The organism is Sphaerisporangium sp. NPDC051017, assembly GCF_040683095.1.
Lineage (GTDB): Bacteria > Actinomycetota > Actinomycetes > Streptosporangiales > Streptosporangiaceae > Sphaerisporangium.
The window spans coordinates 1-54,585 of the sequence record NZ_JBFBCI010000058.1; the positions used below are offsets into that span (position 1 = coordinate 1).

Here is a 54,585-nt window from a genome sequence, read left to right on the forward strand (position 1 = left end):
GCGCGTCGCCCGCGGCCTTGTAGTTGAAGTTCCAGCTCAGCTGGATCGGGCCGCGGCCGTAGTACGCGGCCTGGCCGGCCGGGCAGCCGTAGGGCCGTTTCGCGTCGCAGTAGTGCGAGTAGTTCGCCGTGTTCTGCTCGACGACGTACACCAGCCCGCCGGTTTCGTGGTTCACGTTGGCCAGGAACGCCGCCGCCTCTCGCTTGCGGACGGTGTCACTGCCGGTCTTGGCGAACGATGGGTAGGAACTGAGCGCCGCGACGAGGCCGCTGTAGGTGTAGAACGAGTTCCGGCTCGGGAACATCTGCTTGAACTGGGCCTCGCTCACCACGAACCCTCCGCCGCCGGAGGGCGGGGTCGAGCCGCCGGTGCAGGTGTACGGCGACCAGAACCACGTGCTGATCGTCGGGTCGTAGCCCGGGTTGTCATGGGTGGCCTGGTAGTACAGCCCGTTGGTGTACTTGACGATGTCGCCGGTGACGTAGTTGCGGCCGGCGACCCAGTTCGGATAGTTGCATGATGCGGCCGCCAAGGTCCCGGTCGGATCGCCGTCGTCTCCCGTGCAGGTGCCCTGGTCGGCCCAGACGTCGGCGTTGCCGGGCGTCTCGTTCTGCGTCCACCACTTGGCCTGCCAGTTGTGGCCGCTGTAGGACGCGGTCATCCCGCCGGTGTAGGCCTCGGAGGACGACCAGGGGGTGGCGCACACCGCCGCGGACGCCGGCGACATCGGCAGGATGACGGCCAACGCCCCCGCCACCACCAGCGCGACGAAGGTCGCCACAAAGCGCAGTCTTGACACTTGATCACTCCTTGGCGCGGTCTCCGTGGTTCCGCGCTTATTGAGAACAGGACTGATCCCGGTCACGACCCCCCATACCTCTCTTCGAGGTATCAGTCGCAGGACTGAGGCAAATCAACCGGATCCCCTGACGATCGTCAAGATCTGGCAAGCCCGTTTGAGCGAACCTTCTCCGCAATTCGCTCTATCGCAAAGCTTCCGGGCATGCCGAATCGGGGGCGTCGGGCGGGACCTCCATCCCCCCGGACCGGAAGGAACCAGCTCCATGACCACACCTGCACCGGTCGCCGATCTCGACGGCCATCTGGTCGCGCAACGCCCCGCTCATCCGGGCACCCCGCGCGATCGGCACCTGCTTGGTGAACGAGGCCCGCTCGCACCACCGCACCTCACAGCGTCGGCGCCGCTTAAGCACCACCAGCGTGACCGGCCCCAGCCCATGCACCCGAATGGCTGTGATCCCCGACCCCCTTCGCTTCCCCCCGGTGACCTACCGTCACCACACGAGATCGCCCAACGCGATCAACCGGCAACCCGAGCCCGGCGAATTACGAAGAGCCATCTAATAATGCAGGGTGCTCATTGATGGGAATTCATCAAGTCATAGGGTGTATGCAGCCCTTAGCGGAGTGCGCAACGGAATTCTGAAAGTCCCCGTCAGGCAGGATAGGCAGTGTAGGATCTAATGGCCCTGACCCGGCAGAGGAGCATAATGCCGGTTCGTGATTTTGTGCGCGGAGCATCTCGCGTCTCCCTTGCTTTAGTCGCTCTTGTATTCGGGGTCAGTTGCTCCTCTCAAGCTGCACGAGATCATTCCACTCCCACTGTGAAGCCGTCGAGCGAGAACGGGTCACGGTCGTCCGAGCCGGTAAACGAGAGCGTACGACGAGCTCTGCTCGGCGCCATAGAAAAATACTTAGAAGAGGATCCTTCGCATCTGGAATCAAAATATTTGGCGAATGAGCACCCGGAGCTCATGCCGCGAACTTTCTGTTCGGTGCAGATGATCGAGCTCAGAACTGACGGATCCACGTACCTCGTGGGCGTGGACTCTCAATGTCACGAGCTGGCTCGAAAAGGCAATGCCATGGTAGAGGGTACGGGTTTTTCGGTCCCTCAGATAGCTCGCATGGAAATACGCAACGGCACTCCTCGGCTCGTCTCACTTGAGGATCCCGAGGAGGGCGCGCGCTATTTACCCACGCTGCGAAAAATGTTCACAGAAGAGGGGGTGCTTAAGATCACTGAAGGAGGGATGGAAGTGCCCATAGAGACAATCCGTGCTGAGGCCCGCAAAGCCTTTGGCCTTCCGGCCGACGCAAAGATCATCGACGACTTCTAAGCGCAACTCCAGAACCTGCCCCGGCTACCACGGTCGGCCGCATAGATTGCTCATCCCCGATAGGCCCATACCCCCGGGCCCTTCTCGCCGAAGTAGAACCGTGACGGAACCCGCCGGACCTGCTTCTTCGCTGGACGCCTGACCGCACACGTCCGGCGCGCACAGGCGATGATCATAACGGCCGGGCAGGTACCGCTCGCGCGGCGCGGAATGGTTCGGCAAAGGGTCGGGACAGGCTCGGTGCGGTGTAGAGGGGCGGTCGGCCATTGTCAATAGCGTGGCGGTGTGGACAGAACCCTCGGGGGGCTGGGCTCGAGGCTCATGTCGTCTCTGTTCGGCTCCGGCGGCCGGTGGCGAAGGGCGGGCTGGCCGGTTTTGATCTTGGCCGCGGTCGCCGCCGGTGAACTCGCCGAACCGGTGCTCCCCGCCGCTCACCTTCTGGCCCCGCTGCTGATCGGGCTGGTCCTCGCGGTGGCGGGCCTGATCGTGCACCGCGTTCCCGCCGGGCTCAACTCCGCTTGCCAGGCGGGGCTCGGCGTCCTCATGGGCAGTTATCTCAACCCGGCGAGCCTGCACCAGGCGGCCGGGTCCGTGCTCCCCCTGGCCCTCGTCACCGGCGCCACCATCCTGCTGAGCCTGGGCGCCGCCGCCGTCCTCACGCGCATGGGCCACATTGACCGGGCCAGCGCCACGCTCGGCATGGTCGCCGGCGGTTCGGCGGCCGTCGTCTCCACCGCCCGCGATCTCGACGCCGACAGCCGCGTGGTCGCCTTCCTGCAGTACCTGCGCGTCGTGATGGTCGCCGCGACCGCCCCCATCCTGGTGAACTGGCTGCTCAACCCGCACGCGGTCATGGGCGCCCTGCCGGACACCGACGGCGAGCTCGGACCGGTCGTCGCCAACGCCCACCAAGGCGCCGGGCTGGCGCTGCTGGCCGCCGTCGCGGTCGTCGGCGTCCTGGCCGGTCGCGCCGTACGCCTGCCGAGCCCCGCGCTCCTCGGCCCGATGCTGCTGACCGCCGCCCTCACCGCCAGCGGCGTCCTGGGGGACTTCGCGCCGACCGGCTCCCTGCGCACCGTCCTGTTCACGATCGTGGGCCTGGACATCGGCCTGCGCTTCACCCGGTCATCCCTGGCCCGCGTGGGCCGCCTGCTGCCGCTCGCCGCCTGCTGCACGGTCGCGATCAGCGTCGCCTGCGGCGCCCTGGCGTGGCTGCTCGCCACGATGGAGCGCATCCCCTTCGCCGACGCCTACCTCGCCACCACCCCCGGCGGCATCAACGCCGTCCTCGCCACGGCCGTCGCCACCCACGCCGACGTTCCGCTCATCTCCAGCGTGCAGAGCCTCCGTCTGTTCGCCATGGTCCTCATGGCCCCCTTGGTCATCCGCCTCAGCGGCCTGGCCCTGCTCCGGTACCACCGATCCCGCTGTTAGATCGCGACTTACCCACCCGATCGTGGCGAGGGACGGCAAGACGAGAACGGTGACGGGGGACCAGGACCCCTTCAACGTCCTGTATCGCTATCACCCAAGGCCGGGCCGAGGGCGACCGACCGCCCATCTCACCGCGACGCCTCAGGAAGCCTCAGCCCGGGTCGCCACCTTGTGGCGAGTATTACGACCGGACCCGCTAGGCAACAAGAGCTGCCGCCACCCCAGAGAAGTGGTACCGGCGTCAAGGGCCAGAGCAAGGGCGACACAAAGCATTGGAATGGCAGGCAACCAGTATCTACTGTCGTAGGACGTCACAGCAATCGGACCTACGATCAGGGCGAGCGCAACACCCAGCGGTAATACGGCCTTCCTCACCGCCTGCCGTCCCGCACCGGACATGCGCACCCGTACATAAAGACAACACGCGCCGATGGCAAGAACACCAAGAAACGTCCCAGGCGCGAAAAAATAGCCCTGATAGCCGCGCATGATCGACGCCGCCGGCTCATGGAAGGTCGTACTGACACCACCTTGCTCATAAGCCGTCAGATCCTGATGAATCGTGGCGCCGGGGATTCTCACTTCATCGGGAAGCGGATCGGCAACGTTGGGAAAAGCGTAACGATTGAACCCGATCAACGACCGGACCGGATTGGGTCCCCGCTTCCAATTTAGCGTTTGATTTAAGTCTTTTAGTACCGTTCCCAGGTAGTCGACGGGCTGGCTCAAAATGGCATGGACGGCGAAATCGCCGGATAACTTGTTCAGTCCGGGCTGGAACAGGTCGGCCCGCGCAGAGATGGTGTATCCGGGCACACGCCTAAGAGGCGACCAGTCCGACCAGATGAAATAGGGAGACGCCGGGCGGCGACCCAAGGGCTGTGTAGGACAGAGTAGTGCCTCGTCCCCGGACGGACGAATCCTGTCGCAGTCCGCGAACGGCATGGTCCGAGCCCACAACCACACTCCGCTTCCACCGTTCAAACCAAAGGTCCCGTGCCATGATGCGTACCAAAAAGAATAACCGCCAAGAGGGAGTAGAACAGTTATCAAGGCCACACATAACAGACGCCAACCGGAGCGAAACAGGTAGTAAGCAAGTATCGGCAGCAGGGCCAATCCGATGGATCGAGTAATAGACGCTGCGGCCAACAATCCGCCGGCCACTGCGACGCCGCCCAGCGAGGGGCTCGCCCTCCACAAGAGGACCGTCACCGCCGTCGTCACCAGGAACGAGAATAAAACATCGCTCAGAATAGTGTGCTCAAAGAACATCTGATAAACATCGAGCAGAACGGGGGCGGCCGCCAAAGCGGCCCACTCCCTGCGTAGACCGCTCGCCCGGCGACGGGCCAGCGCATAAACCATCACACCCATCGCGAGACCCATTAAATGCTGAACGAGGGTCACGAAGATGAAACTGTGTAAGGGCTTCAGCAGCCACAAGAATAGAGAGTATCCGCTGGGGCGGACCGCGTACGGTTGCATACGCTGAGCCACCCCAACATATTCGAAGGAGTCTTTGAACCAGATGACAGAGTACCCAAGCAAGATCAGAGCACGAAGCGCGATGGCCAGAGCCAGAAATATCGTAAATAGCCAGTGCTGGCGTAATAATCGCATGTACGGGCAGATCCTTCCCAGACTGACGAGGCCTCCGGTGACTGACGAGATGCATGGTGCCGCCGAGACATGCCCGTGGCTGGTCTTGCCCCCACAGCATCAACTGACGTGGGCCTCGCGTGTTGTACCGACGGGCCCCCTTCGGAAGCCCATACCTTTATCGAGTCAATGTCACCGCCAAGGAGCCCAAGGCAAGACTGACCGCCGCGAGAGCCCATGGAGAAAAATTGGCAGCAGGCTGTTCGCCCCACTCCCACCAACTCGGCCGCCCCCAAGGCCGTAGCAGGTAAGCGGGAATACCGACGCCACAGGAAATATCCAAGGGAGCGTCCAGTCGAACGACCTGCCCGATAGCAGGGACACCCAATCAGACGAGTAGGGCACGGATGGACCTCATCGCGACCTCGTCCGAATATATTACAGTATCGGTAAATGCCATCAGAGCGATCACTGAGAGCGCGAGTGCGCCGACGTGAATACGACGGGCCTGTCTCGAACACCGAGAAGCCGCCGCCTCTGTGGACTTCGTCGCACTGTTCAGACTGCCGGCCATAATGCTCACGATGCGGCCACACCCATACCCGGTAAGCTGCCGTCCGAAAATGCCTGCAAGATCGATGACGGCCAGCACCGGCCATAACCATCGCAGCGGAGAATTGCGTAACTCAATGTAAAACAGTCGCCGCCCGCCCGTAGCCGACCCTGGCCGCCGTTCCACCCGGGGTTAGTCGGGTGCCGTACGGATAGGTCACCAACGGCCATATACGGCCAGTCTTTTGATCGCATGGAACATTCGCCGTACAAATCACGATCTTGACGGTAGGAAGGTATCGTGACTAACAATCAGCGGCATGGCGGTCAGGACCGCTCGCGTGTGACCCGTCCCGTGGAGATCCTGGTGAGCGCCCTGACGGTCGGAGCGGGATTCGGCGCGGCGACCTCCCTCGTGAACGCCCTCTCCGAAAGCTACGCCGACCTTGAAAGCCGTTCTTATACCACCAGCGGGTGGTCAGTCGCGGAAATCGTGAGCGTGCTGCTCGACTCCGGCTGGGCTTGGGCGGGTTTGGCGGTCGCAGTGGGGTGGCTGGTCACACGCGCCAGGGAGAGCCGTCCCGCAGTACTGGCGCTGGAGGGCGCTGCCGCTGGTGCACTGGCCCTGCTTGCGGCCACAGCCGCCTACAGCATCGTGGACACCATCCGTGGCGGCGGGCAGTTCCCCTGGTACGAGTCCGAACCGCCCCTGTGGTGGGTCGCCAGTGTCGTCCTCGGAGCGCCCCTGGGTGCCGTTGGTACATGCGTCAAGCGACCGGGAGCGATCGGTTTGCTCGCGAGATTGACCGTGCCGGTCGGCGCGGCCGTACAGATGGTCGTGCTCCTGCCCGGCAGGAACGAGGTGGTCCAGACCATCGGGAAGACGATCGTATGGACGGCGGCTGCCGCGAGTATCGGCTTCATCGTCGTCCGCTTTCTCCTCGTGGAGCGACGACGGCGCTCTCCGGCACCTGTGGAGTCGCCGTAGGAGGGCCCCGAAAATGATCGCCACGCTCGAACGCGAACGCGACCGGATGACCGAACGCGTCACCTGCCTGACCCGCAACCGGGACGCGATAGCCGAGTGTCTCGACGCGGTACGCCGTGGCGACCAAACCCGCCCCGGAAACCCCTCAGACGACCTGACGGTCCGCGAAGTTAGGCGACGATCACCATGAGCACACCTGCACAGTTCGTCGTGGTCACCGGTGGCCCCGGCGCTGGGAAGACGACGCTGATCCAGGCGTTGGGCGACGCCGGTTTCGCCTGTGTCGCCGAGGCGGGCCGGGCGATCATCCAGGACCAGACGGCCATCGGCGGGCGTGCCCTGCACCAGGCCGATTCGGCCCTCTTCGCCGAGATCATGCTCGCCTGGGAGATGCGCTCTCACCACCACGCCCGCGCTCATACCGGCACGGTCTTCTTCGACCGGGGCGTCCCCGACATCGTGGGCTACCACCTGCTTCTCGGCCGTCCTGTCCCTGCCCACGTCACGGCCGCGGCGGACATGTTCCGCTACCACCGCCGCGTCTTCGTCGCCCCGCCCTGGCCGGAGATCTACGTCCACGACCTCGAACGCGAGCAGGACTTCGACGAGGCCGTCCGCACCCACGCCGCTGTCGTGGACGCCTACACACGCCACGGCTACGAGCTGCTCACCCTGCCCAGGGCCGATGTCGCGACGCGCGTGGCCTTCGTCCACCGGCACCTGCCCACGCCGTGACCCTGGCCCGGCAGGACGAGAACCGTGCTCCCGCTGACGGAGGGGAATCATGATTGCGCCAGCGGGATGAAAGAGGCCGGATTCACTGACGCTAGATGTCAGGGAACCCGTCCTAGCCTTCCCGCCATGTCAGAGAACACGAGCGCCGCCGACGGCCGTCACGACTTCGACTTCTTCCACGGCCGGTGGAACACGCGCAATCGCAAGCTGGAGAACGTCCTCGACCGGGCGTGCACGACGTGGGTCGAATTCGACTCGTCCCTGAACTGCGAGCCCGTGCTCGGCGGCCTGGGCAACGTCGAGCCGTTCATCGCCCCCGCCATGCCGCCGTCCGGGGAGCGCGTCGAGGCCATGACGCTGCGGCTGTTCGACGCGCGGACGGGCAACTGGCGCATCTGGTGGATCTCTCCCCGGACGCCGGGCCTGCTCGACGAGAACCCCATGGAAGGACGTTTCACCGGAAAGCACGGCGAGTTCTTCGGCGTCGAGACCATCGACGGCGAGAAGGTTCACGTGAAATGGGACTGGGACGACCTCGGCCAGGAAGGCGCGCGCTGGCGGCAGAGCTTCTCCTACGACGACGGCCTGACCTGGACCGTGAACTGGACCGCCCACCACACCCGCGCGAACTGACGCGGCCGCCCATGGGCCGAACGGCCGGGTACCGGTGGGGAGGCCACCGGTACCCGGGCCGGGCCGATCGGTCAGCCGGTGACGGGGGAGACTTCGGTGCGGGGGCTGGTTCTCCCCGCCAGTCCGAGGAACCGTGTTCGCGGACACAGCAGCGAACTCACATTCAGTTCGGCTCGTCCGCAGGGAGAATCGTGAAGGTGTCGCCCCACAAAGGTTTCATCGACCGGAAGTGTCGCTGATCAAGGGTCAGTAGTCGTGTGGTCCGATACTTCGCGGCGAGGAGTGCCACTGAGGCGTCGGTTACCCCCACCGCGAGGTCACGGTACTGCTCCACAACGAACAGGGTGCGTCCGACGTCCTCGTTGGTGATCGGCACCAGTTCGTAGGCTCCCGCAGCGACATCGCGGAGAAAGTCACATTCTCGATCGATGCCCTGCCGGGTTAGGAGCAGATAGTCAAGTTCCGCGAGTACGAACGGCGAGAGCAGAAAAGGGCCTGAATCTCGAAGTAGTACCCGTTTGGTTGCCACATGTTGCGGTTGATCCGCATCTATTGCCGCCCAAAGGCCACTGGTGTCAAGGACGATCATGGTCGGGCCCGGGGCCGTCCTGTCCGAATCCTTCCGCGAGCAGGTCGTCGACCCGCTCGGCGATTGTCGGATCACCGCTACGGAACAGCGGGAGTCGGGGGCGCGGGCGCATGGGCGGAGGTGTCGAATCATCACGAAGCGACCGTTCGATCGCGCTCCGCATGTACTCCTCATCGGACATGTGGCGCCGTCGAGCGGCCTCGGTGATCCGATATTTGAGATCTTCAGTCAGACGCAAACTCACCTCGATCACCCCTCCACGGTAATCAACGGCACCCGATACGGCACGGTCGCCCTGAGTATCGTATCGGGTGCAAAGCGTTAAGCTCGCCATCAAGGAGTGTGGCCATTGTCGGCTTCGTCGCCATTGTTCGGGCTGGTTTGATGCAGGACAAGATCCGCCTGACGCCGAGAGATGTGGCCAGGCCCTTGGCGCTGTCCCAGCCTTATGTCAGCCGGTTGCTGGACGAAGGGGAGATTCCTTCGTGGAAACTCCCCGGGAGCGGGCATCGTGTGGTGCGCCTGCCAGATGTTCTGGAGTTCCAGGCTCGGCGGGAGCGTCGTGCCGAAGGGCGTCGCAGGATCATGGAGATCGCCGAGCAGGCAGACCTTCCTTACTAGTCCCCGAGCAGCTTCGCCGGTGGCCCGGGACGTCGTTCTTGTACTGGGCCGTGCTGGGGTCCGTGGGTTCGCTCCGGCGGCTTAGGTCAGGTAGTGGAAGGCGGGTTTGGGGTGCATGAGGAAGTCGTGGTGGGAGATGGTCCAGGCGTAGGCGCCGGCCATGGCGAAGGCCACGATGTCGCCGACGTTGATCGTGGTGACGACGCGGCGGGCGAAGACGTCCTTCGGGGTGCAGAGCTGGCCGGCCAGGGTGACCGGCTCGTCGGTCACGCCGGGGCCCGTGCGGCCCACCGGCAGGACGGCGAAGGGGTGGTCGTGGCCCTTGGCGGCAGGGGTGCGCAGGTGGTGGGTGCCGCCGCTGACCACGGCGAACACCTCGCCGTGCACGCGCTTCACGTCGATCACCCGGGTGAGGTACCAGCCGCAGTAGGCGGTCAGGGCCCGTCCGGGTTCGATGCGCAGCGTCTCGCCCGGCGCCCGCAGCTCGCAGAGGCCCGCGCCGTACGCTTTCCAGTCGAACAGGTCCTCGGGGGCGTGGTACGACACGGCCATGCCGCCGCCGAGGTTGATCTCGGCCGCCTCCAGTTCCCGGCCGAAGCCGAGGACGGCCTCAGCCAGTCCGAGCAACGCGGGGGCGTCCAGGCCGCTGGCGAGGTGGGCGTGGATTCCGCGCAGCCGCACCCGGTTCTGCCCCCGTACCAGCTCCAGGCATTCGAGGACGTCGTCCGGGTCCATGCCGAAGGGGGTGGCGCCGCCGCCCATCGTCAGCGACGCGCCCTGGACGGGGATGTCGAGGTTGACCCGGAGCAGGGCGTCCACCGGCCCGCCGACGTCGATCAGCCGGCGCAGCTCGTTCGGGCTCTCGACGTGCATGCGGTGGACGTCGAGGGCCAGCTCGTCGTCGGTCTTGCCGGGGCCGCCGAGGGCCAGCCGGGCGTCCGGCAGGATCGACCGCACGTGGGCGACCTCGCCGATGGACGAGACCTCGAAGCCGTCCGCGTACGGGGCCAGCACGTGCAGCAGCGCCGGGTCCGGGTTGGCCTTGACCGCGTAGTACAGCTCGATGCCGGGCAGCGCCCGCCGTATGGAGGCCGCGTGCCGGTCCAGGGCCGCGAGGTCGTAGACGTAGGCGGGCAGGGCGTCGGCGAGCCGGACGGCGCGCTCGCGCACGGTCTCGGGGACGATCACGCGTCCACCTCCTCGTGGTCGACGGCGGCCGGGGCGGGCCGGTGCGCGGTCACCCGGAGACCTCCGCGAAGGGATTGGATATCGGGACGTATCCGGCGTCCCGGTCGGCGGAGCGGGCCCACCGGGCGGTGAGGTTGGCCTTGGCCGGCAAGGGCGCTCCGGCGAGAAGGTCGGACAAGGGGAGCGGGTCGCCGATCTCGGCGGCGTACCGGGCGATGCGTACGCCCGCCTCGGCCCAGAGCCCGCGAAGGAGCTCGTCCGCGTCGTGTGTCTTCGTGGGGGCGTCGGTGTGCGCCGCCGTCCGCGCGACCGTGGCCGCGATCTCGGGGAGATGGTTGACCATGATGCAGTAGACCACGCGATTCCAGCCTCGCGTGGCGTCATAACTGGCCGCGCCGGCGACCAGGTCCGGCAGGTCGGAGACGTCGTGGCGTCCGATGACCAGTTTTGTCCCTTCCAGATCCCGAAATATGGCCTCAATCGGCAGGCCGTCGGCGGCGATGCCCACGAGCACGTTCTGAAGATGGGGCTCCAGCACGACGCCGTGGCGGAAATAGGCATCGAAGACCGGTATCGCTACATGCCCGATATAAGCCCCGAACCAGCCGACCGGATCGTGCGCCATCGCCCCCGCCACCCGCCCGGCCTGGTCGCCGGCGCCGTGGCCGGGGACGGCGAGTGCTCCCGCCAGCATGGGTGTGATGCCCGGCCCGACGACCTCCCACGGGCTGTCGCGGACGATCACGCCGAGGCCCTCCAGCAGGCGCGTGCCGAGCACCGCGGAGCGGTAACCGGGCTCGGCCAGCCACCGCGTCCCTGGGAACCGCCCGGCGAGATCCGCGAAGACCGGTTCGAGGCGGCCGCTCAGCTCCGAGGCGGCCGCCAGCTCGTACCAGGCGTTCTTTCGCACACAGTTGGTGATTCGGACGTTCAAGCTGAATTTCAGACATTTCCCGATACGCGGCTCGTACACCGTCCGTACGGACGAGGTGGGGATCGCGAGCCCTGCGGCGTCCCCGAGATCCAGCAGCCGCCCGTCCGCGAGCGGGCCTGCCGGCTCCGCGCCGAGCAGGTCGAGCTGCCACGGATGCGCAGGAAGCAGGACGTACCCCGCCGGAGCCTCGCCCAGCGCGTCCATCACCCCGGGCTCGCCCCCGGAGGCCAGCACGTCCTCCCGCACGCCCAGCAGTCGCAGCGGGAAGGACGCGTGCGCCTCGGGCGCGTACCGCTCCCAGCCCTCCCCGCCGCGCGCCTTCGGCGACGGATGGAACGGGTGCCCGAACACCAGCGCCTGCTCCGACGCCAGCCACGGATCCTCCGGCGCGACGGCCCCGGCCCGCGCCCGCACCAGCACCGCCATGGCCGCCCGGCTCCCGGCGACCTGCCCGGCGAACTCCTCGTTCACCGCGGTTCCCGTGCCGGTGTACGCGTCCGGCTCGGCGCTCAGCTCTGTTTCGACGAGTCGTACGAGGTGCTCCAGGGAGAGCGCGCGCCACGCGCCATGCTCCAGGCGTTGGGCGGGTCCCTCGAAGCGCAGCGCCGGGCCGCCCGAGGCGCGGACGCGGAGCAGGCTTCCGCCGAGGCGGAACGTGAGGTACGGGCCCGCCGCCCACACCTGGCCGCGCGGGCCCGCGATTTCGCGCAGGCAGCAGCGCAGCAGCGCGGCGAGCGACTCCCGCTCCGCCATGGTCTCCGCCGCGTCGTCCGCGTCGTCCGCGTCGTCCGCATCGTGCACGTCGGCCGTCATGACGTCCGCCGCGTACGTGACGTGCCGCGTGCCGTCGTCCTCCGTGAAGCCGGCGGGGGAGTCCAGCGCGGCGCGGTTCATTGGGATGCCTTTCTGCGGTGGTGGTGACGCAGGTAGTTGGGGCCGCTGGTGCCGTAGTGCTTGTTGACGTCGGCGGCGACGCGTCCGCGGTCGGCGAGTGTCCCGGCGGTCACCATCGACTTGCCGACGAGCCGGGCCGCGTCGAGGGTGCGCGCGCGCAGCAGCCGTGCCATCGGGTGCCCTCTGTGCTCGGCGAGGGCCTGCTCCAGGGCGTCGGCGACGAGTTCGCCGTACCCGGCGCCGAAGGCCACCGCCGCGGCGGCCAGGTGCAGGGTTATGGTCACGAACACGTCGGCGAGCGCGTGCGGATCGTCGGTCAGCACGCGCGGGTCGGTGAACCGGGGGACGGCGAGGCCCGCCGCGCGCAGGCGGTCGGGCGAGGCGAGAATCCCGTCGTTGTCCTTCACCAGCAGCCGTGGCGGCGTGCCCGGCTCCGTGAAGACCAGCGCGAGGTTCTGCTGGTGCGCCTCCAGCGCGATGCCGTAGGTCACCAACAGCCGGACGTTCCAGGCGAACAGCAGCCGCAGGTAGCCGGCCAGCAGCCCGGCGACGTCCCCTCCGGCGTGCCGTGCGGCCACGTGGTCGAGCACGCGCGGCACGGGCGGGCGGGCGTGGGCGTGGTCGACGACGGGCGACAGGACGGCCAGTTCCGGGGACGGCACACCCGTGAGCGGCGAAGGCGCGAGCAGGGCGGCGACCGGGACGATCTCGCCCGCGGGCAGGCGGCGGGCCATCCAGCCGAGGTACTCGTGCCCGGCGTGGGCGTAGGTCTGCTCGTCGGCGAGGACGACGTCCAGGTCCGGCTCCCGGCGCAGCACCTCGCGCAGCAGCAGCTCGGCCCGCGCGCCGTCGCCGAGCGTCCCCGGTTTGATCGACCGGCGGTTGCGCGCGCCGAGCGTGCTGATGGGCAGCGGAAGCTTGAGGTGGGTGCGCGGGCCGACCTGGACGGTGCGCATCGACAGGGTGGGGCGCGCCGTCAGGTACGGCCGGTCGAAGACGGTCACGCCGGGAATGCCGCTCACCACCGGAACGGTGAGCGGGTGGACGGGGAACAGCGCGTACGCGGGGTCGGACGGCCACCCGTCGGAAGGGCCGGACGGCCACGCGTCGAGCGGCTCGGATGGCCACGCGCCGGACGGGTCGGACCTGGGCGGATGGCGCGGCCACGCGCCGGGCGGATCGCCGGCGCCGGTCACCCGTTCCCGGGGCACCCGCGCCCAGTGGAGCCGGAAGGCCGGCGCGAACTCGGGGGCGAAGGCCACCGCGTCCGCCTCCGCGAGGCCGAGCCGCGCACGCGAGGTGGGGTAGACGGGGTGCTCGGCGAAGGCGGCCAGCGACTCGTACACGATGCTCCGCTCGCCGTCCCCGGAGCCCGCGTCATCCCGTGAGCCGGCGCCGCCCCCGGCATCCGCGCCGCCACGGGTGCCCGGGTCCGCCGTGCTCGCCATGTCGCCGCCCGAGGCGCCGGGGCGGCCGGCGCCGTTCCAGAGGCGTGCCAGGCGGGTCAGCACCTCGTCGCGGCGGGCGTCGAGCCACTCGTGGCCGCGCAGCGCCGCCCGGCACTCCTCGCCGAAGGCGGCCACCCCGCCGGAGTCCTGCGGCCCGGCGACCTCGGCGAGCGTCCCGAGCACCTCCCCGAGCGTCAGCCCATCCTCGGGAGCGCACACGAAGTCCTGGTACAGCAGCCCCGGCGCGAGCCGCACCGCCCTCCCGGAGGCGAGGGCGAGCCGGACGCCGTCCTTGTCGCGGGTCATGCGGGAGGCGAGCCCGCCGTAGTCCTCGCGCAGCAGCGCGGACAGGACGCGGGCGGCGAGATGGCGCTCGGCGCCGGTCACTCGATCACCCACGGGTGGCGGGCGCGGAAGCCGTCGATCGCGCGCTCGACGGCATGCCGGTCGGGCCCGGCCGCCCGGACGATGCCGAGGTAGTCGCGGTTGGTGTTGGTCAGCTCGACGACCTCGCCGGGCGCGCGCAGGGCCCGGTGGCGCAGCCGCACACCCCTGGTGTCCTCGGCGACGTCTCCCGGCCCCTCCTTGATCGTCCCGGAGCGGTCCGCGACCAGGCTGACCGCGGCCCCGTGCCCGTGGACGCGCGGCGGCGCGGGGACGGGCTCGCCGAAGTGGGCGCGCAGGATCTGCTCGTGCAGCGGGATCCCGAGGATCTCGGCCATCAGGAAGTCGCAGGTGTCGCCGATGAGCCGGTAGTTCACCTCGATGACGCGCGGCCCGGCGGCGGTCAGGACGTACTCGGTGTGGCACGCGCCGAACCCGGCACCGATCGCGCCGAGCGCCCGCAGGACGTGCGCGTCCGCCACCGGGTCCCAGTCGAGCCGTTCCTCCACGAAGTGCGGCAGCGGGCCGAGCGTGGTGCGGAACCCGCCGAGCACGCGCACCTCGCGCCCGTCGCCGAGCGTCTCCATCGTCCGCAGCTCGCCTTCCAGGTACTCCTCGGCGACCAGCGTCGCGTCCGGCCTGCGCGCGCGGATCGCGGCTTCGGCCCGGGACAGTTCCTCGTCGTCGCGGGCCAGGACGACGTCCTCGCTCGCGACGCCCTCGCGCGGCTTCACGACGACCGGGTACGCGAGGTCGCGGGGTGGCGGGTCGCCGGGGACGAGCCGTGCGGATCGGACGACCTCCACGCCCGCGTCGGCGAGGGCGCGCCGGGTGAGGGCCTTGTTCTTGGCCGTGAGGCAGGCCCGCCAGTCCTTGCCGGGCAGCCCGAAATAGGCCGCGGCGAGCGCGGTCTCGGGCTGGATGTGGTCGGAGTTGGAGAAGATCGCGTCGGGCCGGTGATGGCGGGCGATCGTGTCGATCACGTCGCGGGCGTCGCGGACATCGGTGCGCAGGGTCTCGGCGCCGGGGTAGCGTTCCGGCTGGTCGGTGAGGATCGTCACCTCGCATCCCAGGGCGCGGGCGGCGGGCAGGAATCCACGGGTGACCGAGTCGGTCGGATTGAGCGTGGTCAGATACAGCCGCACGCAGGCACCCCCGGAGATGGAATCAGGTAAGGCTAACCTAACTCTGCCGATCTTAGCCGTCCGGGGAACCACCTCGTTGCCTCACATGCTAATCACCGAAAATGTCTGAATTGTCCGCCATGTGGATAACCCATATTTCGGTGGGCCTAATACGGCGGCATAAGATGGGCAGTCGCTGGGAGGAGGCGACGTGAGAGAGATCCCGCAGAGCGAGGGCCTGCTCGGGCCGCTACTACTCGCGCGGGGAGGCGTCGACAGATCGGCGAATCATCGTAATGACGAAGCCTGGCTGAAGTCCGCCTGGGACGATCCCGCCACCCGGGTCCTCCTCGTCCACGACGGCAACACGCTGATCCGCCGGCACGACGGCACGGCCGAGCTCGTCTTCCTCTCTCCCCGGGAGGCCCCCGCAGGCGAGCGCTACCTGCTCGGCGTCGACCCCGAGGGCATCGCCTACTTCGCCGTCGCCGCCGACGGCCCGCTTCCCCTGCCCGTCGCGCACGCCCTTCCCCCGGGCACCGAGGTCGCCGAGGCCGTCCAGGACACGCCCGACTGGGCCGATGTCGCGTCCGAGGGCCTGCACAGGGCGGGCGCCGCGCTCGGCGACCGCGACGCCGGGCTGCTGGTCAACGCCGTGGCCCTGGAGGCCTGGCACACCACCCACGAGCGCTGCCCGCGGTGCGGCAGCGTCACCAACGTCAGCTCCGGCGGCCACATGCGGGTCTGCCCGAAGGACGGAAGCCAGCACTTCCCCCGCGTCGACCCCGCCGTGATCATGCTCGTCCACGACGGCGACGACCGCTGCCTGCTCGCCCGGGGGCCGCAGTGGCCCGAGGGGCGGTTCTCGGTGCTGGCGGGTTTCGTCGAACCTGGCGAGTCGCTGGAGCAGGCCGTCGCGCGCGAGGTCCTGGAGGAGGTCGGCGTCACGGTCGCCACTCCCCGCTACCTCGGCAGCCAGCCGTGGCCGTTCCCGCGCAGCCTGATGCTGGGCTTCTTCGCCGAGGCGACGTCCACCGAGCTCGTCCTCGACCCCGAGGAGATCGCCGAGGCGATGTGGCTGACCCGGGCCGAGCTCGGGGTCGCCGTCGAGAACGGCGAGGTCCGCCTGCCGCCCGGGGTCTCGATCGCCCGCCGCCTCATCGAGACGTGGTACGGCTCGCCGCTGCCCGGCGACTGGTGACCCGGCCCGGCGACCGGTGACGCCGGCGCGGCGACGAAGACGAAGACGACGCGAATGCGCCGGGACGACGAAACCGGCGACCGGAAGGTCCCGGTCGCCGGTTCACCGACGTTCTGTCAGCGCCCGCCGGGCGGCGGACGAGGCCCGCGTCAGGCGCCGGAGCCGGAGAGCAGCCCCTTGAGCTGGATCACGGAGGGGTTCGCCAGCGCGGTGCCGTCCTCCAGCACCACGGTGGGGACGAGCTGGTTGCCGCCGTTGACGCTCTCCACGAACCTCGCGGCCGAGGGATCGGTCTCGATGTTGATCTCCTGGAAGGCGATGCCTTCCCGCGTAAGCTGGCTCTTCAGCCGCTTACACGGACCACACCAACTGGTGGTGTACACCTTCAGCGCCATAGCGTGATTTCCCTTCACGTCCCCAGATCGGCGTTCGGCCATTAGGTCGCAACACCGTGAGCATCGCTCGTGTTCCCGGCCCGCGCCACCTCCCGCACCCGGCTCCGCCGCACGGCGTTACCTCGGCGGACGCGCGAGCGCCTTACCGCGGGCGGCGGCGGTCTAGTGCGCGGCGGTCTAGTGGGCGGTGGGCTTGCGCACCGCGACCTTGCGCAGCGACGACAGGTCGCTCGCCGCCGCCCCCGAACGGCCCGGCATCGTCGGAGCGGGCTGCCCCAGCTTGCCGGCGATCCACTCCTGAACGCCCTCGGCCACGCCCGGCTCCCGGTAGAGCGGGCTGCTGTGGTAGTAGCCCGGCATGACCCGGATCTCCATGGGGACCCCCACCTGCGCGAGCTGCTGCTTCAGCAGTTCGCTCTGGTAGGCGGGCACGAACTCGTCCGCGGAGTGCACACTGAGCACCGGCGCGTCGTGCGCGCTCGCGTGCCAGGGCACCTCCATGCTGGACCAGACCCGCGCACAGCGGCCCGTGGGAAGGCAGCCGCCCGCGAGCGCGATGGCCGACTGGCGCAGCTTGCGCTGGTCGAAGGTGGCGCCCTCGTCCCCGTCGGAGTAGGCCGTCAGCGGCGAGACCACCGGCGAGATGCCGACGACGCCCCGCAGCCCCGGGACGCCGTCCTTGTAGGTGCCGACGGAGGTCGCGATGTGGCCGCCCGCCGAGAAGCCGACGATGACGTACCGATTGGCGTCGAAGGAGAAGTAGTCGGCGTGCTTGCGGGCCAGCGCGATGGCCGCCAGCGTGTCTCTGCGCTGGGCGGGCCAGGCGGCCTCCGAGGACAGCCGGTAGTTGAGGTTGAAGACCGTGTAGCCCATCTCGGCGTACGACTTGGTGACCGAGGTCATGTACTTCTTGTCGCCGCCGCTCCACCAGCCGCCGTGCAGGACGAACACCGCGGGCCTGCGCACGCCGTCCGGCTGCCACCACGCGTCCATGCGCTGGCTTGCCTTGGTCCCATAGGAGAAGGTGCGCTTCACGGTCAACGCGAGCGGGTCCTGCGCCGGGGGCCGGCTCTGCGAGGGGGACGGGGAGGGCGTCGCCGTGGGGCTCGGCGTGGGCGTGGGGGTCGGCGCGCTCACCGCCGCCGCCGGAGACACGGCCGCCGGCGCGAGGAGGACGGCCGCCAGAGCGAGCGCACCCACCGACACCGTTCTTCTCACTGGCCTCTTTCCCTTCCCCGAGATCATGGCCCCCCCATTCTGGGGCACATCGGTGCGGTCGCGCACGTCTGGTGCCCGTGAGAAGGCTGTGTACTCACGCGGGCGGCGCGACGCGCGGGGCGCGCTGCTGGAAGGATGATGCCAGCGCCGTCCGCACCGCACACTAGGAGGCCCCCTTGGAGCGCGAGGACACCCTGGCCGGGCTCGATCCGGAGCAGCGCGAGGTGGCCGAGGCCGTGCGGGGCCCGGTGTGCGTGCTCGCCGGCGCGGGCACGGGCAAGACCCGCGCGATCACCCACCGCGTCGCGCACGCCGTCGCGACCGGCGTGGTGGACGCGCAGAGCGTACTGGCCGTGACCTTCACGACCCGGGCTGCGGGCGAGCTCAAACAGCGGCTGCGCTCCCTCGGCGTCCACGGCGTGCAGGCGCGCACGTTCCACGCGGCCGCGCTGCGCCAGCTCACGTACTTCTGGCCGCGCGTCATCGGCGGCGACCCGCCCCGCGTGATCGAGTCGAAGCTGCCGCTGCTCATCGAGGCCGCCCGGGAGCTGCGGCGCGGCACCACCGACCGCGGCGAGCTGCGCGACGTCGCCGCCGAGCTCGAATGGGCCAAGGTCACCCAGATCACCCCCGAGGACTACCCGGCCCTCGCCGCCAAGGCCGGCCGCACGCCGCCGATCCCCCCGGAGGAGGTCGCGCGCCTGTACGAGGCGTACGAGACGCTCCGGCGCGGGCGCCACCTCGTCGACTTCGAGACGATCCTGGAGCTCACCGCCGCGGTGATGACCGAGCACGACGAGGTGGCGAGCCAGATCCGCCGCCAGTACCGCTACTTCGTCGTGGACGAGTACCAGGACGTCAACCCGCTGCAGAAGCTCCTGCTGGACACCTGGCTCGGCGGGCGGGACGACGTCTGCGTGGTCGGCGACCCGAACCAGACCATCTACTCCTTCAGCGGCGCGACCCCCCGCTACCTCACCAACTTCGCCGTCGAGCACCCGTCCGCCGCGGTGATCAAGCTCGTGCGCGACTACCGCTCGACGCCGCAGGTCGTCGGCCTGGCCAACGCCGTGCTCGCCAAGGCCCGCACCCCGCACCGGCTGGAGCTGGTCGCGCAGCGTCCCGACGGCCCGAAGCCGGCCTTCGCCGAGTGCGACGACGAGGCGGCCGAGGCGGCGCTGGTGGCGCGGCGGGTCAAGGAGCTCGTCGCCGGGGGCGTGCCCGCACGCGAGATCGCGGTGCTGTACCGCGTCAACGCCCAGTCGGAGGCGTACGAGCAGGCGCTGGCGCAGGCGGGGGTGCCCTACCTGCTACGCGGCGCCGAGCGGTTCTTCGAGCGGCCCGAGGTGCGCCAGGCCGTCGTCCTGCTGCGGGGAGCCGCCCGCTCGGCCGGCGGCGACGAGCCCCTCGCCCGCACCGTCCACGACATCCTCTCCGGCATCGGCCTCACCCCCGAGGCGCCGGGGGGCGGCACCGCCCGCGAGCGCTGGGAGTCGCTGAAGGCCCTGGCCGACCTCTCCGAGGACATCGCGGCCGAGGGCGGCGACCTGCGGCGCTTCGTGGACGAGCTGGAGCGCCGGGCCACCGAGCAGCACGCGCCGCCGGTCGAGGGCGTGACGCTGGCGTCCCTGCACGCCGCGAAGGGCCTGGAGTGGGACGCCGTCTTCCTGGTCGGCCTCACCGACGGCATGCTCCCCATCGTCTACGCCGAGACCCTGGACCAGCTCGAGGAGGAACGCCGCCTTCTGTACGTCGGCGTCACGCGTGCCCGCGCGCACCTCCACCTGTCGTGGGCGCTGGCCCGGTCGCCGGGCGGGCGCAAGGCGCGGCGGCCCTCGCGTTTCCTGGACGGGCTGACCGGCCTCACCCCCGCCGCGAGCCGCCCCACCGTCTCCGTCGGGCAGCGCGTCGGCCGGTCCCGCGTCCCGGCGCCGATCCACTGCCGCGTGTGCGCCAAGACCCTCACCGCCGCCGCCGAGCAGAAGCTCGGCCGGTGCGCGACCTGTCCCGCCGACTACGACCAGGAGCTGCTGGAACGCCTCAAGGCCTGGCGTGCGTCCGTGGCGAAAGAGGCGAAGTTGCCGTCATATGTCGTGTTCACAGACGTTACGCTCCAGGCAATGGCCGAGCGGGTGCCCACCACGGACGAAGGCCTGCTCGCGATCGCCGGCATCGGCCGCGTCAAGCTTGAGCGGTACGGCGAGGCCGTACTGGAAATCTGCCGCGGAGGGGAAGCCACGTGAACGAGGCGCTCAAGGAGGTCCTCGACCTGCTCGACCTGGAGCAGATCGAGCGGGACATCTTCCGGGGCCGCAGCCCGGAGGAGCACATACAGAGGGTCTTCGGCGGGCAGGTGGCCGCCCAGGCGCTCGTCGCGGCGGGGCGCACGGTGCCCTCCGACCGCGCGGTGCACTCCCTGCACGCGTACTTCATCCGGCCCGGCGACCCCGCCGTCCCGATCGTCTACAACGTCGAGCGCGTGCGCGACGGGCGGTCGTTCACGACGCGGCGGGTGGTCGCGATACAGCACGGCAAGGCGATCTTCACGATGTCGGCGTCCTTCCACATCGCCGAGGAGGGCGTCTCGCACCAGGCGTCCGTGATGCCGCACGTGCCCGCGCCCGAGACCCTGCAGCCCTTCCAAGACCGCATGCGCGACCTGGTGGGCGACGTCCAGCCGTGGCGCGACTGGCTGTCCAGGCCCCGCCCGGTCGACGCCCGGTACGCCACCCCGCTCACCTGGGAGGCCGTCGGCGACCCCTCGCTGCGCGGCTCGGAGACGCGGGTGTGGTTCCGCTACGACGCCGACCTGCCCGACGACCCGCTGCTGCACGTCGTGCTCGCCGCCTACGCCTCCGACTACACCCTCGTCGACACCGTGCTGCTCGCCCACGGCCTCGCGTGGGGCGCATCGAACGTCACCGGCGCCTCACTCGACCACGCCATGTGGTTCCACCGCCCCCTCCGGGTGGACGATTGGGTCCTGTACGCGCAGGAGTCGCCGTGGTCCGGAGGCGCGCGCGGACTGGCCCAGGGACAGATGTTCACCCCCTCAGGAGAGCTCGCGGTCTCGGTCGTGCAGGAGTGCATGATCCGTGTCTCGAATCCGTGAAATCGCAGGTAGAAAATGTGTTGCCCGGTTCACTGATCCACGTTTAGAGTCATGCACAAGCCGGTCGGACGATCCCTGTCCGGCCCTCTTCTCACACTCGATTGGGAGGTGACCCCAGTGAAGCTGATCTCGACGACTGCCCAGCAGTGGGTCGCTTCCCTGCGCGCCGACGACGCCGTCGTTCCGGCCATGCACGGCAGGCGTTTCGCCGTTCCGTTCGCGCCCGAGGTCCTCGGCCTTGCCGCGGCGCCCGCAGCAAAACTCCGGCAGGAGAAGACTGCCCGCATCCAGGCTCAGCAGGGCATGGGCGCCTTCGCCTACCGCATTTCCGCCACGGTTTCCGACCTTCCGGCTGCTTTCGGCCGTCGGGCCGGCGACCCGCAGACCACGAGCACCGCCACTGGTGGGGTGCAAGGTCCGCCACCCTGGAGGCAGCCGGTCAGTTACTGACCGGCTGAGAGCCTCCAGGCCGCGGATCCGCACCGGGATCCGCGGCCTTCTTGTTGTCCGCCGCCGATCACCACCGATGAGGTAACCAACCAAAAACCGATAGTCAGACAGAAAGGTGACGCTGATGGCGGTAACGACGACCATGGACCTGGTCGACGAAGCCGATATCCCGTGTCGTACCGACCCCGACCTGTGGTTCGCCGAGTCCCCTGAGGACGTCGAGTTCGCCAAGGCCCTCTGCGGGGGCTGCCCGATCCGGAAGTCCTGCCTGGACCGCGCGCTGGAGCGCGAGGAGCCGTGGGGAGTCTGGGGAGGCGAGCTGGTCCTCCGCGGGACCGTCGTTCCTCGCAAGAGGCCCCGGGGGCGTCCGCGTAAGACCCCGGTCGCAGCCTGAAACACCTCGCAAGTCCATCCGAACCATTCAAACCGAAAGGGAACAGTCTGATGAATGCCACTCGAATCTGGGGCGCCGAGATGCCGTATATGTATGAAGAACTGGTGTTTGACCGAATACGAACGCTCCACCAGGAGGCGGAGAACCAACGGCTCGCCAGCCGGGTTCAGCGCCTCCGCCGGGCCCGTGAGCGGGCCGAGCGCGCGTCCACGCGGTTGCACCGGGTCCTTGCCCGCATGGCGTGACCTCCGGCAGGGTAGCGCGGCCGAGCAGAGCCGCCATCCCCGCCGGGGGTGCACCACCTCCCCTTGTCCGCGGTGATCACATCGGAAGGGGCGATCCGGCCATCCGGATCGCCCCTTCGGCATTTCCCGGACCGTTCACATCCCGGCGACGACGGGATCCGAAAGGGGTGATGAGGCGGCTCTGGAGGTGGTCAGGCCAGAGTTCAGGTGGTGGTGAGGGCGGGGCTCAGGAGGCGGCCAGGGCCGTCGGCCGGTCGTCCGGGCCCTCGTCGGCGAAGCCCGGGACCCAGCGGACGGCCTCGTCCCGGAAACGCGCCGTGGTGCCGAGCTGGCACAGCACGCCGACGCCCGCCGCGTGCACCCGGTGGATCAGCACATAGGACGGCGGGAGGTTGAGCTGGCGCACGACGTTGTTCGGGCGCAGGTCGGTCACGGTGGCCATCTGCCGCTGGAGCCACTCGCGGCTGAAGGTGAACTCCTCCACCGACGTCGGCTCGACGTACGGGGCGAGGAACGCGCGCAGCGCCTCCTCGTCGACCTCGATGTGCGGCCGGATGAACCCTTCGTCGCGCAGGCCCTGAACGACGGTTCTCATGTCCCCGTTGTTGAAGATGCGCGTCAGCGTGCCGAACACCTCGGGGTAGCCGTCCGGCATGCGGTTGACGGCGCCGAAGTCGAGCACGCCGAGGCGGCCGTCGGGCAGCACCCGGAAGTTGCCCGGGTGCGGATCGGCGTGCAGCATCCCCGCGCGGGCGGGGGAGCTGAACAGGAAGCGCACGAACAGCAGCCCTGCGCGGTCGCGCTGCTCCTTGGTGCCGTCCTTGATGATGCGGGACAGCGGGGTGCCGTCCATCCACTCCGTCACGAGGATCTGCTCGTTGGCGGCGACGACGTCCGGCACGAGGAAGTCGGGGTCGCCGTGGTAGGCGGTGGCGAACGCGTGCTGGGCCTCGGCCTCGCGCAGGTAGTCGAGCTCCTCGGCGACGCGTGCGCGCAACTCGCCGAGCATGGCCTTGATGTCCAGCCCCGGCAACAGGGCGCCGAAAAGCTTGCCCAGGCGGGCGAGCTGGTTGAAGTCCGACAGCAGCGCCTTGCCCGCCCCCGGATACTGGATCTTGACGGCCACCTGCCGCCCGTCATGCCAGACGGCCCGGTGCACCTGGCCGATCGACGCGGCGGCGGCGGGTGTGTCGTCGAACTCGGCGAAGTGCTCGCGCCAGCCGTCGCCGAGCTGCTCGGTGAGGACGGCGTGGACGGCCGAGACCGGCAGCGGCGGCGCCGCGTCCTGCAGTTTGGTCAGCGTCGCGCGGTAGGGACCGGCGATCTCCGGCGGGAGCGCCGCCTCGAAGATCGAGAGAGCCTGGCCGAGCTTCATCGCGCCGCCCTTGAGCTCCCCGAGGACCCGGAAGATCTGCTCGGAGGTGCGCTGCTGGATCTCCTGGGCGACGATCTCGGCGGACTTCCCGCCGATGCGTTTGCCCAGCCCGAGGGCGGTGCGGCCGGCGAACCCCAAAGGGAGCGTCGCCAGCTTGGCGGAACGCGTCACGGCATGTTGGGGGAACTCACTCACGCGACCATTGTTAACGGACTCAAGTCGTTTCGACTACAACGACATTGCGGGTGAGTGCTCCAGCTCCGTTTTTTCCAACGCAGATCAGGCAATACGTCGACTGTGCTGTTCGTCACATCGGCCTCCAGTCCGTCGACAGAACCCACCGCGTACCCCGTCGCCTGGGCCGCGACCAGCGTTGACAGCACGGTGTCGCACGCGATCTCACCCGCCGGGAAGCCGCCCAGACCGGCTCCGACCACGGGCCACGCCGGGTCGCGGTCGCGGCGGATCAGGTCGAGACAGCACAGGCATGGAGTGCGCCCCGGGATCACCAGCGGGCCCACCGAGCCGACCCCCTCGCCGGCGCTCACCAGCAAATGGGGGATGCCCAGCGACACCAGCTCACGCGGCAGCAGGCCGTCGAGCGGGCCGACCGGCGCCAGCACGACCAGGTCGGGCCGCCGGGCGCCGTCGGACAGCTGAGAGGCCGTCCGGCCCGTCCAGGCGTTGACGCTCGGCGCCACCCGGCGGGCGGCCGACACGGCGGCGTCCTGCCGGGTCTGCCCGACCTCCGCGAAGGACAGGCCGCCGGGGACGACGTCCGCCGGTCGCGCCGGGCCCGGGTCGACCACGCACAGGTGGCCGATGCCGGACGCGGCGAGCAGGACGATGATCTGGGCCCCGACGCGCCCCGCGCCGTACACCCGGATGTGCGCCCGGCGGCGGCGTTCGAGCGCGGTCAGCCCGCCGTCACCGGCGTCGGCCGTGGACAGCGAGAGGGCGTCGAGATCAGGGCCCAGCCTGTCGCGTTCGGCGGTGGTCAGGCCGCGCAGCGACTCGGGCCGCGCGGAGGCGTCGTCGAGCAGGCCGCGCTCGTCGAGCAGGCGCACCATCGCGCGGACGGTGGGCTCGTCGAGACCGCCGCGCGCGATCAGCTCGTCGAGCGTGCGGGTGCCGTCGAGGCTCTCGACGAAGTCGCGCATGCGGGGGTCGAGGTCGGCGAGCACCACTGCGCGCAGCGGGTTGACGCCGAGTTGCAACGTGCGGTCGTCGCGGTCGAGGCGGCGCAGCGCCGGCTTGAGCCGGGGCCGGACGGGCTCGCGGACCGGCCGCCGGGGGGAGGGGGAGGGCGCGCTGGGGGCGTGGGAGGAGGTCACGAACGCGAAGCCTGGCACACCGCCGCGGCCGCCGGGCGGGATCGCGTCCGCCTGTGGATAACCTCGCGGTACATAGCCCCCCAACTGCACAGATGGCGCACGAACCGCCCTAACTCTTGTGGATAACGCAACGCTCTGAGCGAACGGGGACCGTCCTGCCCGCCCCCGAGGCCGCGACGCGAGGGGGTTGATGTGACGAAGGTGACACCACCGTGCCGAGTATCACGAACAGATGTTGCACATGTGACATCCGTGATTCCTGAACATTAAGCGAACGCGGATTGACCAGGGAAAACGTGATTCACCCCCTGTGGAATCGCAGCGCTCTCGGCTACCGTGCATATGTGCCCCCCGAGACAGTCGAGGTCCGCCGGAGTGCACGACGACGGCGAACCGTTTCCGCATATCGCGATGGCGACAAGACCATCGTGCTTCTGCCTGCCGGTCTGAGCAGCACGGATGAAGAGCAATGGGTGCGCCGGATGCTCGACCGGCTCGCCGCCAAAGAGCAGCGCAGGCGCCCGAGCGACGACGACCTGCTCGAACGGGCCCGTGAGCTCGCCATTCGCTACCTGGACGCGAAGGCTTTACCGGCCAGTGTGCGCTGGGCCGAGAACCAACGGCACCGATGGGGTTCGTGTACTCCCGATCATGGCACGATCCGTCTCTCGACGCGACTCCGGGGTATGCCGGCGTGGGTGGTCGATTATGTGATCATGCATGAGCTGGTGCACCTGATCGTCCCGAGCCACGGCCCGCGCTTCTGGGCCCTGGTCGAGCGCTACCCGAAGGCCGAGCGGGCACGCGGCTTCCTGGAAGGCTTCTCCATGGCCGCCAACGGGGCAGCGGAGGAATGTTGAGGCTCGCTGCCGTCCTGGTCACGCCGCGGATGGGCGAAGGGGCGCCCCCCGGGGTCGACGCCGGGGAGTTCTCGCTCGCCCTCGCCGAGGACACCTACGAGGTCGTCGCCGGGCTCGAACTCGTCCAGCCGGTGATCCTCGCCGCGGGCGTGGACGACGCGGAGGGCCTGCGCCACCTGGAGGACATCGCCTGGCCGGGAACCAAGGTGATGTCCGTCCCCGACCTCGCCGGAGCCTTCGCCGCGCTCCAGCCCTACGGCGAGGAGGCCGTCGTGATCAGCGCCGACGCGCCCGACCTGCCCCCGCTGCTCATCGGCAAGCTGTTCCGCGAGCTGGGCCGCGCCCCGCTCGCCGTCTGCCCGGCCGAGGGCGGCGGCGCCGTGGCCATCGCCGCCCGGCTGCCGTACCCCGAATGGGCGTCCGCGGGCCTGGACGATCCGGACGTGGTGGCCCGCCTGCGTGCCCAGGCCCCTGGGCGCCGCATGGTCGCCACCGGCCCCGGCTGGCACCGCCTGCGCGTTCCCGGCGACCTGGCCAGGCTCGACCCCGGCCTCGAAGGCTGGGAGAACACCCGCGCCCTGCTCAGCGGCCAACGGCTCTGAGCCGCAGCCCGGACGGTTCGGCCAAGGATGAGTCAGCGGGGAGCGGGCAGCGACAGTTCGGCGAGCACGGCCCGGTGGTCGGTGCCCGGCACGTCGTACACGCGGTAGGTCCGAATGCCGACCCGCCGGTCGGCGAGTACGTGGTCGATCGTGATCAGCGGCGGGAGGCGCCTGTTGGCCGGCCACGTCGGCGTCAGCCCGCCGCCCGTCGCGTCGCCCGCGTCCCGGTACCCCCGCGCGACCAGCTTGCGCATCTCGGCGTGGTCGAGGCTCGCGTTGAAGTCCCCGGCCAGGATGCGGAACGGCCCGGCCGCAGGGCCCGGCGGCAGCGCCCGCAGCCCCTCCGTCCACTGCGTCACCTGACGCCCCAGCGGCGGCAGGGTGTGCACGTCCACGATCTCCAGCGTCGGCCCTCCGGGCAGGCTCAGCCGCGCCGCCGGCATGTTGTGCCCGATGACCTGGAACAACCCGTCGAGCCTGGTGAGCGGATGAGGCGAGAAGATGCCGCTGCCCGCCGCGCTCCATTCGTCCTCCAGCACGCGGAACGGCATCAGCGCCTTCAGCCCGGCCGCGTCCAGCTCGGCGACGGCCTCCGGGGTCAGCTCCTGGGTGTTGAGCACGTCGGGACGGTGGCGGCGTACCAGGTCGACCACGGCGGCGGCGTCGCCGTGCCCGAAGAAGAGGTTCACCGTCAGCACCGTGAAGGGCCGCCCGGGCGCGGAGGAGGAGTCCCCGAACGCCCGGGGCAGGACGCCGAGGCCGAGCGCGGCGCTCGTCGCGATCGCCACCGCCGTCACCGCCCTGCGCCTGGAAAGCAGCGAGAGCAGGAGCGGCAGCAGCGAGCCCGCCGCCGCGTACGGGGTGGCCGTCATGATCTGCGCGGGGAACGATCCGCGCTCCAGCCCGGCCATGCGCCACACCGCCCAGGCGGCGAACGGTGTCACCGCCGCCCAGGCCAGCGCGCCGGGCACGCGCCTGCGGAGCCATCGCCCGCGGGACGGGGTGACGATGACGCCACCCACCGGTGTCTCGGTCGTGGTGTCCACCAATCCCCCGGGAATCGCCTCGATGCCTTCGGACCCTGTCCAGGACCCGGCCGAGCCCTATGCGGTGACCCTATCCAGCGGACGTATGAATCGCGTGAAGACGCCACCGCGACATGAGAACGGTTTCCTCCGGCCCCGCCGCGTGGACCGCCGGGACGTCCGGGGACCCGGGGGCGGGCTCAGGAGGGCCCGGTGAGCGGCCGGTCCACCAGCAACGCGCGCGCCCGCCGGGCCAGCCGCCGGGTCGCCTCGTCGGTCGGCTCGGGGATGTCGTCCACCGGGACCCACCGCATGTCCAGCGACTCCTGACTGATCACGAACTCGGCCCCGGGTGGCGCGACGGCCCCGTACTCGATGTCCAGGTGCCAGCTGTGCGGAGGGTGGCACCACACGCGGTGGCGGTCCAGCGCCAGCGGCCCCGGCAGCAGCCTCAGCCCCGGGATGCCGGACTCCTCGACGGCCTCCCGCAGCGCGGCGCCCTCCAGCGAGGCGTCCGACACCTCGCAGTGCCCGCCCATCGGCAACCACATCCCGGCCTTCGGGTGCAACGTCAGCAGCACGCGGGCGCCGTCGTGCGACAGCACCGCCGTGGTCGCCGTGAGGTGCCCCGGCGCGCACGAACGCCACATCGCGTCCTCGTGCGCGTCGACGTGCTCCAGGAACTCCTTCCTGAGCACCTCCTCACCGGGGGTGGGCGCGGTCCATCGCGCCAGCGCGGCCCGCGCGTCCTCGCGTAGCGTCATTCCTCGCCGGGCGCCTTGGGCCCGGGCTCGCCGTCGTCCGGCTTGGGCTCCTCGAAGTCCGACAGGTCGAACTTCGTCTCGCCCCTGACGAACGCCTGCGGGTCGTCGAGATCGTCGGCCGTCGGCATCAGGTCCGGGTGGGCCCACACCGCGTCGCGGCCCTCCACCCCGCGCTCGGCGGCGATGGCCTGCCAGAGCTTGGCGGCCTCCCGCAGCCTGCGCGGGCGCAGCTCCAGCCCGACCAGGGTGGCGAAGGTGCGCTCGGCGGGGCCTCCGGTCGCGCGGCGTCGGCGCATCGTCTCCGACAGGGCGGCCACGGACGGCAGCTTGCCCTCGGCGGCGGCGTCCGTCACCGTGCCGACCCAGCCCTCCACCAGGGCCAACAGGGTCTCCAGACGCGACAGCGCGGCCTTCTGCCGTTCGGTCTCCTCGGGCTTGAGCAGCGCGCCCCCGCTCAGCGCCTCCTGGATCTGCTCCAGGTTGTTCATGTCCAGCCCGCGGATCTGCTCCTCCAGGGCGGAGGTGTCCACGGTGATGCCCTTGGCGTACTCTTCGACGGCGCCGAAGAGCTGGGTGCGCAGCCACGGGACGTGCTGGAACAGCCGGTGGTGCGCCGCCTCCCGCAGCGCCAGGTAGAGACGGATCTCCTCCGAGGGGATCTCCAGCCCGTGGCTGAACGCGGCGATGCCGCCCGGCAGCAGCGCGGCGGTGTCCGACAGCGGCAGCCCGATGTCGGAGGACCCGATCACCTCGGGCGCGAGCGCGCCGAGAGCCTGGCCCATCTGGCTGCCGACCATCATGCCGCCCATCTGGCGCATCATGCCCATCAGCGGGCCGAGCTGGGCCGCCATCGCCTGCGCCTCGGCGCCCCCGCCGAGGCCGCCGAGGGTGCCTCCCATGGTCTCGACCATGCGGGCCGCGATCGGGTCGCAGAGCCGCTTCCAGACCGGCACGGTCTTCTCGATCCACTCCGAGCGGCTCCACGCCTCGGGCGAGGTCAGGCCGCTCGGCAGCTCGGTCACCTCGTTCAGCCAGAGGTCGGCCAGGCGCAGCGCCTCGACGATCTGGCGCCGCTCGCCTTCCATCACGCTCGGATCGCCTTCCGCCACCACCGCGTGCCGGGCGATGTTCTTCGCCATCTCCCAGTTGACGGGCCCCGAGCCCTGTGGGGCGGAGAGCATGTCGGCGAACTGCCGCATGGCGGCCGCCATCTGCTCCGGGTCTCCGAACATCGCGAAGGGATTCTCATTGGGGTCGTTTTCGCGACCTGGCAGGTCAGTCACCGCTCTACCTCGTGCAGGATGGAGGAGTCCACATCCGCCACGTTATCCGTCGCAGGGCGGATCAGTGCAAAGTGAGGACCTCGTGCCTACCTCGAAACGCCTACGACCCCCGGTCGTCGCCGTCACCGGCGCGGCCTCAGGACTGGGCAGGGAGTTCCTCTCCCGGGTCGCCTCGTCTGCGGATTTCCGCCGCGTGGTGGCGATTGACGACCAGCGGGGCGACGTCCCGGACGTCACGTGGCGGGTGCTCGACGTCCGCGATCCGCTCTTGGCGAACCGCATCTCGGACGTCGACGTCCTGGTGCATCTCGCCACCGACTACGGCCTCGACTCCGACGCGGGCGAGCGCCGCGCGTACAACCTCCGGGCCGCCCAGACGGTGCTGACCGCCTCGGCCGCCGCGCGTGTCCGACGGGTCGTCCTCGTGACGAGCGCGATGGTGTACGGCGCCGCGCCGGACAACCCCGTCCCGCTGCCCGAGGACGCCCCGGTCGCCGCCGAACCGGACTCGGGCGTCGTCGGCGACCACCTGGAGATCGAGGCGCTCGTACGGCGCTGCCTGCGCAGCCACCCCGGCCTGGAGGTCACCGTCCTGCGGCCCGCCGCCGTGGTGGGGCCGGGCGTCGACACCGTGGTCACCCGCCACTTCGAGGCGCCGCGCCTGCTCACCGTGAAGGGGTCGGCGCCCCGCTGGCAGTTCTGCCACGTGGACGATCTGGTCTCGGCGCTGGAGCTGGCCGCGCTCGGCCAGGTCACGGGCGTGGTGACCGTCGGCAGCGACGGGTGGCTGGAAATGGAGCAGGTCGAGGAGCTGTCCGGCCTGCGGCGTTTCGAGCTGCCCGCCGGGCTGACCTTCGGCACCGCCCAGCGCCTGCACCGCCTCGGCATCACCCCCGCGCCCGCGACCGACCTGCACTACGTCGTCTACCCGTGGGTGGTCGACTGCGCCTCGCTGCGCGCCGCGGGCTGGAAGCCGGCCTGGACCAACGAGGCGGCCCTGCACCAGCTCCTGAAGCTGAGCGCGGGGAGGCACGCGGTCGTCGGGCGGCGCCTGTCCGGCAAGGAGGCCACGATCACCGCCGCCGGTGCCACCGTCGCCGTGATCGGCACCGCCGCCATCGTCGCCGGTGTCCGCCGCAAGCGCCGCTCCTGAGCCTTCACGTGAGCCACGTCCGCCCCGCGCGGGCCGGTGTAGATCATCGGCCGCTGCGGGGCTCCGGGGTAGGCTCGTCGCGTGAAGGTCATCCGGTTGCTGGGCATACGTGAGACACCGCTGTCCGTGGACGAGGTGCTGGCCGCCGTGGGCGACCACACCGCGGGCGGCACGACGCTGTTCGTGGGCACCGTGCGCGACCACGACCACGGCAGGCCCGTCAGTCTGCTGTCCTACTCCGCGCACCCCACCGCCGAGGACGCGATGCGCCGCGTCGCCGAGAAGGTCGCCGCCGACCACTCGCTGACGGCGCTCGCCGTCGTCCACAGGGTGGGCGATCTCCGGCTCGGCGACATCGCGGTGATCGTCGCCGTGGCGGCCCCTCATCGGGGCGAGGCGTTCGAGGCCTCGCGCCGCCTCATCGACGACGTCAAGTCCGAGGTCCCGATCTGGAAGCACCAGGTGTTCGCCGACGGCTCGGCCGAGTGGGTCGGGTCATGCGACTGACCTGCGTGCACCCGAACCGCCTGTAGGGGGCCGGGACCGGCGCCGTGTCCGGCCGTTTCGACCCGCCCGCGGCGTCCCGAAGCCTGCGATGACCTGGATGTCCTATGTGTGTCCGCGTAAGCGCGGTCGTGGCGAGCGCATAGAGTTTCCACCATGTCCCGACGAGGTCTGACGTTGACGGTGGCGGGTGTGCTCACGCTGCTGCTGGGCGGCGCGGGGGCGCTGTTGCCCGTGCCCTACGTCGCGCTGAGCCCCGGCCCCACCGAGAACACCCTCGGAGACGTCAAGGGCAAACCCGTCATCACGATCACGGGGCACCAGACCTACCCGACCTCCGGCAAGCTCAGCCTGGTGACCGTCGCCTACCAGGGCGGCCCCGGCGCGCGCATCGACCTGCTCACCGCTCTGCGCGGCTGGATGGACCCGAACATCGCGGTCGTGCCCGAAGAGACGATCTTTCCCAAGACCGTGTCGGTGAAAGAGGTCGAGCAGCAGAACACCCAGGAGATGAGCAGCTCCCAGCAGGACGCCACCGCCGCCGCGCTCAACGAGCTCAAGATCCCCATCAAGGTCATCGTCGCCGTAGGCTCCACCCAGAAGGGCAAGCCCGCCGAGGGCAAGCTCCTGCCGGGCGACGAGATCGCCACGGTGGACGGCGCGCCCGTCCGCACCATCGACGATGTCTCGGCGGGGGTCCACAAGCACAAGGTCGGCCAGGAGGTCGAGTTCGGCGTCGTCCGGGGCGGTAAGCCCATGAAGGTCCGGGTGGGCACGGTCGCCGGCAAGGACGGCCCCATCGTCGGCATGATCATGGGGACGCAGTTCAAGTTCCCGTTCACCGTCAACGTCAACGTGGGCGACGTCGGCGGCCCCAGCGCCGGCCTGATGTTCTCGCTCGGCATCTACGACAAGCTCACCCCCGGCGAGCTCACCGGGGGCAAGTCGATCGCGGGCACCGGCACGATCACCCCGGACGGCAAGGTCGGCCCCATCGGCGGCATCCAGCAGAAAATGATCGGCGCGCGCGACGCCGGGGCCACGATCTTCCTGACCCCCGCGGACAATTGCGGCGACGCCGTCGAGTCCGTCCCGAAGGGGTTGCGCCTCGTGAAGGTGAGCACCATGCACGAGGCCGTCCAGGCGATCGACACGCTGCGCACGGGTTCGGGACAAGTGCCGGGCTGCCCGGTCCGTTGAGCCCGTCTCACCGATCGCTCCCGACCCGGCCGCGCGCGGGGAACCCGCCGCGCCGCCGGGGCGTTGGGCCACATGTACGCGCGCGTCGCATCCGGTGTGCGCGCGCGTGCACCAAGGCTTTTCCGGGCTCCCACCGGCCACGGCCGGGCCGCTTGCCGTGGCCAGACCGTGCTCAGGGCTCGGAGCGTGACCACGCCGCTACCGGTGTAGGTTGCCAGACACGGACCGTTACTCGTGAAACCTAGGGGTGGGCCTTGACCTTCCGGAACCCCGGCGCGGGTCGGGCGATGCGATTGCCCCGCCGGCCGCGGCTTCTCATTCCGGTCGCGATCACCTTGATCGCGATCGTCATCTTGTTCTTCGTCTTCGCCGGCTTCTTCACCGACTGGCTGTGGTTCGACTCCGTCGGGTACACCTCGGTCTTCTCCACGATGGTCGTCACGCAGCTGCTGCTGTTCCTGATCGGCGCGCTGCTGATGACCGGCATCGTCGGCGGCAACATGATCATCGCCTACCGCTCCCGTCCGCTGTTCGGCATGGGCATGTTCGGCGGCGGCCAGACCCAGGGCGCCGACCGCTACCGCGCCGCGCTCGACCCCCACCGCAAGCTGATCTTCATCGCGGGTATGGCGGTCCTCGCCCTGTTCACCGGCTCCTCGACGGCCGGGCAGTGGCGCACGTGGCTGCTCTTCCTGAACGGGACGCCGTTCCACGTGATCGACCCCGAGTTCAAGTACGACGTCTCGTTCTTCATGTTCACCTACCCGTTCATCCGGGTGGTGCTGAACTTCCTGTTCACCGCGGTGATCATCTCGATCATCGTCGCGGCGATCGTCCACTACCTGTACGGCGGCTTCCGTCTGCAGTCGCCCGGCCTGCACGCCACCCGCGCAGCCCGCGTCCACCTGTCGGTCCTCGTCGGGCTGTTCGTGCTGCTCAAGGCCGTGGCCTACTGGGTCGACCGCTTCGGGCTGGTGTTCTCCGACCGGGGCAAGACCTTCGGAGCCTCCTACACCGACGTCAACGCAGTCCTCCCCGCCAAGACCATCCTGGCGATCATCGCGCTGATCTGCGCCGCGCTCTTCTTCGCGGGCATCTTCAGGCCGGGCGGCATGCTCCCCGGAGTGGGGTTCGGCCTGCTCGTGCTCTCGGCCGTCCTGGTCGGCGGCGTCTACCCGGCGCTGGTCGAGCAGTTCCAGGTCAAGCCCAACCAGCAGAGCAAAGAGAACGAGTACATCGACCGCAACATCAGGGCGACGAGAGACGCCTACGGCGTCGCGTCCGCCGAGGTGACCCCCTACAGCGCCAAGACCCAGGGCACCCAGCAGGAGCTGCAGAGCGAGGTCGCCACCATCCCCGGCGTGCGCCTGCTCGACCCCACGGTCCTGGCGCCCACCTTCGAGCAGCTCCAGCAGATCAAGGGCTACTACCAGTTCCCCGAGCAGCTCGACGTCGACCGGTACACCATCGACGGCGTGTCCCGTGACACCGTCGTCGCGGTGCGCGAGATCGGCAGCGCCCCGGACGGCAACTGGATCAACAACCACCTCGTCTACACCCACGGCTTCGGGTTCGTCGCCGGCCAGGGCAGCAAGATCGACTCCCAGGGCAAGCCGGACTTCATGGTCAAGGACATCCCGCCCACCAACGGCCTCGGCCCGTTCCAGCCGCGCATCTACTTCGGCGAGCACTCTCCCGAGTACTCGATCGTCGGCGGCGACAAGAAGATCGAGCTCGACTTCCCCGAGCAGAGCACCAACGGGCAGGGCAGCGGCCAGGAGAACACCACCTACACCGGCAAGGGCGGCGTCCCGATCGGCAACTTCTTCACCCGCCTGCTCTACGCCGGCAAGTACAGCGAGACCAACCTGCTGCTGTCCTCGGACATCAACAGCAAGTCCCGCATCCTGTACAACCGCGAGCCGCGCCAGCGCGTCCAGCAGGTCGCCCCGTTCCTCACGCTCGACGGCGACCCGTACCCCGCGATCGTCAACCAGCGCATCGTGTGGATCGTCGACGGCTACACCATGTCGGAGGACTACCCGTACTCCGAGCGGCGCAGCTTCGGCGAGATGACCCGCGACACCTCCACCGACCGGCTCCTGACGGCGCAGCAGCCCCGCGACCACATCAACTACATCCGCAACTCGGTCAAGGCGACCGTGGACGCCTACGACGGCACCGTCTCGCTGTACGCCTGGGACGACAAGGACCCGCTGCTGCAGACCTGGCAGAAGGCCTTCCCCGGCGTCATCAAGGCGAAGTCGGAGATCAAGCCCGAGCTCATGGAGCACCTGCGCTACCCCGAAGACCTGTTCAAGGTGCAGCGCGACATCCTCGGCAACTACCACGTCACCGACGCCAACGCGTTCTACGGCCAGCAGGACTTCTGGAAGGTGCCGGAGGACCCGGCGAGTTCCAAGACCAAGCAGCCGCCGTACTACGTGACGATGAAGATGCCGAGCGAGACGAACCCGCGCTTCTCGCTCACGACCACGATGGTGCCGAACAAACGCGACAACCTGGCGGCGTTCATGTCGGTGGACGCGACGGGTGCCGCGGGCACGAAGATCCAGATTCTGCAGCTCCCGAGCGACACCACGATCCCGGGTCCCAAACAGGCGCAGAACGTCTTCGACACGAAGGCCGCCAACGTCCTCAACGAGCTGCGGATCGGCGGCACCACCGAAACGATCAACGGCAACCTGCTGACGCTGCCGTTCGGCGGCGGCCTGCTGTACGTCCAGCCGGTGTACGTCCAGCCGAAGGTCCAGAATTCCGCGCGGTACCCGACGCTGTCCCGCGTGCTCGTCATGTTCGGCTCCGACGTCGGCATCGGATTCACGCTGAAGGACGCGCTGGACCAGGTGTTCGGGCAGGGAACGCAGCTACCCGCCAACCCGACCAACCCGACCACGCCGCTCACGCCCGACCAGCCGTCCACCGGGGCCACCACCGACCTCACGAAGGCCTACGACGACGCCCAGAAGGCCTACGACGACGGCCAGACGGCGATCAAGAACGGCGACTTCGCGGGCTATGGTGCGGCCCAGAAGCGGCTGGAGCAGGCGCTGAAGGACCTGCAGGCCGCGCTGGGCAAGCAGCAGAAGCCCGGCCCGTCCCCGTCCGCCACGCCGTCGCCGACGCCCACCCCGGCGTCGTCCGCCGCCGCGGCGAACGGCGCGACGCCCACGCCGACACCGACGCCCGGCTCATAGCCCTGGCGCGGGGCCGGCGGCACGCCCACCGGCCCCGCAGCCCATGGGACGCGGGCCGCCGCGATTTGCCAGTGCTCTTCCCGGCCGATAGTCTCTGTTGTGCAAGCCGACGCGGGGTGGAGCAGCTCGGTAGCTCGCTGGGCTCATAACCCAGAGGTCGCAGGTTCAAATCCTGCCCCCGCTACTGAGAAATACCAGGTCAGAGGCCCGATCTCCGGAAACGGAGATCGGGCCTCTGACATTTGTCCGTCATTTGTCCGTGGGACAAGACGTCACCCCCTGGCACAACTAGGGCATTGGCCCCCTGCCCTCGACACCCTCTTCCGTGTTGCCGGCCTGCTAGGAAGGGGCGTGTGAGGATTCGCCGTCCGTCCTCGGTCTGGCGCACGCGCAGGTTCGGGACCGACGGTGGAGATCACCCGTTCGGGGACGGTGCGCCGGCGCCCGTCGCGGCCATCGGAGTCTTCGGCCCATTCCACCGCCGATCTCGCTCGCCTGGTGCGGGTGGTCACGCGCGGGTTGAAGAGGTCGCAGTACGGCCGGGTGTGCTGGATGGCTGCCTGGCCGCGACCGGGCCGACCTTCACGCTTTCTGCGATACGCGCACCCGACAACATGAATTGATCCACAAGTAGGTGCGGCGAGGCTCGTTGATCCTTAAGTAGGTGCGGCGAGGCTCGCTTCTCTGGGCATCGGACGGCCTGCCATAGAATCCGGACGGCCGGGTCCCAACGTGGGTGGTCCGGCCCCAATGGCAGGTGAAGGGTTTCCTTGTGCGTGGCCAAAGCAGATTGAACTACCACGCGTGGCCAAGGGCGTGAAATCATTCGGCTCACGATTTACCCGAGAGATGAGGTGGAAGCATGAGGTTTCGTTTGGCATCCGCGGCGCCTTTCGTGGCCGTGTTTGCTGCATTTTCAGTCCTGGCGTCTGCCTGCTCGGGCGGCGACATCGCCGAGAGAGATAGTGCGAAGCGCTTGCGAGTCGGAATGGTGGGGGTTGACCTCTCCAGCATCGATCCTGCGCGAGGATTTGCCCTTTCTGTGAACTCGTACATTCAGGAGTTCCTGATGAGGTTGAGTCCCGCTGGAAAGGTAGAACCTAATCTCGCTGAATCTGTCGACCGGCCGGATTCGACGACATACGTCTACAACCTCCGTCGAGGCGTCAAGTTCTCGGATGGCGCTGAGTTGACTTCGGAGGACGTCGTAAATTCGCTGGATTACGCGCGTGACGCCAAGTTCCCGGATTCGGCGAAATACTCCATGGTGAAGAGCGTGGCCGCGCGGGACAAGTACACCGTTGTGGTCACTCTCAAGGAGCCCAACGCCAGCTGGGAGTACACCTCCGCAACCGCGGGTTACATATTCCAGAAGAAGCACCAGGGCGAGCACAGGGCGGACTTCGGGAAGCCGGGCGTGGGCGTGATCGGCACTGGCCCCTACGTGCTGACGAGCCTTGATCCCACGCGCGGTGCCGAGTTCTCGGCGAATCCGCACTACTGGGGAGGTAGCGTGTCGATTCCCAAGGTCTCCATGGTGATCTTCTCCGACGAAACCAGCGAAGCGCTCGCATTCCGAGCGGGGGGCATTGATGTTGCCTTCCCTGCTGATTCTCGCGCGTTCGAGTCGACTGCCAGCACGAAGCTCGTGACGGTACCTGGAACTAAGCAAGGTCTGTTTACGATGAACGTGCAGGTTGCCCCGTGGAACGATGTGCACGTTCGCCGAGCCGTCGCATACGCGCTCAACCGCGAGGAGATCATCAATGTCGCCGGCGGCGGCGCGACGCCGGATTACACGGCCATCCCGCCCGCACAGTTGGAATCGATCGCATCCAAATCGGATGTCGCCGGCCTGGTCGCGTCCATTCCCGTCTACGCCTTTGACCTCGAGAAGGCCAAGAAGGAACTGGCGCAGTCGGGATATCCTAACGGCTTCAGTGCGACGCTGGAGACCTACAAGTACGGGAACTTCGTTTCCACGTCCCAGGCGATCGCGGGCCAGCTTTCGAAGATCGGAATCGAACTGAAGGTCAAGGTCGACTCCGTGGCAGAGTACTCCAAGACGTTCTCCCAGCCGCACGCCAATGTCCCGATCCAATACACCTACTTCAATAACAACACACCGGATCCGGGCGCGATGCCGCAGCAGGCGCTGCACAGTGACTCAGCCGCGATCGGATTGAACAACTTCTCCGACTATAAGAACCCGACGGTCGACGAGCTCATCGACCGCGCAGCCGGCACGACTGAGCCCCACGAGCGCTTCTCGATCTATTCGCAGATACTCAAGATCGTTGCTGAAGACGTGCCGTTCGTGCCGCTCTATGCGGCGGACAACCACCTGGCCACTTCCGGCGACTTCACCTGGCCAACGTTCAACACCTACTCGACGGACCACACGCCGTACATCCTAGAGATCAAGGCCAAGTAGCCAGGCACCTACCGTGGAGTCGCCGTCGGAGGATCGCGACGCAGGGATTGGCGTGGCGGAGGCTTCGTACCGGGGGAAGTTCTCCGGGAGAAGATTCACGACCGCACCAAGCGCCGCTACGCGGGCATGAACTCGAATCAGAGAACGCTTTCTTGAAACAGGCGGCCTACTTTGCGAAGGAGCAGCGGTGAGTGAGAAGCTCATCGAAGCTGCCGCCCGCCCCCTGCGTCTGGCAGAGCCGGCGATAGCAACCGCCGTGCGTTGTAGAACCCCGATGCGCCCGTCCAAGCCGAGTAGCTGGTGGCCGGGCGGGCGCTCAGTGGCGCGGTGACGTGCTCGGAGGGCAGGGCGATGTTCTGCTCGACCGCGGCGGCGAGCGTCTTGCCGGTCACGGCCTGGACGTCTTTGCCTCATGCGCCGTGGGCGTGCACGAACTCCCGATAAGAGCGTGGCGGTAAGGACGACTCGCCCCACCCGGAATTTGAGTGAGTAGGACTTGAGATGAGTGATGCATTCTGGACGGGGGCGCTCCCGGCCGCAAGGGCCCTTGAGTGGTCATCCGAGAAAGAGTTGTACATCGAAATGCGGGACGGAGTCCGTCTGTCCACTGATGTGCATATCCCGAAGGACCTCGACGGCCCGTTTCCGACGGTTCTCGTGAGAACCCCCTACGACAAGGACGTGGGTGAGGGCATCGTCCGCATCAGGTGGGTCGATTACTTTCTCCGTCAGGGATATGCCGTGGTCGTGCAGAACGAGCGTGGCCACTTTTTCTCGGAAGGGTCCTTTGACGACTATCTCGAAGGCGCCGGCACAGACGGCTACGATACGGTCGAATGGATCGTCCGTCAGGACTGGTCGAATGGCAAGGTGGGCACGATCGGTTGCTCGAGCTCGGCGGAGCATCAGTGGCCGATGGCGGCCGGTAATCATCCTGCGCACGCGGCCATGATCCCGGGTGCTTCCGGCACCGCAGTGGGGGACGTCGACGGGAACGAGACGCGGGGGGCGTTTTACCGCGGAGGCATTCCGATGTTGTCGCTCTGGATGATGTGGTACGGGAGGCTGGCAGTCACAGAGCGTCCGGTGCTACCGCGGTCGTCGACACAGGAAGAGCGTCTTCGGCTGCGCAACTTCTTCTCGATGTCGATGCGGCGAGGTTTTGCGCCGGACACCGCGGAGAAGTTGAAGCACCTCCCGAGTCAAGATGTTCTGCGGCAGTCGGGCGGACCGAGGGCGCCGTTCGACAAGTACATAACCTGGACGCCTGCAGACGAGCGCTGGCGAGATGTCGAACACATCGGTGCTGGAGACAGGCCGCGTGTACCCGCCCTCCACGTCAATACCTGGCACGACGTGGGTGTGGGCGAGATGACGCGCCTCTTCAAGTACCTTCAGGAACTGGAGACGCCCGACCAGTATCTCATCATCGGGCCAGGCCCACACTGCTTGATCTGGCAGGACCCGCCCTACGTCATGACCAAGGCAGACGCAAAGGAGTTGATGGGCGGACTTTCCGCAATCGAGATTCAGAACATGCCCGCGCCTGATCTGGCGAGGCTTCGGTTCGGTGACCTGGAGGCGGGAGACGCACGGTACCGAGGTGTCGACCATGGATATCCCAAGCTATTTCTAGCTTGGTTCGAGCGCTGGTTGAAGGGTGCGGACAACGACACCTCGCGCATGCCGAGGGTTCAGTTGTACGTCATGAACCGGGGCTGGGTCTTTGATGAGCGATGGCCTCTCAGGGGCGTGACACCGACGGACTACTACCTCGTGCCCGACCCGAGCGCCCGGCTCCGAAACGAGGCCGGGATGCTTTCGAGCGAAGTCCCTGTCGGGGAATCGGCCGACACATACGTCTATAATCCGTTGGATCCCACACCGAGCCTCGGCGGCGGCTGCTGTTCTTTCGCCGCCGCAATCGACCAGCGCCCGGTGTCGGCGCGGCGCGACGTGCTCGTCTACAGTACTCCTCCACTTGAGGAGGCCGTGTCCGTTGTCGGTCCCATCGAGGTGAAGCTCTTCGTATCGTCTTCCGCTCGGGACACCGACTTCATTGTCAGGCTAGTTGACGTCTACCCGGACGGGAAGGCGATCAACCTTGCCGATGACGGCTTTCGCATGCGATACCGCGATGGGTTCGACAGGAAGAGCCTCATGGAGGACGGCGAGATTTATGAGATCTCGCTGACGAATATGGTCACGGGCAACCGCTTCTTGCCAGGGCACCGGATCAGGATCGAGATTTCGTCCAGCAGCTTTCCGAATTATGAGAGAAATCTCAACACAGGTGGAAATAATTTCGACGAGACGGACCCCGTCGTTGCGGAGAACACCATCCACTACGGGTTACTGCATCCGGCGCGGATCACCCTTCCGATCCTGCCCGAATAGCAAACGCGACGCTTTCGACCAGCGCTGGTCCTGCTCCATACGCCCAACGGCGCGCGTCCTCGCACCTGTCGTCATCGGCTTCACTACTGGAGGCGAGATGAGTATCGATCGCCATTGCCGAGCGAGCGGCGGCCACCACGTGATCCGACGCAGTTCAGGGCGGGGGAAGAACCCCGTCGTCGCGGGATGTCCCTTGCCGCCGGATCCCCATTGTCCAAGGCCGAACCGGCCTGCCGCCGAAGGTGCTCCACGATGAATGAGCGACGCGTTACAGGGGAAGGGCTGGCCGAGCACTCGGTCAGCCTTGCGAACGGGCGAACCATCCGCTACGTGACGGGAGGGAACACCGGCCCTCTCGTTCTGCTTGAAAGCGGGCTGGGTAACACGGCAGGTACGTGGGTGACCGTGCAGCGGCACCTCTCCTCCACCTGCCGCACCATCTCCTACGACCGGGCCGGGCTTGGCGGCAGCGACCCGGCTGACGGGCCACGATCTCTCGATCAAATGGCCACGGACATCGTGGCCTTGCTCGACGCATTGGGCGTGGACGAGCCCGTGGTGTTGGTAGGCCACAGTTGGGGAGGTCCACTCGTTCGGCTGTTCGCTGAGCGATGGCCGCTACGAGCGCGGGCGCTCATGCTGGTCGATCCGACGATCACTCCTGTACGCAAGTGGCTGCGCGTTGTCCCTTGGCTGTACTTCCGGCTCCACTGGATGGTCAGGTTGGGTGGCCGCGAGCGCCTCCTTCGGACATATCGAACCGGACGTTGGTCGCAGGAGATGTCAGCCCGAGATCTCGACGTGGCGCTGCTCGACCACATGACGTCTGCGAACCTACGAACCAGTCGCAGGGAGATCCGAGAACAGCGTGGAGCGATGCCGCTGCTCGCCACCTTGGAGTCGACGCCAAGTCCAGTGCCGATACGTTTCCTCGTCGGCACGGACAGGCCGGAGCCGCTGCGCACCATCATGCCGGAGGAATGCGCGCGCATCGCCTCGCGTAGTCCTATGGGAAGCACGGTCCTCGTCGAGGACGCAGGACACTCGATCCCCCAGGAGCGCCCGGTCCGCATGGCCACAGAGATCGCGCGATTCGCCATGGGGTTGCCGAACTGAAGAATTCACGCCTGGCGAAGTGCCGACGAGTACTGCTCTTCCGTGGTCGGCTGGCCGGCCAGGCGATGAGGGGGGCATCGGTCCTGGTAGCAGCCTTGGTGGATACGGTGGCGCTCGCGGTCGAAGCGCCGGTGATCCTCAGCCCGGGCTGCCGCCTCCCACCGAGCCGGCTCCTCCCGCAACAAGCCTGGCTCCGATCGATCTCAACCCGCCGATCGCGGCTGTCTTCCTTGAAGCCCCGAGGCGACAAAGCGCATGTGTCGTTCGACGAGCCGCATCAACTCCCTCATGGCCGGCGAGACGCGTGAACCACGCCGGGTGATCAGTGCGAACGTGTCGTACATGCGGGGGTTGAAGGAGCATGTGCTCAGATTGCTCGGAAAGGCGACCGACTGGGTGATGGCCTGCGGAACGTAGGTGTTGCCGAGCCCGCGAGCCACAAGCTGCAGTGCGGTTTCGAGATGTTCGACCTCGATTCGCCCTTCGATTCTCAAGCCCAACGCCTGTGCTCTCTCCCCGAGCTGACGCCGTGTGGGATCCTCCAGCGCATACTGCGTTTCGTAGAGGACGATCGGTGTGCCGACGAAGTCTTCGACGGACACTGGTTGGCGGGTTCTCGTCGCGTCGGCGCTGACGAAGAACACCTCGTCCCTGGCAATCGGGCGGACGTCCAGGCCGGTGTCGTTGATGGGCAGCACGACTAGTGCCGCCTCCACACCACCACTGCGGACCTCGTCGGCAGTGACCGACGAGTTGCGACCTCGCAGTCTCAACTGGACCGCAGGGAACCGGGTCGCGAACTCGTTGATCAGATCCGCGAACCTGTAGTGCGCAGGGGCGCCGAAGGTGCCAAAGGTAATCGTTCCGCTCCGCAAGCTCCTCAGGTCGGCGACGCTCTCCTCAGCCTCGTCGCTGGCTGCGATCACTCGCCTCGCGTGTACGGCGAATTCGGCACCGGCATCGGTAAGCCGGAGCCCGCGTCCAAGGCGGACGAAAAGCTCGACACCTAGGTATCGCTCAAGTTGACGAATCTGTTCGGCAACCGCCGGCTGAGTGACGTGCATATGGGCAGCGACTGCGGTGAAGGACCCGAGATCGACAGCGCGGAGGAAGTAACGGAGTTGGCGTAGAGTCAAAAGATCTCCTTTCGCCTTACCAAGGAGATGAAGGCTAGCACTTCATCATGGCTCGTGGAACACTCGACTGGTCGTGGGAAGACGACGCAGATAGACGAGCGGCTCCGTGCGGGACCGCAAGGGTGGAGATGAAGCGTGGCTCTTGATGGCGTGGTGGTTGCCGGCAGTCACAATGCTGCAATCGGGCTCCAGGAGGCGTGGCGAATCCTGGCGGCAGGGGGAACCGCCCTCGACGCTGTCGAGGCGGCGACCAGGGTGGTCGAGGACAACGAAGCGGACCATTCGGTCGGATACGCGGGCTACCCCAACCTGCTTGGCGAGGTCGAGCTCGACGCATCGATCATGGATGGAGCCCGTCGGAGGGTCGGTGCTGTGGGAGCGTTGAAGGGATATCGGCATCCCATCACCGTCGCCCGCGCGATCATGGACCATCTGCCGCACACATTCCTGGTAGGCGAGGGCGCCGCCCGGTTCGCTGCGGACATGGGCATGTCGACTGAGGATCTGCTCACCGATGAGACACGACGAATCTGGCGCGACGGAATCGAGGGCAACTTCCCCGGCCGTCTCGAGTTGTTCCGAGAGCCCCTTGCTCGCCTGACCGCGCTGGCTGCGGACCCCATGCACGTGGCCGGGACGGTGAACGTGGTCGCGCGGGATTCGCATGGACACCTCGCCGTGGCGGTCAGTACCAGCGGCTGGGCGTGGAAGCATCCTGGACGCGTCGGCGACTCGCCGGTCGTCGGCGCAGGGATCTACGCCGACGACCGGTACGGAGCCGTCGGATGCACGGGCCTGGGAGAACTCTCGATGAGGGGTGGCCTCGCGCGGGACCTGATTGCCAGACTTTCCTGCGGTCAGGATTTGGCCGCTGCCGGGCGTGCTTCTCTCGACGACCTGGCGCAGATCGCCTCGGATTTCGCGAACTCCGCGGTAATGAACGTTGTCGCTCTCGACCGCGATGGCGACACCGCCGCCTTCAGCACGACTCCTGACGCACACTACGTCGTGATGCGCCAGGGGTACTCGATGCCAGAGGCGCTTGCGAGCATCCATGTCGAATGGCCGGGAATCGGTGACAGCTCGGTCGTGGGCGCTGCAGCCGGATCCGCAGGGGCAATGGGCGCCATGGACAGCGCCGAGGGGGCGCGTAGGTCGTGGGCCTGAGCGGAATCGCCTATTTCATTGCCCGGCGAGTCCTGACGCTCGTTGTGATGCTCTTCGTCATCTCTGTGCTGATCTTTTCGTTGCTCTACCTGGCCCCGGGCAATGCGGTCGACATTCTTCTCGGGGCGCGGCCGCGGACGCCTGAAACCGTCAAACTTCTGACTGAGCAGTATCACCTGGACGAACCGTTCCTGGCGCAGTACTGGATTTGGCTCAAGGGCGCACTCCACTTCGACTTCGGTGAGTCCATCCAGACCACCTTGCCGGTCGCGCACCAGATCAAGGAACGGCTCCCTACCTCCCTCCTTCTCGCCGCTTATGCCTTCGTGCTGGAGATGTCCTTCGGCCTGCTTTTCGGAATCCTGGCGGCCCGCAAGCGGCGAACCGGAGTCGACCGGGGCATCGTCGCGATCTCTGTGGTGGGTGTGAGCACGCCGGCATTCGTCAGTGGAGTGCTCATGCTCTTCGCGTTCGCCGTACAACTGCGGTGGTTTCCCGCGTTCGGCGCCGGAGAAGGGTTCATGGACGAGGTGTGGCACCTGACGCTGCCGGCCATATCGCTTGCGATCGTGGGCACGGCATACATCGTGAAGCACACGCGTGCCGCCGTCATATCCGTCCTCGATCAGGACTACGTGACATTTGCTCGGGCCCGCGGGCTCTCATCGGTCAGTGTGATGCTGGGGTACATCCTTCGAAACTCCCTCATTTCGGTGCTCGGCTTGAGCGCGATGATCCTGTCCTTCCTCGTCGTCGGCGCGGTTATAGTCGAAACGACCTTCTCCATCTCCGGCATCGGGCAGCTTCTGGTCCAAGCGGCAACGAGTCAAGATCTACCGATGATTCAAGGAGTAGGGATTCTTGTGGCGGCGATCGTGATGATCGCGAACTTGGCGGCCGACCTCGCCTATCTCGCGTTCGACCCGCGCATCCGACTCAGGAGCGCCAAGTGACGGATCTCGTCGCAACCCAGGGCCAGGCTCGTCGTCGGCGTCTCGGGTCCAAGCTCGACTTCTCCCGCTGGCTGTCCTGGGCATGCTTTGCGTTTTTGGGCCTGGTCGTTGTCCTTGCGCTCTTCGGCCCCTTGATCGCGCCGCGGGATCCGTACGCGCAGGACCTGGCGCTCGGCCTGGTCAAGCCAAGTTCCGAACACTGGCTAGGTACCGACGACCTCGGGCGCGATGTCTTCTCCCGGGTGATCGCGGGTACAAGGACGGCCGTCGTCGGGCCGGTGGTCATCGCGCTTGGTTCCATGGCCATCGGAAATGTGCTCGGGGTACTCGCCGGCTACCGCGGCGGCAGACTCGACTCGACCATCATGCGCTGGGCAGACCTGATGTTCTCCTTGCCCAGCATGCTGGTGATCGTGGTGGTCGCGGGCACCTTCGGTGGTGGCTATTGGCTCTCAGTCGGGCTGCTCATCGCCCTCACCGCACCCTTCGACGCAAGAATCATCCGTGGAGCAACCATCGAGCAGGCGCCGCGCCCATACGTCGAGGCGGCCAAGTCCGTCGGCCTTTCCGACACCAGAATCATGGCGATGCACGTCTGGCCCAACGTCTCGCCGATCGCAGTTGCGAACACGTGCCTGGTGTTCGCGAGTTCGCTGGTATCGCTCGCCGGACTCTCGTTCCTGGGTCTGGGAGTGTCCGCCGGGACTCCGGACTGGGGTCTCATGGTCAGCGAGGGACGCAGCCTGCTCTTCACCAACCCGGTGGCCGTCCTAGCGCCGGCAACCATGATCGTCCTAACGGCCACGGCTATGAATCTCGCCGGTGATTGGGTATACGACCGGCTTTCCGCGCAAGGAGCGATCCGGTGAGTCAGCCCCTTTCCACGCAGTCCGGGGCCATTCGCGGAACCTCCGGCGGACTGAACGTACAGAAGTTGAGAATCGAGCGGGTGGGACCGCATGGCGCCCACACCATCGTCTCCGAGATCAGCCTGAAGGTCGAGCCCGGCGAGACGGTCGGAATCGTCGGCGAGTCCGGCAGCGGCAAGTCGATGACGGCGAAGGCGATCACGGGGCTCCTGCCACCGGCATTCGTGGCATCCGGACAGGCCATCTACAACGGTCGCGACCTGCTGGCACTGCGTGAGAGAGAGTGGCAGTCGGTCAGGGGGCGCGAGATCGGTCTCGTGATGCAGAACCCGTTCACCATGCTGAATCCGGTAGTCCGTTGCGGCAAGATCATCGAGCAGTCGCTCCGCCGCGACGTCCGGAAGAGGATGAACCGGCGGGAGCGACGCTCCGAGGCGATCCGGCGCTTGGCGGAGGTCGGCATCGACGACGAATCCGTAGTCGACAGGTATCCGTTCCAACTGTCAGGCGGGATGCGACAGCGCGTGGGCATCGCGGCCGCCCTGGCAAGGGAACCCCAGATCCTCATCGCTGACGAGCCATCGACCGCCTTGGACGTCACAACGCAGCGAGAGATTCTCGCCCTCATCAAGAGCCTGCAGGTGGCGCGGGGTATGGGACTGATTCTCATCACCCACGATCTGAGAATCGCGTTCTCGATGTGCGACCAGGTCAACGTCCTCTACGCCGGCTCCCTCGTCGAGGCCGGCCCGGCGGCCGATCTGGAGGCAGAGCCCCTTCACCCGTACACCCACGGATTGCTCCTGTCCGAGCCGCCGGCGGACCGCCGAGTGGCCGAACTGGTCGCCATACCGGGCTCGGTCCCGACGCCGGACTCGGTTGCCGGTTCGTGCACTTTCGCACCTAGATGCGGTTGGGTTCGCCCAGAGTGCACCAGCGGCACGCCCCCGCTACGTATCGTCGGAGACGGACGCATGTCGGGCTGTGTACGTATCGAGGAGATACGACCGGAGCTGGCAGCGCATCGAGCGCGCGCTGGGGGAACCGCCGTTCCAACCGGGTCGCCGGGCCGCGTGAACACCCTGATCACGGTCAATGACGTCCGCAAGATCTTCCAAAGTGGTGGGCGAGACGTCGCGGCGCTCCGGTCTGTCTCGATTCATGTCGGCGAGGGCGAAGGCGTCGGACTCGTTGGAGAGTCGGGGTCTGGGAAGTCCACGCTCGGGCGAATCATCGCCGGTCTCGAGCGGCTATCAAGCGGTTCGATCGAGATCGCCGGAATCGACGCCAGCGATCGCTCAAAGCTCAGCCGCAAGGATCAGAGATCGCTGAGGAGTTCGGTTCAGATGATCTTCCAGGATCCTTATTCGTCGCTGAACCCGATGCGCACGATCGGTTCGACCCTCCAAGAGACGATCAGCGCTCACGATCCGTCAGCGAAGAACGTGGAACGCCTGGTCGCTGAGCTGCTGCTCTCGGTCGGACTGGACCCCGAGCATGCACAGCGCAAGCCCGCGGCGTTGTCCGGCGGACAGCATCAGCGGGTCGCGATCGCCCGTGCACTTGCCGTGAAGCCACGCGTGCTCATCTGCGACGAGCCCGTTGCGGCCCTCGACGTTTCCGTCCAGGCGCAGATTTTGAACCTGTTCTCCTCATTGCGCGACGAGCGCGGGATTGGGTATCTGTTCATCACCCACGACCTGTCCATCGTTCGACAGGTTGTGGAGCGTGCCTATGTGATGTGTCGCGGAAGCATTGTCGAGTCCGGACCGGTCGATGACGTGCTGGGTAGTCCAAAGGATCCGTACACGGTTCGTCTTCTCGAGTCGGTGCCGCGGTCGAGCGATGACTGGCTCAACTTGGGTCGGTCGTGATCGGGGCATCGCCCGACCACGGTCTTCGCGCATCCGCCCTAGGCAGCCGGAAGCCGGGCCTGGACTGACCCGGCGAGGGGGAGTGATACTCCGTCACGCTGGGACACCGAGGTCGTGCGCCGCCCGAGGCGGTTGCCACGGGGAGCCGGCATCCCTCATCCTTTCTGGTCGCCGAACCAAGCCAAAAGGAAAGGAATCCCTTTCGCCCCCTGAAAGGAACTGAATCTACCTTCCTGTCCAGGTTGGTGAAAGACTGACCGAGTGAAAAATTCAGTTTCCGACAATCAGGCCTTTGAACTCGACGGCATTATGGCTGCTCTCGTAACGCCTTTTACCGGCGACGGCTCCTCAGTGGACAGGGACGCTATCGCCCCGTTTGTCGAGTACGTGATTGCCGGCGGAGTAAAAGGGGTCATCCCCTGCGGGAGCACCGGCGAGTTCACCGCGTTGACGATGGATGAACGTCTGGAGGTCGTCGAGACGGTTGCGGATGTCACGCGGGATCGGGTGGCGCTCATCCCCCACATCGGAGCCCTTCGCACCTGCGACGCCGCAGAACTGATGCGCCACGCCGCGTCCAGGGGCGCAGCCGCCGTGATGGCGGTACCTCCGTTTTATGACCCTCTGACGTGGGCGGAGGTCATCGACTATTACGCGGAGATCTCGGGCGCGGCACCGAACGTGCCGATCATGGCCTACCACTACCCGAGCGCAACGGGTGGCCGGATCACGGTCGAGCAGATCGACGACCTGGTCAAGGCTGTGCCGGCCGTCCGTTACCTGAAGGACTCCAGCGGCGATGCACAACTGGTAGACGAACTCCTTGCTCACACGGCCGGAGGCGGTCTTCGGGTCTTCAACGGGTCCGACTCCCTGACGTTCCAGGGCCTCGCCTGTGGGGCAAAGGGAAGCGTATGGGGTGCCGCCAGCTTCATGCCTCGACTCGCAGTCGAGTTCTTCGAGACCATCCACGACCGAGGCGACCTAGAAGCGGGCCGGCATCTGTGGCAGAAGATCCGTCCCATCTGTCGACTGCTGGAGGAGGCCGGCTACCCGGCTGCCGTCAAAGCCGCCTGCGACTTGGTCGGGCTCCCGCTGGGGCCGACACGCGCACCGCTCCGGCCGATCGCGTCTGAGGCACGCCACGAGCTTCGTCGCCTGCTCGATGAAGCAGGTCTCGTCAACTCGATGAGCGTGATCGCGTGAGTGCGGACAGCACTACGGCGTCTCAGGGCCTGCTCGACGCAGTGATCATCGGCGGCGGAGTCTCCGGCCTAGCGGCCGCGTGGCGACTTCGAAGTCGACGCATCGTGCTGCTCGAATCGCAAGACCGGCTCGGCGGACGACTGTACTCGCAGCGTGCGAGCGACGAAGACTACTGGTTGAACTTCGGGGCTCACCTCTTTCCTGCCCCCGGCGGGGTCGTCGACTCGATGGCCAGGGACGTCGGACTTGAGACACTCCCCATCACGGGCAGCATGATGGGCATCGCGTACAAGGATCGGATTCTGACATCGGGCCGGGTCGAGACGTACCCGCTGCGGCTACCCCTGCCGCTCCGCGAGAAGATCGCCTTCGCGCGAGCGGGTTTGCGCCTCCAGCGTGCCGTAGCCCGCTATCACAAGGTCTTGGCTCCCCGCCCGGGCGAAGCGGAAGCCGAGTCGCGACGGCGTCGCCTTGCCTATCTGGACGACAAAACCTTCGCTGAGTTCCTTGGTGCACTTCCACCTGGGACCGCCTCGATCTTCGCCTGCGCCGCGCATCGAGCGACCGCCGAGCCGACGAGCCTCTCGGCAGGCAGCGGGATCGGTCTGTTCGCGCTCGTCTGGGCCGGGGAAGGGTCGCTGATCGCGAGAAACCTGGTGGGAGGCCCCTCCGTATTGCCCGAGGCGCTGGGCACGGCGTTGGGAGGACGGGTTCGTCTGGGAGCGAAGGCACAGCGGATCGCACCCACATCCGGCGGCACGCAAAACGTTGAGTACCTCGTCAATGGAAGGGTCGAGTCCGTCGAGGCACGCCACGTCATCGTGGCGGTCCCCGCGCCGATCGCGGCGCCGTTGATCGCACCGATCTCTCTGCGGGCATCGGAGTCTCTGGCCGCTATCACGTACGGGCCATTCCTCAGCATGGCGATCCTGACCAACGAGATAACGGCGATGCCTTGGGACGATGTCTACGCGCTCGCGACGCCAGGGCGGTCCTTCGACATGTTCACCAACCACGCTCAGGTCCTTCGCAACACAAGTGAGCGCGCACCTGGCGGAAGCCTCATGGTCTACGCCGGAGGTGACGGAGCTGCGCAGATGATGACGCGGCCCGACCCTGAGATCAGAAAGACCTTTCTGGCCGATCTCCACACTCTCTACCCCGAGACCCGCGGGATCATCGCCGCTACCAAGATCCATCGCTGGAGGCTCGGAAACGTCTACGCTCAGCCGGGTCGCCATGAACTCCAAGGCGCCTTGGAAGGCCCGCACGGAGAATTTCGCAACGTTCATCTTGCCGGCGACTATTTCGCCGAGTTGGGCAGCATGGAAGCGGCGGCGAAGGCCGGGGACAGCGCTGCGCAGCGAGTAGAACTCAGTCTCGCCCAGCGTCATGGCTCCGCGCCGAGGATGGGACTCGAGGACGTCGGAGCAGACGGGGTGGTGGACTAGCGATCTTTGGTCATGAAGTTCTGGACGTTTGTGTCAAGTTTTCACGCAGCCCGCGGTAGACGGGCGTGGGCGGCGTATTCATCGACGTGATGGGAGATGGTCTTCAGGGCGGCTCGGAGGTCGAGTGGGCCCTGCGCCTGATCAGCGGCGGTAAGCGGGATGAGCAGGCGGTAGGTCATCCCCAGGCCTTGTCGGCTTCCTTCTTGCCGGTGAAGGTGCCGGCTGAGCGGTGGACGCCGCGGAGGTCGAGATAGCACACGGTGTACCGGCCCTTGCGCATCTTGACGTACCCATCGGCGGATCCTCCTGGATCGTTTGTCCGTGGTTTGTCCGTGGACAATGCGTCACCACGCATAATCCACCGACAATCTTCGGCACCCCGATCAGTGCTCTGACCTGCAGTTTAGTGCCGTCGAGGTCGACGTGCCAGGAAGCCGTTCGAATACGAAAACGCGCCTCATGACCCAGAGGTCGCAGGTTCAAATCCTGCCCCCGCTACCACGAAAGACCCTGATACCAGAATCCGGTATCAGGGTCTTTGTCATTCCCGGCTCCTCACACCAGGCCGCCGCCCCGGGCGACGAACATCGTCACGTCGATCACCGCCACCGCGACCATCACCCCGAACGCCGCCCGCCGCACGGAACGCCGCGCCCCGATAAGGCCGGCCGCGAGCACCAGCGCCACGGCCCCGAGCCCGGCCACCGAGACGGCGCCGCCACGATCGCCCGGCGCCAGCGCGATCACCACGGAGGCGGCCACCAGGAGGACGGCGGCGCCCAGCCGGGCCGTCACCGGCCCGAGACGGTGCGGAAGCCCCCGCACGCCGAGCGCCACATCGTCGTCGATGTCCGGCAGGACGTTGGCGAAGTGGGCGCCCATGCCGAGCAGCGCCCCCGCCACCAGCGCCCACCACGCCGGCCAGGGCTTGCCGGGAAGACCCAGCGTCACAAAGGCCGGCAACAGCCCGAACGCCACCGCGAAGGGGAGCGGCGACACCGGGCTCGACTTCAGCCGGAGGTTGTAGAGCCATCCACAGGCGACGGCGACGAGGTGGACGACTCCGGCCAGGACGCCCGCGGCCAGCGACAACGGCACGCACAGCGCCAGGGCGGCGAACGCCGCGACCGCCACCGCGCGCGGCGCGACCGAACCCCCGGCGAGCGGCTTGTCCGAGCGCCGCGTGGCCCGGTCCCGAGCACGGTCGATCCAGTCGTTGCTCCAGCCGATCGACAGCTGACCCGTGAGCACGGCTACGACGACCACGAGAGTGCCGCCGACCCCTCGTCCGACCATGGCCGCGAGGGCGCCCCCCACGGACGTGACGACGAGCGTGGGACCCGGGTGACATGCCCTCATCAGCGCCAGCATGTGATCAGACTCGACCCCGCGCCCCCGTCCGCGCAACGATCTCCCCGTGCCAGGCCGCCACGACGCACTCGAACCGATGATCGAAAGGACTGTCGGACCCCTCGGCTATCGTGCGGGTATGCGGATCGCGGTGACGGCGGACGCGGACGGCGGCACGCTGCGACCCATCGGCGGAGACGCCAGACGCGCCGACGATCTCGCGGCGGCCGTGGGCGAGCTGGAGCGCACCCAAGGCCCGCGCTGGGTCTGGCCCGACACCCGCGCCGTCTACCCGGCCCTCCTGGCCCGTGGGGTGCGCCTGTCGCGCTGTCACGACCTCACGCTCACCGAGTCCCTCCTCCTCGCCCACGAGGGCCGCTACGGCGAGCCCACGTCCGCCGAGGCCGCCTACGCCCGGCTGCACGGTCTTCCCGTCCCCGACGACGCCGCCGGCCCGCACGCCGTCCAGGACACGCTGTTCGAGCCGGAACCCCCGCGAATCGACCCCGTGGAGGTCTACACCGACCAGATCCGGCGCATCGGCGCCACGCGCGACCCCGCGCGTTTCCGGCTGCTGGTGGCCGCCGAGTCCGCGGGGGCGCTGATCGCCGCCGAGATGAGCCACGAGGGCATGCCCTGGCGCGAGGACGTCCACGACCGGCTGCTCACCGAACTGCTCGGCCCCCGGCCCATCCACGGCATGCGCCCGGCCAAGCTCCAGGCTCTCGCCGACCAGATCGGCGCCGCCTTCGGGACCACCGTGAACCCCGACTCCCCGCAGCAGATCCTCAAGGCGTTCAAGTCCGCCGGCCTCAGCGTCTCCTCGACCCGCTCCCACGAGCTCAAGCAGGTCGACCACCCCGCGATCGCCCCGCTGCTCGCCTACAAAGAGCTCTCCCGGCTCCACAGCTTCCACGGCTGGGCCTGGGCTCACCAATGGGTGCGCGGCGACCGGTTCCACCCCGAGTACGTCGTCGGCGGTGTCGTGTCGGGGCGCTGGGCCACGAGCGGGGGAGGCGCGTTGCAGATCCCCAAGGTCATGCGCCGCGTGGTCGTCGCCGACGAGGGCTGGAGCCTCGTCGTCGCCGACGCCGCCCAGCTCGAACCACGCGTGCTCGCGGCGATGGCGGGCGACCGCGGTCTCGCCCGCGCGGCCGGGCAGATCGACCTGTACGCCGCGCTCGCCCAGGCGTTCGGCGGCGCCCGCGAGAACGCCAAGATCGCCATGCTGTCGGCGATGTACGGGGGGACGAGCGGCGACGCAGCCAAGCTGCTGGCCATGATGCGCCAGCGCTTCCCGCAGGCGTACGGCTTCGTCGAGGACGCCGCGAAGGCCGGAGAGGACGGCCGGCTGGTGCGCTCCTGGCTCGGGCGCACGTCCCCGCCACCGTCCGCCCGATGGGTCGCCCTCGTCTCCGGGCCCGAGGGGGCGCGCGCCGCCCGCGACCGAGGGCGCTTCACCCGCAACTTCGTCGTGCAGGCGACCGCGGCCGAATGGGCGCTCACGCTGATGGCGCTGCTGCGCGGCCTGCTGCCCGATTCGGCCAGGTTGGTGTTCTTCCAGCACGACGAGGTCATGGTGCACTGCCCGCGGGAACTGGCCGACGAGGTCTCCGCCGCGGTGAGCCGGGCGGCCGAGCGGGCCACCCGGCTCCTCTTCGGCGAGATACCCGTCCGCATCCCTATGCAGGCGGTCGCGGTGTCCTGCTACGCCGACGCGAAGTAGTCCGTAGGAGTCCGAATGAGCGGTTTCCGGAGGCGCGGAGTGGCTCGCGCCCCGGACACGCGTACTGGTGCGAAACCGATCAGGTCGCGGTCCTGATCAGATGAACCGACTTCCTGATCGCCCACCCGATCAGGAAAAGGCTGAAGAAGGCCTGGACCATCCGTAGCCATCCAGAGGTGGCCGTGGCGGCGAAGACCACCACGCCCAGCCACAGGAGGCCGAACCCAGCCACCAGGACGACGGCGGCCCAGTTCAGCCCACGCTTCCACATGCGGGAAGTCTTCCAGGACGACCCTCATGTCACGGCAAAGGCTGGCATCTCGACACGTGAGGTGGCTCTGCCGATTTCGCCGGGGTCGGCTACCGAGGGAGCCGGCGGGCCACGCCGGCGCACCCGCGCATCCGCGCGCTCGTTCTCGGACGGCTCTGCGGCTTCTGCTCCAGATCGGCGAGCAGCGCCTCGGCCGTACGGGCGTCCGAGAGAATACGCGTGACCTCGTCGTCGCCCGTCGGCAGCTGCCCCCGCTTGTCCAGCTCGTGCCGCAGGAACGTCAACGGGTCGATGTCCCCCACCGTGTCGGATGCCATCGTCGCCCGGGCGGCGGTGAGCAATCCCAAGTACCGGGCGCGAAGGGTCGCTTCGCGCAGCCGCGCCTGCTCCAGATCGTCCAGCAAGGTCCGGGCGATCTGGAGGAGATCGTCAGAGTCCCCCTCCTCGGCCGCGATGTGAGCGCGGATGTCGTCGAACTCCGACCGCGTCATGATGACCACCTCCACGGGACGGGCTCCGGACACCGGGGTGATGCCTGCGGAGCCCCGCACCCTCTTCGTAACGGCTGGCGATTGCGGATGACTTGCCGAAGGGTTGCCCCTGCGCGAATCGCCTGCATTTGGGATGGCTGAGAGGCGTCAAAGGTTTACCTGAGACCAAAGTGGCGTCGGGCACTCCGGGGATGCTGCTAGAGTTTTCCCTCGTTGGGCGGTGATCGCGCCCCGAAAGATCAAAAAAATCTTCCGGGCTGCTGGCCTGCCCAGATCCCATCTGGCGTCCGGATCATCCGGGTTGAGGCACTGTGGTTGCCTCCTCCTGAATGATCTGGTAAGTTAGAGGGGTTGCCCTGGAGGCAGGGTGTCATAGTTTAGCAGTTGTGGTGGATTTGGATCGAATCGCTCGATTTGGTCGAAATTCATGGAGCTGATAAAGTATGAATACGAGATGGAAGCCCCGGAGTTCGGATCCCTGGTCGGGTTCGGGTGATGGTGTACGCGTCCGTTTCTTGAGAACTCAACAGTGTGTTAAAAGCCA

48 protein-coding genes and 1 tRNA gene are annotated in these 54,585 nt (G+C 67.9%); 29 read left to right on the forward strand and 20 right to left on the reverse strand.

Annotated features, from left to right (window positions below; translation table 11 throughout):
- Positions 1-799: glycoside hydrolase family 19 protein (locus AB0M95_RS32575; protein ID WP_363772951.1), on the reverse strand; the 799-nt coding region annotated here is incomplete at its 3' end.
- Between the two features lie 826 nt (positions 800-1,625).
- On the opposite strand from AB0M95_RS32575, the gene AB0M95_RS32580 reads away from it, so the two are divergent.
- Together AB0M95_RS32580 and AB0M95_RS32585 are read left to right on the forward strand one after the other, a co-directional pair.
- The gene (locus tag AB0M95_RS32580) at positions 1,626-2,141 is read left to right on the forward strand and encodes a hypothetical protein (RefSeq protein ID WP_363772953.1); all 516 of its coding nucleotides are present in this window, start codon (positions 1,626-1,628) and stop codon (positions 2,139-2,141) included.
- Between the two features lie 285 nt (positions 2,142-2,426).
- Positions 2,427-3,575, forward strand: coding sequence for an AbrB family transcriptional regulator (locus AB0M95_RS32585; protein ID WP_363772956.1), 1,149 nt, complete (start codon positions 2,427-2,429; stop codon positions 3,573-3,575).
- A 141-nt stretch (positions 3,576-3,716) separates the two neighbouring features.
- Here AB0M95_RS32585 and AB0M95_RS32590 read toward each other — a convergent pair whose 3' ends face one another.
- Positions 3,717-5,021 carry a hypothetical protein gene (locus tag AB0M95_RS32590; protein ID WP_363772959.1) on the reverse strand — a complete coding sequence of 435 codons (1,305 nt, stop codon included), beginning with the start codon at positions 5,019-5,021 and terminating at the stop codon, positions 3,717-3,719.
- A 1,009-nt stretch (positions 5,022-6,030) separates the two neighbouring features.
- Here AB0M95_RS32590 and AB0M95_RS32595 point away from each other — a divergent pair.
- From AB0M95_RS32595 to AB0M95_RS32610, 4 genes are all read left to right on the forward strand, one after another.
- Positions 6,031-6,717, forward strand: a complete 687-nt coding sequence (locus tag AB0M95_RS32595) for a hypothetical protein (RefSeq protein WP_363772962.1) — start codon at positions 6,031-6,033, stop codon at positions 6,715-6,717.
- 13 nt (positions 6,718-6,730) lie between these two features.
- Entirely contained in the window at positions 6,731-6,907 is a 177-nt protein-coding gene (locus AB0M95_RS32600; protein WP_363772965.1) for a hypothetical protein, read from the forward strand.
- Positions 6,904-7,452 (forward strand): AAA family ATPase, encoded by a 549-nt coding sequence (locus tag AB0M95_RS32605; RefSeq protein ID WP_363772968.1) that lies wholly within the window; start codon positions 6,904-6,906, stop codon positions 7,450-7,452. The genes AB0M95_RS32600 and AB0M95_RS32605 overlap by 4 nt, the downstream gene beginning before the upstream one ends.
- Before the next feature lie 126 nt (positions 7,453-7,578).
- A complete protein-coding gene (locus tag AB0M95_RS32610; RefSeq protein WP_363772971.1) occupies positions 7,579-8,085 on the forward strand; it encodes a hypothetical protein in 507 nt (168 codons plus the stop codon).
- Positions 8,086-8,248: 163 nt separating this feature from the next.
- On the opposite strand, the gene AB0M95_RS32615 is transcribed toward AB0M95_RS32610, so the two are convergent.
- Together AB0M95_RS32615 and AB0M95_RS32620 are read right to left on the reverse strand one after the other, a co-directional pair.
- Positions 8,249-8,674, reverse strand: coding sequence for a PIN domain-containing protein (locus AB0M95_RS32615; protein ID WP_363772974.1), 426 nt, complete (start codon positions 8,672-8,674; stop codon positions 8,249-8,251).
- A complete protein-coding gene (locus AB0M95_RS32620; RefSeq protein ID WP_363772977.1) occupies positions 8,661-8,927 on the reverse strand; it encodes a hypothetical protein in 267 nt (88 codons plus the stop codon). The genes AB0M95_RS32615 and AB0M95_RS32620 overlap by 14 nt, the downstream gene beginning before the upstream one ends.
- An 89-nt stretch (positions 8,928-9,016) precedes the next feature.
- Between AB0M95_RS32620 and AB0M95_RS32625 the strand changes: the two genes are divergently transcribed.
- Positions 9,017-9,295 carry an excisionase family DNA-binding protein gene (locus tag AB0M95_RS32625; protein ID WP_363772980.1) on the forward strand — a complete coding sequence of 93 codons (279 nt, stop codon included), beginning with the start codon at positions 9,017-9,019 and terminating at the stop codon, positions 9,293-9,295.
- 81 nt (positions 9,296-9,376) lie between these two features.
- Here the strand turns inward: AB0M95_RS32625 and AB0M95_RS32630 are convergent, their stop codons facing one another.
- From AB0M95_RS32630 to AB0M95_RS32645, 4 genes are read right to left on the reverse strand one after another with little or no spacing between them, the layout of a single operon-like run.
- Positions 9,377-10,483 carry a type III PLP-dependent enzyme gene (locus AB0M95_RS32630; RefSeq protein WP_363772983.1) on the reverse strand — a complete coding sequence of 369 codons (1,107 nt, stop codon included), beginning with the start codon at positions 10,481-10,483 and terminating at the stop codon, positions 9,377-9,379.
- Positions 10,484-10,532: 49 nt separating this feature from the next.
- Positions 10,533-12,311, reverse strand: coding sequence for an IucA/IucC family protein (locus tag AB0M95_RS32635; protein WP_363772985.1), 1,779 nt, complete (start codon positions 12,309-12,311; stop codon positions 10,533-10,535).
- Complete coding sequence (locus tag AB0M95_RS32640; protein ID WP_363772988.1) at positions 12,308-14,146, reverse strand: IucA/IucC family protein; 1,839 nt, start codon at positions 14,144-14,146, stop codon at positions 12,308-12,310. Before AB0M95_RS32640 ends, AB0M95_RS32635 begins: the two co-directional genes overlap by 4 nt.
- Positions 14,143-15,288: an ATP-grasp domain-containing protein gene (locus AB0M95_RS32645; RefSeq protein ID WP_363772991.1), complete on the reverse strand. Its 1,146-nt coding sequence runs from the start codon at positions 15,286-15,288 to the stop codon at positions 14,143-14,145. The genes AB0M95_RS32640 and AB0M95_RS32645 overlap by 4 nt, the downstream gene beginning before the upstream one ends.
- Positions 15,289-15,487: 199 nt before the next feature.
- Between AB0M95_RS32645 and nudC the strand changes: the two genes are divergently transcribed.
- Positions 15,488-16,468 (forward strand): NAD(+) diphosphatase, encoded by a 981-nt coding sequence (gene nudC, locus AB0M95_RS32650; protein ID WP_363773082.1) that lies wholly within the window; start codon positions 15,488-15,490, stop codon positions 16,466-16,468.
- A gap of 149 nt (positions 16,469-16,617) precedes the next feature.
- On the opposite strand, the gene AB0M95_RS32655 is transcribed toward nudC, so the two are convergent.
- Together AB0M95_RS32655 and AB0M95_RS32660 are read right to left on the reverse strand one after the other, a co-directional pair.
- Complete coding sequence (locus AB0M95_RS32655; protein ID WP_358519714.1) at positions 16,618-16,863, reverse strand: mycoredoxin; 246 nt, start codon at positions 16,861-16,863, stop codon at positions 16,618-16,620.
- A gap of 177 nt (positions 16,864-17,040) precedes the next feature.
- The gene (locus AB0M95_RS32660; RefSeq protein ID WP_363772994.1) at positions 17,041-18,063 is read right to left on the reverse strand and encodes an alpha/beta hydrolase; all 1,023 of its coding nucleotides are present in this window, start codon (positions 18,061-18,063) and stop codon (positions 17,041-17,043) included.
- Between the two features lie 194 nt (positions 18,064-18,257).
- Between AB0M95_RS32660 and AB0M95_RS32665 the strand changes: the two genes are divergently transcribed.
- From AB0M95_RS32665 to AB0M95_RS32680, 4 genes are all read left to right on the forward strand, one after another.
- Complete coding sequence (locus tag AB0M95_RS32665; RefSeq protein WP_363772997.1) at positions 18,258-20,324, forward strand: ATP-dependent DNA helicase UvrD2; 2,067 nt, start codon at positions 18,258-18,260, stop codon at positions 20,322-20,324.
- Positions 20,321-21,193: an acyl-CoA thioesterase II gene (locus tag AB0M95_RS32670; protein ID WP_363773000.1), complete on the forward strand. Its 873-nt coding sequence runs from the start codon at positions 20,321-20,323 to the stop codon at positions 21,191-21,193. The genes AB0M95_RS32665 and AB0M95_RS32670 overlap by 4 nt, the downstream gene beginning before the upstream one ends.
- A 117-nt stretch (positions 21,194-21,310) precedes the next feature.
- Positions 21,311-21,643 carry a hypothetical protein gene (locus AB0M95_RS32675; RefSeq protein WP_363773003.1) on the forward strand — a complete coding sequence of 111 codons (333 nt, stop codon included), beginning with the start codon at positions 21,311-21,313 and terminating at the stop codon, positions 21,641-21,643.
- A gap of 124 nt (positions 21,644-21,767) precedes the next feature.
- Positions 21,768-22,037 (forward strand): WhiB family transcriptional regulator, encoded by a 270-nt coding sequence (locus AB0M95_RS32680; RefSeq protein ID WP_358519722.1) that lies wholly within the window; start codon positions 21,768-21,770, stop codon positions 22,035-22,037.
- A 471-nt stretch (positions 22,038-22,508) separates the two neighbouring features.
- Here AB0M95_RS32680 and AB0M95_RS32685 read toward each other — a convergent pair whose 3' ends face one another.
- Both AB0M95_RS32685 and AB0M95_RS32690 read right to left on the reverse strand, forming a co-directional pair.
- A complete protein-coding gene (locus AB0M95_RS32685; protein ID WP_363773006.1) occupies positions 22,509-23,852 on the reverse strand; it encodes an AarF/ABC1/UbiB kinase family protein in 1,344 nt (447 codons plus the stop codon).
- Positions 23,849-24,991: a ThiF family adenylyltransferase gene (locus tag AB0M95_RS32690; RefSeq protein ID WP_363773009.1), complete on the reverse strand. Its 1,143-nt coding sequence runs from the start codon at positions 24,989-24,991 to the stop codon at positions 23,849-23,851. Before AB0M95_RS32690 ends, AB0M95_RS32685 begins: the two co-directional genes overlap by 4 nt.
- Positions 24,992-25,335: 344 nt before the next feature.
- Here AB0M95_RS32690 and AB0M95_RS32695 point away from each other — a divergent pair, with 344 nt between their 5' ends.
- Both AB0M95_RS32695 and AB0M95_RS32700 read left to right on the forward strand, forming a co-directional pair.
- Positions 25,336-25,851 (forward strand): M48 family metallopeptidase, encoded by a 516-nt coding sequence (locus AB0M95_RS32695; RefSeq protein ID WP_358519729.1) that lies wholly within the window; start codon positions 25,336-25,338, stop codon positions 25,849-25,851.
- Entirely contained in the window at positions 25,845-26,453 is a 609-nt protein-coding gene (locus AB0M95_RS32700) for a hypothetical protein (protein WP_363773013.1), read from the forward strand. Before AB0M95_RS32695 ends, AB0M95_RS32700 begins: the two co-directional genes overlap by 7 nt.
- Positions 26,454-26,485: 32 nt before the next feature.
- Here the strand turns inward: AB0M95_RS32700 and AB0M95_RS32705 are convergent, their stop codons facing one another.
- From AB0M95_RS32705 to AB0M95_RS32715, 3 genes are all read right to left on the reverse strand, one after another.
- A complete protein-coding gene (locus tag AB0M95_RS32705; RefSeq protein ID WP_363773016.1) occupies positions 26,486-27,499 on the reverse strand; it encodes an endonuclease/exonuclease/phosphatase family protein in 1,014 nt (337 codons plus the stop codon).
- 179 nt (positions 27,500-27,678) lie between these two features.
- Complete coding sequence (locus tag AB0M95_RS32710) at positions 27,679-28,242, reverse strand: NUDIX domain-containing protein (RefSeq protein WP_363773019.1); 564 nt, start codon at positions 28,240-28,242, stop codon at positions 27,679-27,681.
- Complete coding sequence (locus AB0M95_RS32715) at positions 28,239-29,474, reverse strand: zinc-dependent metalloprotease (RefSeq protein ID WP_363773022.1); 1,236 nt, start codon at positions 29,472-29,474, stop codon at positions 28,239-28,241. The genes AB0M95_RS32710 and AB0M95_RS32715 overlap by 4 nt, the downstream gene beginning before the upstream one ends.
- Positions 29,475-29,607: 133 nt before the next feature.
- On the opposite strand from AB0M95_RS32715, the gene AB0M95_RS32720 reads away from it, so the two are divergent.
- The 6 genes from AB0M95_RS32720 (at position 29,608) to AB0M95_RS32745 (ending at position 38,034) form a co-directional block, all read left to right on the forward strand.
- Positions 29,608-30,678: an NAD-dependent epimerase/dehydratase family protein gene (locus AB0M95_RS32720; RefSeq protein WP_363773025.1), complete on the forward strand. Its 1,071-nt coding sequence runs from the start codon at positions 29,608-29,610 to the stop codon at positions 30,676-30,678.
- Positions 30,679-30,759: 81 nt separating this feature from the next.
- Complete coding sequence (locus AB0M95_RS32725) at positions 30,760-31,185, forward strand: molybdenum cofactor biosynthesis protein MoaE (RefSeq protein WP_363773028.1); 426 nt, start codon at positions 30,760-30,762, stop codon at positions 31,183-31,185.
- A gap of 153 nt (positions 31,186-31,338) precedes the next feature.
- Complete coding sequence (locus tag AB0M95_RS32730; protein WP_363773031.1) at positions 31,339-32,382, forward strand: S16 family serine protease; 1,044 nt, start codon at positions 31,339-31,341, stop codon at positions 32,380-32,382.
- A 287-nt stretch (positions 32,383-32,669) separates the two neighbouring features.
- Positions 32,670-35,600 carry a UPF0182 family protein gene (locus AB0M95_RS32735; protein ID WP_363773034.1) on the forward strand — a complete coding sequence of 977 codons (2,931 nt, stop codon included), beginning with the start codon at positions 32,670-32,672 and terminating at the stop codon, positions 35,598-35,600.
- Between the two features lie 110 nt (positions 35,601-35,710).
- Positions 35,711-35,784 (forward strand) — tRNA-Met (locus AB0M95_RS32740).
- Between the two features lie 678 nt (positions 35,785-36,462).
- Positions 36,463-38,034 carry an ABC transporter substrate-binding protein gene (locus tag AB0M95_RS32745; protein WP_363773037.1) on the forward strand — a complete coding sequence of 524 codons (1,572 nt, stop codon included), beginning with the start codon at positions 36,463-36,465 and terminating at the stop codon, positions 38,032-38,034.
- Between the two features lie 200 nt (positions 38,035-38,234).
- Here the strand turns inward: AB0M95_RS32745 and AB0M95_RS32750 are convergent, their stop codons facing one another.
- A complete protein-coding gene (locus tag AB0M95_RS32750; RefSeq protein WP_363773040.1) occupies positions 38,235-38,426 on the reverse strand; it encodes a hypothetical protein in 192 nt (63 codons plus the stop codon).
- Positions 38,427-38,535: 109 nt separating this feature from the next.
- Between AB0M95_RS32750 and AB0M95_RS32755 the strand changes: the two genes are divergently transcribed.
- Positions 38,536-40,431 (forward strand): CocE/NonD family hydrolase, encoded by a 1,896-nt coding sequence (locus tag AB0M95_RS32755; RefSeq protein ID WP_363773043.1) that lies wholly within the window; start codon positions 38,536-38,538, stop codon positions 40,429-40,431.
- Between the two features lie 252 nt (positions 40,432-40,683).
- On the forward strand, positions 40,684-41,547 hold the full coding sequence (locus AB0M95_RS32760) for an alpha/beta hydrolase (protein ID WP_363773046.1): 864 nt from the start codon (positions 40,684-40,686) through the stop codon (positions 41,545-41,547).
- 203 nt (positions 41,548-41,750) lie between these two features.
- On the opposite strand, the gene AB0M95_RS32765 is transcribed toward AB0M95_RS32760, so the two are convergent.
- Positions 41,751-42,683 carry a LysR family transcriptional regulator gene (locus AB0M95_RS32765; RefSeq protein WP_363773049.1) on the reverse strand — a complete coding sequence of 311 codons (933 nt, stop codon included), beginning with the start codon at positions 42,681-42,683 and terminating at the stop codon, positions 41,751-41,753.
- Positions 42,684-42,818: 135 nt separating this feature from the next.
- Here AB0M95_RS32765 and AB0M95_RS32770 point away from each other — a divergent pair, with 135 nt between their 5' ends.
- The 6 genes from AB0M95_RS32770 to AB0M95_RS32795 all read left to right on the forward strand — a co-directional run bounded on the left by AB0M95_RS32770 (position 42,819) and on the right by AB0M95_RS32795 (position 50,203).
- Positions 42,819-43,850, forward strand: a complete 1,032-nt coding sequence (locus AB0M95_RS32770; RefSeq protein ID WP_363773052.1) for a N(4)-(beta-N-acetylglucosaminyl)-L-asparaginase — start codon at positions 42,819-42,821, stop codon at positions 43,848-43,850.
- Positions 43,841-44,803, forward strand: a complete 963-nt coding sequence (locus tag AB0M95_RS32775; protein ID WP_363773055.1) for an ABC transporter permease — start codon at positions 43,841-43,843, stop codon at positions 44,801-44,803. The genes AB0M95_RS32770 and AB0M95_RS32775 overlap by 10 nt, the downstream gene beginning before the upstream one ends.
- Positions 44,800-45,672 (forward strand): ABC transporter permease, encoded by an 873-nt coding sequence (locus AB0M95_RS32780; protein WP_363773058.1) that lies wholly within the window; start codon positions 44,800-44,802, stop codon positions 45,670-45,672. The genes AB0M95_RS32775 and AB0M95_RS32780 overlap by 4 nt, the downstream gene beginning before the upstream one ends.
- A complete protein-coding gene (locus tag AB0M95_RS32785; RefSeq protein WP_363773061.1) occupies positions 45,669-47,546 on the forward strand; it encodes an ABC transporter ATP-binding protein in 1,878 nt (625 codons plus the stop codon). The genes AB0M95_RS32780 and AB0M95_RS32785 overlap by 4 nt, the downstream gene beginning before the upstream one ends.
- A gap of 261 nt (positions 47,547-47,807) precedes the next feature.
- Positions 47,808-48,752 (forward strand): dihydrodipicolinate synthase family protein, encoded by a 945-nt coding sequence (locus AB0M95_RS32790; protein ID WP_363773064.1) that lies wholly within the window; start codon positions 47,808-47,810, stop codon positions 48,750-48,752.
- Entirely contained in the window at positions 48,749-50,203 is a 1,455-nt protein-coding gene (locus tag AB0M95_RS32795; RefSeq protein ID WP_363773067.1) for an NAD(P)/FAD-dependent oxidoreductase, read from the forward strand. Before AB0M95_RS32790 ends, AB0M95_RS32795 begins: the two co-directional genes overlap by 4 nt.
- A gap of 555 nt (positions 50,204-50,758) precedes the next feature.
- On the opposite strand, the gene AB0M95_RS32800 is transcribed toward AB0M95_RS32795, so the two are convergent.
- Positions 50,759-51,562, reverse strand: a complete 804-nt coding sequence (locus tag AB0M95_RS32800) for a UbiA family prenyltransferase (RefSeq protein WP_363773070.1) — start codon at positions 51,560-51,562, stop codon at positions 50,759-50,761.
- 130 nt (positions 51,563-51,692) lie between these two features.
- Between AB0M95_RS32800 and AB0M95_RS32805 the strand changes: the two genes are divergently transcribed.
- Positions 51,693-53,279, forward strand: coding sequence for a bifunctional 3'-5' exonuclease/DNA polymerase (locus AB0M95_RS32805; RefSeq protein ID WP_363773073.1), 1,587 nt, complete (start codon positions 51,693-51,695; stop codon positions 53,277-53,279).
- A 79-nt stretch (positions 53,280-53,358) separates the two neighbouring features.
- Here the strand turns inward: AB0M95_RS32805 and AB0M95_RS32810 are convergent, their stop codons facing one another.
- Positions 53,359-53,550, reverse strand: coding sequence for a hypothetical protein (locus AB0M95_RS32810; protein WP_363773076.1), 192 nt, complete (start codon positions 53,548-53,550; stop codon positions 53,359-53,361).
- A gap of 89 nt (positions 53,551-53,639) precedes the next feature.
- On the reverse strand, positions 53,640-54,041 hold the full coding sequence (locus tag AB0M95_RS32815; protein WP_363773079.1) for a hypothetical protein: 402 nt from the start codon (positions 54,039-54,041) through the stop codon (positions 53,640-53,642).
- Positions 54,042-54,585: the final 544 nt, after the last annotated feature.

What these genes read in the sequence shown, in the direction of transcription:
- AB0M95_RS32600 (WP_363772965.1), top strand. Translation starts at nt 6,731, where the DNA reads ATGATCGCCACGCTCGAACGCGAACGCGACCGGATGACCGAACGCGTC.
- AB0M95_RS32605 (WP_363772968.1), top strand. Translation starts at nt 6,904, where the DNA reads ATGAGCACACCTGCACAGTTCGTCGTGGTCACCGGTGGCCCCGGCGCT.
- AB0M95_RS32610 (WP_363772971.1), top strand. Translation starts at nt 7,579, where the DNA reads ATGTCAGAGAACACGAGCGCCGCCGACGGCCGTCACGACTTCGACTTC.
- AB0M95_RS32615 (WP_363772974.1), bottom strand. Translation starts at nt 8,674, where the DNA reads ATGATCGTCCTTGACACCAGTGGCCTTTGGGCGGCAATAGATGCGGAT.
- AB0M95_RS32635 (WP_363772985.1), bottom strand. Translation starts at nt 12,311, where the DNA reads ATGAACCGCGCCGCGCTGGACTCCCCCGCCGGCTTCACGGAGGACGAC.
- AB0M95_RS32655 (WP_358519714.1), bottom strand. Translation starts at nt 16,863, where the DNA reads ATGGCGCTGAAGGTGTACACCACCAGTTGGTGTGGTCCGTGTAAGCGG.
- AB0M95_RS32680 (WP_358519722.1), top strand. Translation starts at nt 21,768, where the DNA reads ATGGCGGTAACGACGACCATGGACCTGGTCGACGAAGCCGATATCCCG.
- AB0M95_RS32700 (WP_363773013.1), top strand. Translation starts at nt 25,845, where the DNA reads ATGTTGAGGCTCGCTGCCGTCCTGGTCACGCCGCGGATGGGCGAAGGG.
- AB0M95_RS32710 (WP_363773019.1), bottom strand. Translation starts at nt 28,242, where the DNA reads ATGACGCTACGCGAGGACGCGCGGGCCGCGCTGGCGCGATGGACCGCG.
- AB0M95_RS32715 (WP_363773022.1), bottom strand. Translation starts at nt 29,474, where the DNA reads ATGTTCGGAGACCCGGAGCAGATGGCGGCCGCCATGCGGCAGTTCGCC.
- AB0M95_RS32730 (WP_363773031.1), top strand. Translation starts at nt 31,339, where the DNA reads ATGTCCCGACGAGGTCTGACGTTGACGGTGGCGGGTGTGCTCACGCTG.
- AB0M95_RS32735 (WP_363773034.1), top strand. Translation starts at nt 32,670, where the DNA reads ATGCGATTGCCCCGCCGGCCGCGGCTTCTCATTCCGGTCGCGATCACC.
- AB0M95_RS32745 (WP_363773037.1), top strand. Translation starts at nt 36,463, where the DNA reads ATGAGGTTTCGTTTGGCATCCGCGGCGCCTTTCGTGGCCGTGTTTGCT.
- AB0M95_RS32755 (WP_363773043.1), top strand. Translation starts at nt 38,536, where the DNA reads ATGAGTGATGCATTCTGGACGGGGGCGCTCCCGGCCGCAAGGGCCCTT.
- AB0M95_RS32760 (WP_363773046.1), top strand. Translation starts at nt 40,684, where the DNA reads ATGAATGAGCGACGCGTTACAGGGGAAGGGCTGGCCGAGCACTCGGTC.
- AB0M95_RS32800 (WP_363773070.1), bottom strand. Translation starts at nt 51,562, where the DNA reads ATGAGGGCATGTCACCCGGGTCCCACGCTCGTCGTCACGTCCGTGGGG.
- AB0M95_RS32805 (WP_363773073.1), top strand. Translation starts at nt 51,693, where the DNA reads ATGCGGATCGCGGTGACGGCGGACGCGGACGGCGGCACGCTGCGACCC.
- AB0M95_RS32810 (WP_363773076.1), bottom strand. Translation starts at nt 53,550, where the DNA reads ATGTGGAAGCGTGGGCTGAACTGGGCCGCCGTCGTCCTGGTGGCTGGG.
- AB0M95_RS32815 (WP_363773079.1), bottom strand. Translation starts at nt 54,041, where the DNA reads ATGACGCGGTCGGAGTTCGACGACATCCGCGCTCACATCGCGGCCGAG.